54 protein-coding genes (1 of these 54 running past the window's edge) are annotated in these 57671 nt (G+C 44.5%); 23 read left to right on the forward strand and 31 right to left on the reverse strand.

The window, feature by feature from the left end; all coding sequences use genetic code 11:
* Window positions 1-65 precede the first annotated feature (65 nt).
* Window positions 66-425, reverse strand: coding sequence for a hypothetical protein (locus ACHZC4_RS07120; protein ID WP_394753138.1), 360 nt, complete (start codon window positions 423-425; stop codon window positions 66-68).
* A 214-nt stretch (window positions 426-639) separates the two neighbouring features.
* Between ACHZC4_RS07120 and ACHZC4_RS07125 the strand changes: the two genes are divergently transcribed.
* Window positions 640-858 carry a hypothetical protein gene (locus ACHZC4_RS07125; RefSeq protein ID WP_394753139.1) on the forward strand — a complete coding sequence of 73 codons (219 nt, stop codon included), beginning with the start codon at window positions 640-642 and terminating at the stop codon, window positions 856-858.
* 128 nt (window positions 859-986) lie between these two features.
* Here ACHZC4_RS07125 and sufT read toward each other — a convergent pair whose 3' ends face one another.
* From sufT to hrcA, 12 genes are all read right to left on the reverse strand, one after another.
* On the reverse strand, window positions 987-1541 hold the full coding sequence (gene sufT, locus ACHZC4_RS07130) for a putative Fe-S cluster assembly protein SufT (protein WP_394753140.1): 555 nt from the start codon (window positions 1539-1541) through the stop codon (window positions 987-989).
* 5 nt (window positions 1542-1546) lie between these two features.
* Window positions 1547-2275 carry an SDR family NAD(P)-dependent oxidoreductase gene (locus ACHZC4_RS07135; RefSeq protein ID WP_394753141.1) on the reverse strand — a complete coding sequence of 243 codons (729 nt, stop codon included), beginning with the start codon at window positions 2273-2275 and terminating at the stop codon, window positions 1547-1549.
* Window positions 2276-2411: 136 nt separating this feature from the next.
* A complete protein-coding gene (ubiG, locus tag ACHZC4_RS07140) occupies window positions 2412-3119 on the reverse strand; it encodes a bifunctional 2-polyprenyl-6-hydroxyphenol methylase/3-demethylubiquinol 3-O-methyltransferase UbiG (protein WP_394753142.1) in 708 nt (235 codons plus the stop codon).
* A gap of 130 nt (window positions 3120-3249) precedes the next feature.
* Entirely contained in the window at window positions 3250-4089 is an 840-nt protein-coding gene (locus ACHZC4_RS07145) for an SDR family oxidoreductase (protein ID WP_394753143.1), read from the reverse strand.
* Window position 4090: 1 nt separating this feature from the next.
* Window positions 4091-5026, reverse strand: coding sequence for a YbgA family protein (locus ACHZC4_RS07150; protein ID WP_394753144.1), 936 nt, complete (start codon window positions 5024-5026; stop codon window positions 4091-4093).
* A gap of 53 nt (window positions 5027-5079) precedes the next feature.
* On the reverse strand, window positions 5080-5478 hold the full coding sequence (locus ACHZC4_RS07155) for a hypothetical protein (RefSeq protein ID WP_394753145.1): 399 nt from the start codon (window positions 5476-5478) through the stop codon (window positions 5080-5082).
* A gap of 76 nt (window positions 5479-5554) precedes the next feature.
* On the reverse strand, window positions 5555-6352 hold the full coding sequence (gene dapB / locus ACHZC4_RS07160) for a 4-hydroxy-tetrahydrodipicolinate reductase (RefSeq protein WP_394753146.1): 798 nt from the start codon (window positions 6350-6352) through the stop codon (window positions 5555-5557).
* Window positions 6353-6357: 5 nt separating this feature from the next.
* Window positions 6358-7491 (reverse strand): molecular chaperone DnaJ, encoded by a 1134-nt coding sequence (gene dnaJ / locus ACHZC4_RS07165; protein ID WP_394753147.1) that lies wholly within the window; start codon window positions 7489-7491, stop codon window positions 6358-6360.
* A gap of 6 nt (window positions 7492-7497) precedes the next feature.
* Complete coding sequence (locus tag ACHZC4_RS07170) at window positions 7498-7947, reverse strand: DUF29 domain-containing protein (protein ID WP_394753148.1); 450 nt, start codon at window positions 7945-7947, stop codon at window positions 7498-7500.
* Window positions 7948-8244: 297 nt separating this feature from the next.
* Window positions 8245-10167 (reverse strand): molecular chaperone DnaK, encoded by a 1923-nt coding sequence (dnaK, locus tag ACHZC4_RS07175; RefSeq protein WP_394753149.1) that lies wholly within the window; start codon window positions 10165-10167, stop codon window positions 8245-8247.
* Window positions 10168-10244: 77 nt separating this feature from the next.
* Complete coding sequence (gene grpE / locus ACHZC4_RS07180) at window positions 10245-10829, reverse strand: nucleotide exchange factor GrpE (protein WP_394753150.1); 585 nt, start codon at window positions 10827-10829, stop codon at window positions 10245-10247.
* Between the two features lie 109 nt (window positions 10830-10938).
* Window positions 10939-11991, reverse strand: coding sequence for a heat-inducible transcriptional repressor HrcA (gene hrcA / locus ACHZC4_RS07185; protein WP_394753151.1), 1053 nt, complete (start codon window positions 11989-11991; stop codon window positions 10939-10941).
* Between the two features lie 357 nt (window positions 11992-12348).
* On the opposite strand from hrcA, the gene ACHZC4_RS07190 reads away from it, so the two are divergent.
* The 5 genes from ACHZC4_RS07190 (at window position 12349) to ACHZC4_RS07210 (ending at window position 15603) form a co-directional block, all read left to right on the forward strand.
* Complete coding sequence (locus ACHZC4_RS07190) at window positions 12349-13122, forward strand: SPFH domain-containing protein (RefSeq protein ID WP_394753152.1); 774 nt, start codon at window positions 12349-12351, stop codon at window positions 13120-13122.
* A 226-nt stretch (window positions 13123-13348) separates the two neighbouring features.
* Complete coding sequence (locus tag ACHZC4_RS07195) at window positions 13349-13804, forward strand: hypothetical protein (protein ID WP_394753153.1); 456 nt, start codon at window positions 13349-13351, stop codon at window positions 13802-13804.
* Between the two features lie 91 nt (window positions 13805-13895).
* The gene (locus ACHZC4_RS07200; protein WP_394753154.1) at window positions 13896-14633 is read left to right on the forward strand and encodes a hypothetical protein; all 738 of its coding nucleotides are present in this window, start codon (window positions 13896-13898) and stop codon (window positions 14631-14633) included.
* A 132-nt stretch (window positions 14634-14765) separates the two neighbouring features.
* Window positions 14766-15329: a type II toxin-antitoxin system ParD family antitoxin gene (locus tag ACHZC4_RS07205; protein WP_394753155.1), complete on the forward strand. Its 564-nt coding sequence runs from the start codon at window positions 14766-14768 to the stop codon at window positions 15327-15329.
* Complete coding sequence (locus tag ACHZC4_RS07210; protein WP_394753156.1) at window positions 15316-15603, forward strand: type II toxin-antitoxin system RelE/ParE family toxin; 288 nt, start codon at window positions 15316-15318, stop codon at window positions 15601-15603. The genes ACHZC4_RS07205 and ACHZC4_RS07210 overlap by 14 nt, the downstream gene beginning before the upstream one ends.
* Window positions 15604-15673: 70 nt before the next feature.
* Here ACHZC4_RS07210 and ACHZC4_RS07215 read toward each other — a convergent pair whose 3' ends face one another.
* Window positions 15674-16369 (reverse strand): type 1 glutamine amidotransferase domain-containing protein, encoded by a 696-nt coding sequence (locus tag ACHZC4_RS07215; RefSeq protein ID WP_394753157.1) that lies wholly within the window; start codon window positions 16367-16369, stop codon window positions 15674-15676.
* Between the two features lie 400 nt (window positions 16370-16769).
* Between ACHZC4_RS07215 and ACHZC4_RS07220 the strand changes: the two genes are divergently transcribed.
* From ACHZC4_RS07220 to cobT, 3 genes are all read left to right on the forward strand, one after another.
* Window positions 16770-17444, forward strand: a complete 675-nt coding sequence (locus ACHZC4_RS07220) for a hypothetical protein (RefSeq protein WP_394753158.1) — start codon at window positions 16770-16772, stop codon at window positions 17442-17444.
* A gap of 142 nt (window positions 17445-17586) precedes the next feature.
* Window positions 17587-18240: a 5,6-dimethylbenzimidazole synthase gene (gene bluB / locus ACHZC4_RS07225; protein WP_394753159.1), complete on the forward strand. Its 654-nt coding sequence runs from the start codon at window positions 17587-17589 to the stop codon at window positions 18238-18240.
* Window positions 18231-19280, forward strand: a complete 1050-nt coding sequence (gene cobT / locus ACHZC4_RS07230; protein ID WP_394753160.1) for a nicotinate-nucleotide--dimethylbenzimidazole phosphoribosyltransferase — start codon at window positions 18231-18233, stop codon at window positions 19278-19280. The genes bluB and cobT overlap by 10 nt, the downstream gene beginning before the upstream one ends.
* 35 nt (window positions 19281-19315) lie before the next feature.
* On the opposite strand, the gene ACHZC4_RS07235 is transcribed toward cobT, so the two are convergent.
* Window positions 19316-23386, reverse strand: a complete 4071-nt coding sequence (locus ACHZC4_RS07235; RefSeq protein ID WP_394753161.1) for a hypothetical protein — start codon at window positions 23384-23386, stop codon at window positions 19316-19318.
* A gap of 231 nt (window positions 23387-23617) precedes the next feature.
* Between ACHZC4_RS07235 and ACHZC4_RS07240 the strand changes: the two genes are divergently transcribed.
* The 3 genes from ACHZC4_RS07240 to ACHZC4_RS07250 all read left to right on the forward strand — a co-directional run bounded on the left by ACHZC4_RS07240 (window position 23618) and on the right by ACHZC4_RS07250 (window position 26270).
* Window positions 23618-24745: an inorganic phosphate transporter gene (locus tag ACHZC4_RS07240; protein ID WP_394753162.1), complete on the forward strand. Its 1128-nt coding sequence runs from the start codon at window positions 23618-23620 to the stop codon at window positions 24743-24745.
* Between the two features lie 44 nt (window positions 24746-24789).
* On the forward strand, window positions 24790-25269 hold the full coding sequence (locus tag ACHZC4_RS07245) for a hypothetical protein (protein ID WP_394753163.1): 480 nt from the start codon (window positions 24790-24792) through the stop codon (window positions 25267-25269).
* A 74-nt stretch (window positions 25270-25343) separates the two neighbouring features.
* The gene (locus tag ACHZC4_RS07250) at window positions 25344-26270 is read left to right on the forward strand and encodes a TIGR00730 family Rossman fold protein (RefSeq protein WP_394753164.1); all 927 of its coding nucleotides are present in this window, start codon (window positions 25344-25346) and stop codon (window positions 26268-26270) included.
* 130 nt (window positions 26271-26400) lie between these two features.
* Here the strand turns inward: ACHZC4_RS07250 and ACHZC4_RS07255 are convergent, their stop codons facing one another.
* The 6 genes from ACHZC4_RS07255 to ACHZC4_RS07280 all read right to left on the reverse strand — a co-directional run bounded on the left by ACHZC4_RS07255 (window position 26401) and on the right by ACHZC4_RS07280 (window position 33001).
* Window positions 26401-27366, reverse strand: coding sequence for an enoyl-CoA hydratase/isomerase family protein (locus ACHZC4_RS07255; protein ID WP_394753165.1), 966 nt, complete (start codon window positions 27364-27366; stop codon window positions 26401-26403).
* Window positions 27367-27530: 164 nt separating this feature from the next.
* The gene (locus tag ACHZC4_RS07260) at window positions 27531-28205 is read right to left on the reverse strand and encodes a formyltransferase family protein (protein WP_394753166.1); all 675 of its coding nucleotides are present in this window, start codon (window positions 28203-28205) and stop codon (window positions 27531-27533) included.
* A gap of 157 nt (window positions 28206-28362) precedes the next feature.
* Window positions 28363-29397 (reverse strand): GlxA family transcriptional regulator, encoded by a 1035-nt coding sequence (locus ACHZC4_RS07265; protein WP_394753167.1) that lies wholly within the window; start codon window positions 29395-29397, stop codon window positions 28363-28365.
* A 357-nt stretch (window positions 29398-29754) separates the two neighbouring features.
* On the reverse strand, window positions 29755-30765 hold the full coding sequence (locus ACHZC4_RS07270; protein WP_394753168.1) for a pyridoxamine 5'-phosphate oxidase family protein: 1011 nt from the start codon (window positions 30763-30765) through the stop codon (window positions 29755-29757).
* Window positions 30766-30816: 51 nt separating this feature from the next.
* Complete coding sequence (locus ACHZC4_RS07275) at window positions 30817-32154, reverse strand: FAD-binding oxidoreductase (protein WP_394753169.1); 1338 nt, start codon at window positions 32152-32154, stop codon at window positions 30817-30819.
* A gap of 511 nt (window positions 32155-32665) precedes the next feature.
* Window positions 32666-33001, reverse strand: a complete 336-nt coding sequence (locus tag ACHZC4_RS07280; protein WP_394753170.1) for a transposase — start codon at window positions 32999-33001, stop codon at window positions 32666-32668.
* Between the two features lie 729 nt (window positions 33002-33730).
* Between ACHZC4_RS07280 and ACHZC4_RS07285 the strand changes: the two genes are divergently transcribed.
* Complete coding sequence (locus tag ACHZC4_RS07285) at window positions 33731-33955, forward strand: LuxR C-terminal-related transcriptional regulator (protein ID WP_394753171.1); 225 nt, start codon at window positions 33731-33733, stop codon at window positions 33953-33955.
* Here the strand turns inward: ACHZC4_RS07285 and ACHZC4_RS07290 are convergent.
* From ACHZC4_RS07290 to ACHZC4_RS07300, 3 genes are all read right to left on the reverse strand, one after another.
* The gene (locus ACHZC4_RS07290; protein WP_394753172.1) at window positions 33950-35119 is read right to left on the reverse strand and encodes a hypothetical protein; all 1170 of its coding nucleotides are present in this window, start codon (window positions 35117-35119) and stop codon (window positions 33950-33952) included. The genes ACHZC4_RS07285 and ACHZC4_RS07290 overlap by 6 nt on opposite strands.
* Before the next feature lie 247 nt (window positions 35120-35366).
* Window positions 35367-36242: a calcium-binding protein gene (locus tag ACHZC4_RS07295; RefSeq protein ID WP_394753173.1), complete on the reverse strand. Its 876-nt coding sequence runs from the start codon at window positions 36240-36242 to the stop codon at window positions 35367-35369.
* A gap of 621 nt (window positions 36243-36863) precedes the next feature.
* Window positions 36864-38507 (reverse strand): M12 family metallo-peptidase, encoded by a 1644-nt coding sequence (locus ACHZC4_RS07300; protein WP_394753174.1) that lies wholly within the window; start codon window positions 38505-38507, stop codon window positions 36864-36866.
* A 317-nt stretch (window positions 38508-38824) separates the two neighbouring features.
* Between ACHZC4_RS07300 and dbpA the strand changes: the two genes are divergently transcribed.
* Complete coding sequence (gene dbpA, locus ACHZC4_RS07305; RefSeq protein ID WP_394753175.1) at window positions 38825-40213, forward strand: ATP-dependent RNA helicase DbpA; 1389 nt, start codon at window positions 38825-38827, stop codon at window positions 40211-40213.
* A 14-nt stretch (window positions 40214-40227) separates the two neighbouring features.
* On the opposite strand, the gene ACHZC4_RS07310 is transcribed toward dbpA, so the two are convergent.
* From ACHZC4_RS07310 to ACHZC4_RS07330, 5 genes are all read right to left on the reverse strand, one after another.
* Window positions 40228-41157 (reverse strand): hypothetical protein, encoded by a 930-nt coding sequence (locus tag ACHZC4_RS07310; RefSeq protein ID WP_394753176.1) that lies wholly within the window; start codon window positions 41155-41157, stop codon window positions 40228-40230.
* Between the two features lie 14 nt (window positions 41158-41171).
* Window positions 41172-42212, reverse strand: coding sequence for a phosphotransferase enzyme family protein (locus ACHZC4_RS07315; protein WP_394753177.1), 1041 nt, complete (start codon window positions 42210-42212; stop codon window positions 41172-41174).
* A gap of 3 nt (window positions 42213-42215) precedes the next feature.
* On the reverse strand, window positions 42216-42824 hold the full coding sequence (gene rdgB / locus ACHZC4_RS07320; protein ID WP_394753178.1) for an RdgB/HAM1 family non-canonical purine NTP pyrophosphatase: 609 nt from the start codon (window positions 42822-42824) through the stop codon (window positions 42216-42218).
* Window positions 42821-43543 carry a ribonuclease PH gene (rph, locus tag ACHZC4_RS07325; RefSeq protein ID WP_394753179.1) on the reverse strand — a complete coding sequence of 241 codons (723 nt, stop codon included), beginning with the start codon at window positions 43541-43543 and terminating at the stop codon, window positions 42821-42823. The genes rdgB and rph overlap by 4 nt, the downstream gene beginning before the upstream one ends.
* Window positions 43544-43606: 63 nt before the next feature.
* On the reverse strand, window positions 43607-44506 hold the full coding sequence (locus ACHZC4_RS07330; protein WP_394753205.1) for a serine/threonine protein kinase: 900 nt from the start codon (window positions 44504-44506) through the stop codon (window positions 43607-43609).
* A 48-nt stretch (window positions 44507-44554) separates the two neighbouring features.
* Between ACHZC4_RS07330 and ACHZC4_RS07335 the strand changes: the two genes are divergently transcribed.
* Window positions 44555-45421, forward strand: coding sequence for a YicC/YloC family endoribonuclease (locus ACHZC4_RS07335; protein ID WP_394753180.1), 867 nt, complete (start codon window positions 44555-44557; stop codon window positions 45419-45421).
* A gap of 10 nt (window positions 45422-45431) precedes the next feature.
* On the forward strand, window positions 45432-46052 hold the full coding sequence (gene gmk / locus ACHZC4_RS07340; RefSeq protein WP_394753181.1) for a guanylate kinase: 621 nt from the start codon (window positions 45432-45434) through the stop codon (window positions 46050-46052).
* Window positions 46053-46111: 59 nt separating this feature from the next.
* Here gmk and ACHZC4_RS07345 read toward each other — a convergent pair whose 3' ends face one another.
* Window positions 46112-46327 carry a DUF2905 domain-containing protein gene (locus tag ACHZC4_RS07345; RefSeq protein WP_394753182.1) on the reverse strand — a complete coding sequence of 72 codons (216 nt, stop codon included), beginning with the start codon at window positions 46325-46327 and terminating at the stop codon, window positions 46112-46114.
* 210 nt (window positions 46328-46537) lie between these two features.
* Here ACHZC4_RS07345 and ACHZC4_RS07350 point away from each other — a divergent pair, with 210 nt between their 5' ends.
* Window positions 46538-48352 carry a cytochrome c peroxidase gene (locus ACHZC4_RS07350; protein WP_394753183.1) on the forward strand — a complete coding sequence of 605 codons (1815 nt, stop codon included), beginning with the start codon at window positions 46538-46540 and terminating at the stop codon, window positions 48350-48352.
* A 50-nt stretch (window positions 48353-48402) separates the two neighbouring features.
* Here ACHZC4_RS07350 and ACHZC4_RS07355 read toward each other — a convergent pair whose 3' ends face one another.
* On the reverse strand, window positions 48403-48984 hold the full coding sequence (locus tag ACHZC4_RS07355) for a hypothetical protein (protein ID WP_394753184.1): 582 nt from the start codon (window positions 48982-48984) through the stop codon (window positions 48403-48405).
* 415 nt (window positions 48985-49399) lie between these two features.
* Here ACHZC4_RS07355 and glnE point away from each other — a divergent pair, with 415 nt between their 5' ends.
* The 6 genes from glnE to ACHZC4_RS07385 form a co-directional block, all read left to right on the forward strand.
* The gene (gene glnE, locus ACHZC4_RS07360) at window positions 49400-52273 is read left to right on the forward strand and encodes a bifunctional [glutamate--ammonia ligase]-adenylyl-L-tyrosine phosphorylase/[glutamate--ammonia-ligase] adenylyltransferase (RefSeq protein ID WP_394753185.1); all 2874 of its coding nucleotides are present in this window, start codon (window positions 49400-49402) and stop codon (window positions 52271-52273) included.
* A gap of 36 nt (window positions 52274-52309) precedes the next feature.
* Window positions 52310-53230, forward strand: a complete 921-nt coding sequence (locus tag ACHZC4_RS07365; RefSeq protein ID WP_394753186.1) for a branched-chain amino acid transaminase — start codon at window positions 52310-52312, stop codon at window positions 53228-53230.
* Window positions 53227-54258: a lipopolysaccharide heptosyltransferase II gene (gene waaF / locus ACHZC4_RS07370; protein ID WP_394753187.1), complete on the forward strand. Its 1032-nt coding sequence runs from the start codon at window positions 53227-53229 to the stop codon at window positions 54256-54258. Before ACHZC4_RS07365 ends, waaF begins: the two co-directional genes overlap by 4 nt.
* A 7-nt stretch (window positions 54259-54265) precedes the next feature.
* Window positions 54266-55279, forward strand: a complete 1014-nt coding sequence (gene waaC, locus ACHZC4_RS07375) for a lipopolysaccharide heptosyltransferase I (RefSeq protein ID WP_394753188.1) — start codon at window positions 54266-54268, stop codon at window positions 55277-55279.
* Between the two features lie 256 nt (window positions 55280-55535).
* Window positions 55536-56765, forward strand: coding sequence for a pyrophosphate--fructose-6-phosphate 1-phosphotransferase (locus ACHZC4_RS07380; protein WP_394753189.1), 1230 nt, complete (start codon window positions 55536-55538; stop codon window positions 56763-56765).
* 127 nt (window positions 56766-56892) lie between these two features.
* On the forward strand, window positions 56893-57671 hold the 5' portion of the coding sequence (locus tag ACHZC4_RS07385) for a phosphate-starvation-inducible PsiE family protein (protein ID WP_394753206.1). The gene runs 91 nt beyond the window's last position; 779 of the gene's 870 nt are visible here — the first part of the coding sequence; it begins with the start codon at window positions 56893-56895; the stop codon falls past the right edge of the window.

Here is a 57671-nt window from a genome sequence, read left to right on the forward strand (position 1 = left end):
AATTTCAGGGTCATGGGGTTTCAGTGCAGTTTTTATCACTGCACTATGTCAAAAATCCCTACAAATTAACACCTGCATTGATTTGTAGGGACTACCCGGAATTCTTTGTTATCCCTAGCCCATAATTCCAGTTTTTTTTCCTGTTTTAAACCGACCAGGGTAATTGCTTTAGGAGGGAAAGACACCTTGGCTTTGGTGAAATAATTGTTAAGTTTGCGCGTCACATGTTTACCGTAAATTTGCATAATATCTTCTACGGTTCTTTCGCCTAACGGATTAATTGGCGGAATATAATTTGGCCTGATTTGCCCCCGAGGCTTTACCAATGTGACATCAGTTGGCCTATTTATGGGCTGGTATTCGGAGCAAGCGACCAGTAATGCTGTCAGGGTTAAGCTGGCAATGATTTTACTTGTTGATTTCATAATGTGCGAGATAAAGAGGTTAGAGATTGTTGTACATTTTAAGCCATTAACATCTTAAGCTGTTTTCTAATCCTTTAAATACCCGTCGCTATTTACACTTTATTAGCGAGTTACGGCCATACGGTGGATAACGTAGGGTGGTTTCGCGCCACAAAACTACTAATCCTATCACCATGCAAGCCTATTCCGGAGATATTCAAACGGATTCCTTCCAATGAACGCCTATGTTGTATTGGCTGCGGTGGTTTGCTGGCGCGAAGCCACCCTACGCGATCTGGAATGGTTTGTAGAAGGAATTGCCTATGGCTCTCAGGTTGGAGAACCTGCCACACATTTAAAACCTAACGATACAACCAACCCAACAGACGAAGCTTTCTATATGCCAATTGATTATATATCGGGTATTAATGCCGCTGTTTTGACAACTCCGTAAATATCCATTCATAGTCATAAGCTTATGGCTATGAGTGTCTACTCAAAGCTGAAATATCGGAGTTAAGAATGTATGTGTGGATTATGCTATCTAAACGCTTGAATCAGCTTTAGTTTGTGGGCGGCAGATCAATACAATCCAAGTTGCAATTGCGCCACTTCTGACATCATATCCCGTGACCAAGGCGGATCAAGCACCACTTCAACTTCCACTTTACCCACACCCGGTAAAGCACGAATACACTTTTCCACATCGCCCTGAATAACCGGCCCCATACCGCAACCTGGTGCAGTCAGTGTCATAATGACATGCACATCATTCTCATCAGTGTGGGTTTCTGAAGGCCTGACATTGCAATAATACACCAAGCCTAAATCCACAATATTAACCGGAATTTCGGGGTCGTAAATGGTTTTCATCACTTCCCAGCAGTTTTGTTCCACGGCTTCAGGGCTGGTTTCTGTTACCAACGTATGCAGCTGATGCGGCTCTTTGCCTAAAGCATCGGCATCTTCACTGGAAATACGTACCATATGGCCGTAGTCAGTCACCACCGTATAGTTACTGCCTAAAGCCTGGTGTATGGTGACGATAGCCCCTTGTTTTAAGGTGGTCGCATCACCATCAGGTACAGTGATTACATTCACATCACGGGTTAAAACAACATCTTCTCTTTCTGCCATAGTTTTTATAAATGAATAGTATGTGCGTCTATTGTTTGACCGGTTATGCCGATGCTCGCATCGCCAAATAAATATAAAACTGCCGGAGCTAAGGAGGTGGTAGGCGGTAACTCGGCCTTATCTTCACCTGGAAACGCCCTGTTTCGCAGTGGTGAATCCACAGGCCCTGGCACTAAAACGTTGACACGAATTTTGTTGGATGATTCAAGTTCTTCTGCCATTATTTTGGCCAAGGCTTCCACTGCAATTTTAGATACGCCGTAAGCACCGGTATAAGCCTGCGCGATTCTAACCGTAGAGTCTGAAGTAAATACAATGGAGGCGGTTTTACTTTTTTGTAGCACTGGCAATAAAACCCGTGTGAGTAAAAACGGTGCGCTAAGATTGACATTTAAACTATGCCCCCAATCTTTAGTATCCAGCAAAGCCATGGGCGTAAAGGCAATAAACTCTGCCGCACAATGCAACAATCCCTGCAACGAGCCATAAGTAAACTCAACACGATTGGCAAGCTCCTGGTAATCGTTTTCGCTAGCGCCTGCCAAATCAAACGGATACATAATAGGCTCGGGGGCACCGATAGCTACTATGCTATCGTACGTGCTTTCCAGCTTGGGAATGTTTTTGTCCAGCAAAATAACATGAGCGCCTGCTTGCGCTAAAGTAATCGCTGCGGCACTGCCTACGCCGCCAGCGGCACCGGTAATTAAAATAACTTGTTTTTTTAGTGACATACGCTTGCACTTATCCAGGCTGAGTGTATTTGAATTAGTCTCATTGCAGCTGTTCGGATGTTGGTTTGATGATATTTAACAACGGCTGTAATGGGATTATCTGTATGGAATCACAAAGCTAATAAATACTCAGCCACTACTCTGCACGTTTAAAAGCAGCGATGTAATTAATATCTATGTCTTTGCCAAGACTAAAATGCTTGTTAAAAGGATTGTATTCAATACCGACCATACCTTGCAATTCAAGGCCTACAGCTCGTGCTGACTGGCTTAACTCCGAAGGCTTTATAAATTTGTGATAGTCATGCGTCCCTCTCGGGAGCATTCTCAGGATATGTTCAGCAGCGACTATAGCTAAGGCATAGGCTTTGGGTTTACGGTTAAGTGTAGAAAAAAACACCATTCCTCCCGGTCTAACCAGGGTAGCGCAAGCGGCTATAATTGACCCCGGATCAGGCACATGCTCTAACATTTCCATACACGTTACATGGTCAAAACTGCCAGGCTGCTGTTCGGCTAATTTCTCTGCACTGATTTTTTGATAATGGGCATGAATGCCGGTTTCTAACGCGTGTAAATCAGCCACATCAATCAAGTCTTCACTTAAATCTATCCCCAAAGCGTCTGCGCCGTGCTTGGCCAAACCTTCGGTTAAAATACCACCGCCACACCCTACATCTACTATACGTCTACCGGCGAGACTGATGTAGCGTTGAATAAAGCTAATACGCAAAGGGTTAATGTCGTGTAAGGTTTTGAATTCACCTTTAGTATCCCACCAGCGCTCAGCCATTGAACCAAACTTGTGAATTTCATGTGGGTATACGTTTTCTTTTGCGGTCATGGTATGAATCCTGATTTAAGCCGTCATAGTTTACTATACCTGTGACGGTTCGTCATGGGTTGATAGCCCTCTCTAAAAAAAGAGGATATTTCGACACAATCTCGCTAAACATAAAGCACAGTAAATAGAGTCAAACAAGCTCCGAATACCCCGTTTTAAAATCTGGATAAATAAACCGGTAGCCCAATTTTTTAAGCCTGTCATTACGACACCGCTTGTTCTTCTCGCTATTCTCTTCGCTATTTTTAGCAATGGGTGGATCGCAATTTAATGTCTCGGTCATCCAGGTGATGACATCCCACAGGCGCGCAGGATCGTTATCACTGGCTAAATAACATTGCTCAAGCTTAACACCCGCCAAGCGTTGTTCCAGCAAAAACATTAATACGCCAACGCAATCGCGCTGATGGATTCTATTGGTGTAATAAGGCGGATGTTGCTGAATTACCGGTGTTTGCCGTGCCATTTTCAGTAAATATTCACGTCCTCGCCCATAAATACCTGAAAAGCGCACGACAACATTGGCCAGATTATCTGCCATCAGTTTTTGCTCAGCGTTTACGATTTTTAAACTGGTCGTTTTTGTTGGCACAGTCACTGAATCTTCATCAACCCATTCGCCTTGCGATTGAGCGTAGACACTGGTGGACGACACAAATATCCACGCTGCTTTTGTAGGCGCTTGAGCAAAGCGGTTAAGCAGGTTATTAATGCCGGTTTCGTAAATGTCGTGATAACTGTTTTCGTTGCGGCCATCAGCGGATACAATAAAGAAAATATGTTCGAAGTCTGTTGCTAACCCTTCTAAATCGGCAGATGAAGTAATATCCGCACGGATAAACTTAACCTTTTCTGTGTTAGCAACGGGCGGATTACGCTTGAGTCCAGTCACGTCATGTCCGGCTTGCGCTAATAAATTGGCCAGCTCATAACCTATAGCGCCACAACCAACGATGAGAATTTTTGCCATGTCACACCGCGTTAGTCAGTTGTAATTCTTGCGGATAAGGCAACATATAGTAAGAATCTTCTATATAAGGATCCGGAGATTTACGAAAATGATGTTTAAGCAAAGTTAACGGCACTATAAGCGGCACTTCGCCTCGTCTATAACGTTCAATCAGCTCACCCATTTCAGCTTTGTCATCGGCGGTAAGCTCTTTTTTTAAATAGCCTTGAATATGCTGTAGTACGTTGACATGGCTTTTACGGCTAGCTAATTTTTTTAGAGTGGCCATCAACTGCACAATATAAGTGTCTGCAACTTCATTAACATTGTCTTTGGTTACTGTTGCTAACAACTGGCCTAGATCCACATAATTAGCATGGCTCATGATAATCAATTTGTGCCGCGCATGAAATTGCGTCAAACGCTGGGGTGATAAGCCTTCTTTTAACAACTGCTTCCAGCGGTGCAGCACATAAACACGCTGGATAAAGTTTTCACGTAACTTTGGATCACCGAGCCGACCTTCCTCTTCAACCGGTAACAGCGGGTTGTTACGCATCATTTGGTCGGCATAAATACCGGTGCCCATTTGTTGCGGCTGTTCGTTGACATAGACCTTAACCCGTTCCATGCCACAACTGGGCGAACCTTTTTTCAGGATGTAGCCGCACAAATCATTATGAACCGATTTTTGCTGGTTAGCATAGTCACGTAAGGGGGCTGTAAAATCTTGTTCCGGACTTTTTACCCTTAAGCAGTGTATATCCTTATCTATTTTTACCAAATGAATAATAGGACGTGGTGTACCCATGCCAATAGCAACTTCCGGGCAAAATGGCTGGAAATCAAAATACTCGGCTAATGTGCCAACAATGTAGGCGTCCCGTTTGTGGCCGCCATCAAAGCGCACCGGTTGGCCAAGAAGACAACTGCTGATACCGACTGGGATTTTATTCATAATAGGTTAAATAAATAGCTTGAGGCGATTTGCATGTACCTAAACTCATACGTTCAATCAATAATGTCTGCTTGCTCCAGACTTTCAGGTTTAAAAAGCTCAGCAATGAGTGCAATATGGGGTTGTAATTGCGGAATCACCGGAATTTTCCAGGCTTTATCGACGATACGGGCAAATATATTATCCAGCCAAGGCCGATTGGATTTTGCTTGCTGCATGACAAATTGGTAGGATTCACCATCACTAACAATAGCAAAACCATCCATTCGCACCTCAATAGGCTCCGCTTCACCTAACAGTTGCACTTGAGCGTAGGCTGTTCTAGTGTCGAGATCAAAACTAAAATCGGTTATTTCTGCAATGCCCTTAAGTTTGTAATTAGCCACCCAAGTGATTAATTTATTGGGCGTCCATTTTATGGCTTTCTTTACGATACCGACTTTTAAACTCATGGTTAGCCTTTAATTTAATGTTAATTGGGTTATGACGAGAATTTTAACGGTTAGGGTTTGGCATTTGATACACGAATCAAGCAATCCCTAAAACATCCTGCATATCATACAGACCCGTTTGTTTGCCCTGCAACCAAACAGCCGCCCTAACTGCGCCATTGGCAAACGTCATCCGGCTAGTGGCTTTATGAGTAATCTCCACTCGTTCACCTTCATCGGCAAACATAACCGTGTGTTCGCCCACAATATCGCCCGCACGAATAGTGGAAAAACCGATGGTTTTACGATCACGTTCGCCAGTGTTGCCTTCTCGGCCATAAATTGCACAATCTTTTAAATCACGATCCAGTGCCTTGGCAATCACTTCGCCCATGCGCAATGCCGTACCGGACGGCGCATCAATTTTATGCCGATGATGGGCTTCAATGATTTCAATGTCCGTGTAATCGCCCATGACTTTGGCGGCAATTTCCAATAATTTGAGCGACAAATTTACGCCGACACTCATATTGGGTGCAAACACAATGGCCACATCGTTAGCCGCAGCTTGTATGGCGGTTTTTTGCTCATCCGTGTAACCGGTCGTACCGATCACCAGTTTTTTGCCCGCTTTACGGCATATTTCAATCACCGCCATAGAAGCATCAGGACGGGTAAAATCGATTAATACATCAAATTGATCCAGCACAGACGTTACATCATCAACAATAATAATGCCCAAAGACCCGATTCCAGCCAATTCTCCGGCATCTTTACCGATAGCAGCGCTACCAGGTCTGGAAATAACCGTCGTCAGCAAACTATTGCTGCTGACCGCTGCTTTAATTAAACAAAGCCCCATGCGCCCTGATGCGCCAATAACTGCAATTCGCATGCTTATTATCCAGTTAATTTATCAAAAAAACTCTTTACGCCGTCTGTCCACGAATGTTCCTGTGGATTATGTTTTTTACCGCCACCACTGAGTGATTGCCCCAGTTGTTCAACCAAAACTTTCTGTTCTTTGGTTAAATTTACCGGCGTTTCAATTTGCACTTTACACAGCAAATCGCCCACTGCTCCGCCACGTACAGGCTTAACGCCTTTGCCCCGCAATCTGAACAGTTTGCCGGTTTGGGTTTCAGCAGGAATTTTTAACGATACCTTGCCGTCCAGTGTAGGCACATGAATATCATCGCCTAAGCACGCGGTGACAAAACTGATCGGCACTTCGCAGTATAAGTTAGCGCCATCACGCGTAAAAATCTCATGATCTTTAACCTGGATTTGTACATACAAATCGCCTGCAGGAGCGCCGCGCTCACCCGCCTCACCTTCTCCGGTTAAGCGTATTCTATCGCCTGTATCGACACCTGCGGGGATTTTTGCCGATAAAGTTTTGCTTTCTTGTACGCGGCCTTGGCCATGGCATTTACCACACGGATCTTTGATTTGCTTGCCCGTGCCACGGCAGGTAGGACAGGCTTGTTGCACAGAAAAGAAGCCTTGCTGCATGCGTACTTGGCCATGACCATGACAGGTAGAGCAAATCACAGGACTTGTGCCTTTTTTAGCGCCAGAACCCGTACATTCACTGCACACTACAGCAACAGGGATACGAATTTTGGCCTCGGTACCAGCAACCGCTTCTTCCAGTGACAGCTCTAAGTTATAGCGTAGGTCATCACCGCGCTGTGCTGCGCCGCCACGTCTGCCATTCCCAAATATATCGCCAAACACATCGCCGAATACATCGCTAAAGCTTTCTGCGCCAAAACCGCCTGGCCGTCCACCACCGGATTGATCGACACCGGCATGGCCAAATTGGTCGTAAGCGGCACGTTTTTTGGAATCGGATAGAATCTCATAAGCTTCTTTAATTTGCTTAAATTTGATTTCAGCCGCTTCAGGATTATCCGCATTGCGGTCGGGATGATGCTTCATCGCCATACTGCGATAGCTTTTTTTTATTTCTGCGTCGCTGGCGTTTCTATCTACGCCGAGGAGTTTGTAAAAGTCTTCTTTTGCTGCCATGGAATGTTATTTTTGTGTGTTGTCAGGGTAAAAATCTTCGTCTAATAACTGTTTTTGCTCATAAGAGCATGTTACTGGAAATGTTGCTAGGGGTAATTTTGTCTCATTAACAGCTAATTTTACCGCGCGGCCATAAGATTTTTCGATAGCTTCAGTGAGATAGTTCTTCAAGCTGGGCATATCGCTTAAAAGATAATCAAGTTGTATACGTTGTTCATTGATGGAAGAATTCCAGCTATTACAGCGCATAGCAGGTTGATACTGCCATTTTAATAGATGGGCTATCAGGATGATAAGGCGATTAACCAATTCTCTTTTATTGCTTTTTGCCATATCCTCTAATTCTTCGATTAAGTGAGTGGTATCAATTTCACTAAACCGCGCTTGTTTTAACAACAAGATATGTTCTTGGGTCCATAAATTAAAATCATGGTCGTAAAGCGTTTGGATATTCATTAGTGCCCTACCGTAAATAAAAAAGCGTGGTTACGCATTAATAACCCAGCTTTCAAGAGCACTGCATTAAGTTAAGCAAGAAATCTCCCTTTCCTACTGGAGAAGGGGCGTGTTCTTAACTTAATGGCAGTGACTTTCAAGAGATGTTACGCATTGTCCACGAAAACCACAAAAAACTCCAACAGACATGATGCTGTAACGAACTGCCTTGCTCTACCGGTTAAAACGCCAAAGCAGGTCTAGCATATTCCCTTCTAACTAAAGGAAAATATTGCCGACCTGCTCAATTGGTTTTACTTATTTATCGTCTTTAACTTCTTCAAACTCGGCATCAACCACACCGTCATCTGCCGCGTGAGCAGATGATCCACCCGCAGCGTTACCCGCGTCTTCGCCACCGGCTTTTTGTGCATAAACACGTTCGGCCAGTTTACCAGACAATTCAGTCAGTGCATTGGTCTTGGCTTCGATGGCATCCTTGTCTTCATCTTTAACCACCTCTTTCAAGGCGTTGATGGCTTCTTCAATGCTGGCTTTTTCAGCAGCATCCACTTGCTCAGCCAATTCTTTCAGTGACTTTTCGGTAGCGTGGATCATGCCCTCCGCATGGTTACGGGCGTGTACCAGTTCAGTCAATTTACGGTCTTCATCCGCATGGGCTTCAGCATCTTTAATCATGCGTTCCACTTCATCAGGTGACAACCCACTAGAGGCTTTAATAACAATCGATTGTTTTTTGCCCGTGGCCTTGTCTTTAGCCGATACGTTCAAAATACCGTTGGCATCAATATCAAAAGACACTTCAACTTGTGGAATACCACGGGGAGCCGGAGGTATATCCGCCAGATCGAAACGTCCAAGTGATTTATTGGCAGCCGCTTTCTCACGTTCACCTTGCAACACATGAATGGTCACAGCAGTCTGATTGTCATCCGCTGTTGAAAATACTTGTGAAGCATTGGTCGGAATGGTGGTGTTTTTTTCAATCAGCTTGGTCAGGATGCCGCCCATGGTTTCAATACCCAAAGACAAGGGAATAACATCTAGCAACAATACGTCTTTAACATCGCCTGATAAAACCCCCGCTTGAATGGCAGCGCCCAGAGCGACTGCTTCATCTGGATTGACATCTTTACGCGGTTCTTTACCGAAAATGTTTTTGACCATTTCCTGCACTTTAGGCATACGGGTTTGGCCGCCTACCAAAATGACATCGTTAATGTCAGATGCAGAAAGCCCAGCGTCTTTTAACGCGGTAATACAAGGACCTTTAGTGCGTTCAATCAACTCCTCTACCAAAGACTCCAGCTTGGCGCGGGTTAATTTAACGTTTAAATGTTTAGGCCCTGTGGCATCCGCCGTAATATACGGCAAATTAACATCGGTACTTTGCGCCGAAGATAATTCAATCTTGGCTTTTTCTGCCGCTTCTTTCAAACGTTGCAGCGCCAATGGATCGTTATGTAAATCAACTGTAGTTTCTTTTTTGAACTCATTGGCCAAATATTCAATCACACGTGAGTCAAAATCTTCACCGCCCAAAAAGGTGTCGCCGTTAGTGGACAATACTTCAAACTGGTGTTCGCCGTCGATTTCAGCAATTTCAATAATCGATACGTCAAACGTACCGCCACCCAAATCGTAAACAGCAATTTTGGTGTCACCTTTGGGTTTGTCCATACCGAACGCCAACGCCGAAGCCGTCGGTTCGTTGATAATACGTCTGACTTCAAGACCCGCAATACGACCGGCATCCTTGGTCGCTTGACGTTGTGAATCATTGAAATACGCCGGTACGGTGATAACTGCTTCGGTGACTTCTTCGCCTAAATAAGCTTCGGCATCTTTTTTCAGCTTCATCAAAATACGTGCTGAAATTTCTGGCGAGGCCATTTTTTTGCCGCGCACTTCAACCCACGCATCACCGTTTTCTGCTTCAACGATTTTGTAAGGCACCATTTTGATGTCTTTTTGTACGACATCATCTTTAAAACGACGACCAATCAAACGCTTGATGGCAAACAGCGTGTTGTTAGGGTTGGTGACCGCTTGACGCTTGGCGGATTGACCGACCAATACTTCGTCATCACCGGTAAACGCAATAATAGAAGGTGTAGTACGCGCACCTTCGCTGTTTTCGATCACTTTAGCAACGCCGTTTTCCAGCACTGCAACGCATGAATTGGTGGTTCCTAAATCGATTCCGATTATTTTAGCCATTGACTATACTCCAGACTTTAATAGATGTTGTAAATGATGATACCAATATGGGGGCTGTTTTAATGTCTTCAAGCCTTTTAGTTATCGGCTAACGGTTTTTCTGCGGCTTTTGCCACCACAACCATCGCAGGGCGCAGTAAACGGCCATTTAATAGATAGCCTTTTTGGAACACAGTCACCACGCTATTAGGTTCAGCGCCTTCCACTTCCTGTACCATGACAGCCTGATGGTGATCAGCATTAAAGGCTTGCCCAACCGGGTCTAGGGTTTCAATTTTAAAGCGGGCAAACGCGGCTTCAAATTGTTTAATGGTCAGTTCACTGCCTTCACGAAATTTTTGCACTTCTTCGCTATCGCCGGTCGCCGCTTGCAAACCCAGTACCAAGCTGTCTAGTACCGACAGCATTTCCTTGGCAAAATTGGTCAGCGCAAATTTATGCGCGTCTTCTAAATCCTTTTGGGTACGTCTTTTCAGATTTTCCATTTCTGCCATTGCACGAACCGCTTTATCCCAGTTGTCTTGAGCTTTCTGTTCCGCAGCATCCAATGCTTTTTGCAGTTCTTCAACCGTGGGTTCTAGCTCAAGCAATTCCGTGTGTTCACTGTTATCTTGAATGTTGATTTCGTCTTGAATTTCAGGCGTTTCCTGATCAGTACTCATATTTGGAGTTTCCTATCTGTTAGTTAATATTTAATTTTGTTATAAGTAGGGATAACCTTACTTTTAAAAAGACAGGTTAATGCAAACTTAACAATCAAGGTTTATCTAACTATGGGGATGTTGGATTAGGATTCAAGGCTGCGCTTAATAATTTTGCGGTAATGTCAACAAACGGGATAATTTTTTCGTAGGCCATGCGTGTAGGACCAATAACGCCCAAAACGCCCACCACTTTATCACTGATATGATAAGAGGAAGTCACCAGACTGCACTGGTCAAAGACCTGATAGCCGGATTCTTCGCCAATAAATATTTGTACACCGCTAGTCTTCATACATTGATCAAGCAGATAAATAACATCCTGCTTTTGATTAAACGCATTAAAGAGTTTTTTTAAATGATCCCGACCTGCCAATTCAGAAAACTCCATCAGATTGGTTTCGCCGGTTAGTACGTAATCTTCTTTGGGATTTTCGTCTTCAAACGCCAGTTGCGCTATTTTGACGGCATCGAGCAGGCTTTGGTTAATGCGTTGCTGATCATCTTGCAATTCTTTAAACACAGATTCACGAACTGCCGCAAGGCTATGTCCACTGTATATAGAGTTGAGATAGTTACCAACCTGCTGTAATTCTGCCGCACTGAAAGCCCGCGTAGTTTGAATGATTTTGTTGTGAACTTCCTGTTCATTAGTCACAAATATCACCAAAACACGCGCATTGGATAAAGACAAAAATTCAATATGCCGTAAGCAGACTAACTCTCGTTTGGGCAGCGTTACTACACCCGCCATTTGTGTAAGCTCAGACAGCAACCGTGAGGCGCGACCTATAATATCTTTATTACCATCCCGGGCGCTTAGTTCGTGGTGTACCCTTGATAATTCGTTAGACTCCAGCGGTTTGACAGTCAGTAAAGAATCGACAAACAATCGATAGCCGCTGGCGGTAGGAATGCGTCCTGCAGAGGTGTGCGGTGAATGCAAAAAGCCCATGTCCTCAAGATCAGCCATAACATTGCGGATGGTGGCAGGACTTAGTTTTAAATCAGAATCTTTAGATAATGTTCTCGAACCTATCGGCTGGCCATCGCTGATATAACGTTCAATTAATATTTTTAATAGCTGTAACGATCTTTCATTTAAAACTTGCGCACTACTCACACCAACCTCTTTATTTACAGTAATTTAGCACTCATATAATTGGAGTGCTAACTTTTAAAAATATCAGCTGCCTGTATTCTTGTCAATACATTAAAAATAAGCGCTATTTGTCCACCAGAACACTAAAACACCGGAGAAAAAATGTTTACATTATAGGCTAGACCAATAACGTGTTTTTTACAGCAAGGTAATATTCCTGCAAGTATCTGTAGGCAAAGATTAAAACTGCAACGCCTCAAATCTAATACAGAAATCAAGAGATCGTTTGACTGGTTAAGAGGAAGGCACTATATTCCAGTGCAGAGCCCGCTAGGTTTATTATTTCTTTCTTTTCTATACATAACAGGAGAGCACCACATGATTCCATTCGATCTAACTGGCCCCATTATTTTCTTCGTCGTAATTTTGGCTTTTCTGTCACTGCGCATCGTAAAAGAATACGACCGTGGCGTCATTTTCTTTCTCGGTAAAGTTACTGGCGTACGCGGCCCCGGCCTTATTATTCTGATACCGATTCTTGAGCAGATGACCAAGGTTACCCTGCGCACGATCACCATGAATATCCCATCGCAGAAGATCATCACCAAAGACAACGTATCCATCGACATTGCGGCGGTTGCTTACTACAAGATTGTCGATCCTCAAAGATCGGTTATTGCTATTGAAGATATCACCAGCGCGGTGAAGCAGATCAGCCAGACTACTGTACGCAACGTGGTCGGTCAGTTTTCGCTGGATCAGTTGCTCTCGCAAACTGTCGATATTAATCTGCAAATCAAGAATGTGATTGACGGGCACACGGAACCGTGGGGCGCGGAAGTAACAGCCGTTGAGATTAAGGATATTACGCTTCCGGAGAATATGCAGCGAGCGATGGCAAAAGAGGCGGAAGCCGAACGTGAGCGCCGCGCCAAGATTGTCGCTGCCGAAGGGGAGTTTCAGGCGGCGGTCAAGTTAGGCGAAGCAGCGGACATTATTGCTGCGCATCCGGTTGCGCTGCAATTGCGCACACTTCAGACCATGGCGGAGATTGCCACGGAGAAAAACTCTACGATTATTTTTCCTGCGCAGTTTATGACGACCGTGCATGAGGCGCTTTCAATGGTTAAGCAAGATAGTAGTAATAAGTAGTTGCTCAGATCAGAGGCCACGCCGAGACATGAGACGCATCATCGCGAAAGATGCGCTTCACTTCGTTTAGCAAAAACTATGGCTCTGTGCAGGAGGCTTTTTTGGGGCGAATAATTTCTCCAGACCCGCATTCTAGCTGTATTCGGCCACAACCAGACACACAAAATTCAAAGGCTCGAACCAACAGAAAGAATTATGTATAAATTGCTTGTATTATCGTGCCGTAATGAATTCTAAATTCTTGCTAGTTAAATTTTTATTGGGAGAAATCAAAATTATGAAGAAGAGTTTAATCATACTTTTAGGATTGCAATTCTTGGCCAGTGCATCTTTTGCTGGTATACCTGAGCAAATTACAAACAAAGAAGAAATCAACAAAATCTTGTCGCAAATCCCCGTTACAGATAAAAATATGAATTACCGAAATATCGGTGAAAGACTGGCTAATATTGGAATGACAGTTGACAACATCATGATTTATAAAATCACAAAAAAAAGCGACATTGAATCCGATGAAGATAGACTTGGCGATGTAATTTTCCAAGTTTATACAAGCAATCCGTCATCAATTCTTACAACACAATATTGCGATATGCTTGGATCGCCAACATATTTAAAACGAAATGGGAAATACATTCCACAAGACAGAACAGCCGTTTGGTTAATGACCAGTAAATGTTAATTACCGAAAAAGGTGAAAGCTAGCAATGCGAGTTACATTTGATACCAACACCTTAGATCGTGCAGTTCGGCCTAATAGGTTTCCAAAAGATATGCGTCAACCCGAATACTTTAAGATTCAACAAGGATTAGTTTCTGGTTCAATTGAAGGTTTTTTTTGCGAAACAATTGTCACATGCGAGGGTATTCAAAAAATTGATCGTGCGGAGGTATTAAGTAGTATGACGTTGACATCGACACGAGAAAATATGCAAAACGAAGTTGGAGAAGATGTTATTAAAATAACTATTAAGCCTGAAATGCCGAAGCGGAAACCTTTACACCCCGAAGTTCTCTCACGTTTGCAGGCAGCCCTTAAAGTTGGCATGAGGGTGCTCGGTGCTCCAAGAATAGGTGGTGTACGGATAGAAGATCCTAATAATGTAATATATTTTCAAGAAGTTACCAACTCTGTAGCTCAATCTGAGCGTTTAGATAGATATCATAAAGCCGCTATGGCTATTGAAGGTCGAGGAGTCGGTTTTGCACAAATTTATAGCTTGGCGGCGAAATTGGCACAACGAGCTGATGTAAGAGAACTGTGGTATAAAAGTCTCGGACGAACCAAAGATGTTCACGAGGAAAATGCGGTAAAACGTGCAGTTGCTGAGTGGGCTGACGGTGATACTATCGCCGCACATATTGGCTATGGAATTGATTTCCTTTGTACGGAGGATAATGCGAGTAAATCAAACGTTAATTCTATTTTTAACAAAGAAAACCGTGATTGGCTAAATGAGCACTTCAGTGTGCAAATTATTGGGCTTAGTGATCTAGCAAAAATGATTTAGAGGCATAGAACGCGCTAAACGCAGTGAAGTGCATCAATAGCGAGCCATGCATCAACTTACATTGTATATTCTACATGGGTCAATAAAAACTCAACTCCGATGGTTGCCACATTATTTCTATGAGGAAAGCCAATGATCCAGAGCAAACACGTTTTGGGCAGCGACTTGAGCAGGATTGATGCTCATGTGATACAGCCTGATGAATGCGAAGAAATTTCTGAGTTAACGGACGAATTTTTTGAACAAGCTATTTTGCACGTAGACGGCAAACTGATCCGACCCGGTCGACCCAAAGCACAAAGCCGTCAAGCGAAACCAAAATCACCGATTCCCCCACTGCTACCCTATAAACATTCCATCGCCTGCTCTGGTTGCTATTCTATCCGTCTTCCGCTCAATTTTGGTGTAAAATTACATCAAAAATGCACCTTTAGAGGAGGACTAATGATACGGCAAAGCATTTCTTTTACTGCACCTAACGATAAATGGCTAAACAATCTAGTTGAGCGCGAGGAATATTCCAGCAAAAGCGAGATTGTAAACGACCTGATAAGAAAGGCGCGGACACAACAAAGCGAGATTGAACTGATACGCGCCAAACTCATCGCGTCAGAAAAAAGTGGCTTTATTAACCAGACTACCGAGGAAATCCGCGCAGAGTTCAAAGCAGAGCTACGGCGTAATGGGGAACTATAAAATTACAGAGGCTGCAAAAGAAGACCTCAGACGCATTTACCACCGAGGTATTCGAGAATACAGCGAAATTCAGGCGGACAAATATTACGATGCCCTTTTTAATCGTTTTGACCAAATAGCAGAAAATCCCTATCTATATCAGCCTGTTGATTATATACGGGCAGGTTACAGGCGCTGTGTTTGTGGGGTAGATAGTATTTACTATCGTATGGGGGACAATACCGTAGAAATCATCAATATCTTGGGTCGGCAAAACATTGATGAAATCTTTTAACCCGTAAGGTGAGATCGGCTACTGATGCTTGCCCATCAACGCGATAAGCCGCAATTGCCGAAGGCTGACGTCAACTTGTACCTACCGAAAGCGACGCCAGCAATTTTATTAGCTCTTGAGCCGTCGCTGTTGAAGACGCCGGATTCTGCCCAGTAATCAAGTGGCCATCAACAATCGCGAAACTCTGCCAGTCAGCGACCTTTTCAAAATGGCCACCCAAGCGCTTGAGTTCGTCCTCGACCAGAAACGGAACAACCTCAGTGAGGTGTACAGCCTCTTCTTCAGTGTTTGTAAAACCAGTGACGCGCTTCCCCTTCACCATCGGTTCGCCGTTAAACATCGCGTGATGCAATACGGCAGGGCCATGACAGACCGCCGCGACAGGTTTGCCTGCATTGTAAAACATTTCAATCAAAGTATTCGAGATCGGATCTTCAGCCAAATCCCACATCGGACCATGACCGCCCGGATAAAAAATCGCGTCGTAATCCCGCGCTTTCACCTCGGACAATTTCGTTGTGCTGGCCAGTACCACCTGCGCTTTGGGATCATTCTTAAATCGGCGTGTAAGCTCGGTCTGTCCTTCGGGCGCGTCGCTCTTAGGGTCGAGCGGCGGTTCGCCACCCTTGGGGGAAGCGACCGTAATGCTAGCGCCCGCATCAAGGAACGTGTAATAAGGCGCACAGAATTCTTCCAGCCAGAACCCCGTCTTCTTCCCTGTATTACCAAGTGTGTCATGAGACGTCATTACCATCAGAATTTTCATTGTATTTCTCCTTTGTTCAGGTGGTTATAAAACTACAGTTGCGATTAAGTCAAAAACGTGGAGACTAATCTGTTGGACGATGTAAAATGTTGATTTAACTTATTAAAATTAAAACTTTAAATTCACTATAATTTACAGACTTGATGTTTTTTAAAAAATTCATTTTAAGAACTTGAAATATTTCATATTCTCCACATTTTAAGTAGAGCACACCAATCGCCCGCGTTGTGCTATCTTGCGTCGACACATCCTACGATTTGCTCATCCTACGCAAGCTACAAAACTAAAAACCCGTAGGCACCGCATCCGGCAAACTGACGATTACCTGAAGTCAGCCTACAAAACGGCAGCCATTTTTGTTGTGTTATAATCCGGTATAGCTTTAGACAGGAGCCCTGAAATGACTGATAACGAATTGAAAGAACTGGTGGCAAGTTTGGCAGTTGGCAATAAAGAGCTGCGTGAGGCTCAAAAAGAAACCAATGCGCAAATGAAACACACTAATGAACAAATAAAGCGCACAGATGAACAAATAAAGCGCACTGATGAACAGATGCAGCGCACTGTTGAACAAATGAAACACACCGATGAGCAATTAAAGCGCACTGATGAACAATTAAAACGCACTGACGAAAAGCTGGAGCGTATTGGTATTCAGGTGGGTAATATCTCTAAAAATCAGGGCGACGTTGCCGAAGAATTTTTCTTTAATAGCCTGGCAAATAATACGCATTTGGGTTTAATTCATTTTGAAGACATCACCATGAATATGACGAAGCACCGTGGCCAGATACAAGAAGAATATGATTTGGTAATGACCAATGGGGATGCCGTTGGCATTATTGAAGTCAAATACAAAGCCCATGAAAATGACCTGGATAAACTGGAACGTAAAATGCGGCACTTCAAAAAATTGTTTCCTATTTACAACGCTTACAAACTGTATGGTGGCATTGCCTCGTTTCACATTAATGATGATGCAAAACGCCAAGCCTTAGAACGTGGTTTTTTTGTATTGCAACGCAGCGGCGAAGTAGTGCATACCGATTGTGCTGAAAAGTTACTGGTGCTATAAGCTGCAACCCAAACTTTTTATGATGAATGCTTTGCCCTGTAGATCGTCATATATTGCCAATAACCGCTTTTACAACCCAGCGATTAGCTAAGCCACACTGCCAGATTAACGACAGGGCTGTTGATCCATCCTGGAAAATATCATGCCCACCGCCCCATACACCGATGCCGAACGCAACGCCGTGTACCGTGCCATCTACGAACGCCGTGACATGCGCCATTTTCGCCCCGACCCTATTGATCCTGCCATATTAGAACGTTTACTACATGCCGCCCACGCAGCCCCAAGCGTCGGGTTTATGCAGCCGTGGCGGTTTGTGCGCATCAGTAATCTTGAGCTACGAAAAAACATTCATGCCCTAGTCGACCAAGAACGCGTCTGTACCGCCAAAGCTTTGAACGAACGCGAAGATGAATTTATGACGCTAAAAGTAGAAGGCATATTGGACTGCGCGGAACTTTGGATAGCTGCTTTGTGCGAGGCACGCGAACAGCACATCTTTGGCCGCCGCACCTTGCCGGAAATGGATTTAGCGTCATTATCCTGCGCTATTCAAAATATGTGGTTGGCGGCACGCGCAGAAGGCATCGGCATGGGCTGGGTATCATTGTTTGAGCCAGAAGCCTTAAAATCTGCCCTGGCAATGCCGGAAGGCAGTCACCCAGTCGCCATATTATGCTTAGGCCATGTGGACAGTTTTTATGACAAGCCTTTGCTAGAACACCAAGGCTGGGCAGAACGTAAAAACCTTAAGGCTCTGCTCTTTGACAACTGCTGGAATATCCCATGTCCGTAATCTTTAATATCCCTCATTTATCAATCGAACTTACCGAAACCTTACAAACTAAAATCGACCACAAAACCAAACCGCTCGGTGCGCTAGGACAATTAGAATCTTTAGCCCTGCAAATTGGCCTGTGCCAAAATACCCTGTCCCCGCAATTAAGCCAGCCCTGTCTTATTATTTTTGCAGGCGATCATGGTATCGTCGAATCCGGCGTGAGTGCGTATCCGCAAGTGGTCACCGCGCAAATGGTCAGCAATTTTTTGGCAGGTGGCGCTGCCATCAGTGTCTTTGCCAAGCAACACAACTTAGATCTATGGATAGTGGATGCGGGGGTTAATGCCGATATTAACCCGCATGAGCAATTGATTGCCGCCAAGATAGCCAAAGGCACACAGAACTTTTTAACTCAACCCGCCATGGCAATGACGCAATGCCTAGCCGCCATGCAAGCCGGTGCAGACATCATTTTGCAACGCTATAGCGCCGGTTGCAATTGCATCGGTTTTGGCGAAATGGGCATAGCTAACACGTCTTCTGCCGCCATGTTGATGCAGTGCATAACGGCTATACCTTTGCCACAATGCGTAGGGCGAGGCACGGGGTTGGATGATGGCCAATTGCAACACAAGTTATCGATACTGGAACAAGCAATAGCACACCACGGAACGCTTACTGATCCCTTAACGATACTCAGCACTTTTGGTGGCTTTGAAATTGCCATGATGGTGGGGGCGTACTTGAAAGCAGCTGAATTAAAAATGCTGTGCATGGTAGATGGCTTTATCGGTACGGCGGCACTGCTGGTAGCCAGCAAGTTGTATGCTAACGTTCTGGATTATTGTGTGTTCAGCCATGTTTCCAATGAGCAAGGCCATCAGGCACTGTTAAGCTATCTTGACGGTAAGGCGTTGCTCAAGCTGGATTTGCGCTTAGGTGAAGGTTCAGGGATTGCTTTGGCTTACCCGCTAGTGCAATCTGCTGTCTTGTTTTTAAATGACATGGCGACGTTTGATGAAGCCCAAGTAGCGGGTAAAAATACGCCGTTGTAGAGACGCAAAATCTTGCGTCTCTACGATAAGCTCGACTATTTTGATTCCTCATCAAAACCCAGCGGCTTAACTTTAGTTATCTTCTTATTCCACAAGCCGGTCTGCGAAAAACATTGCCAGCCCCACTGCAACCAATTAAGCAACGATACCGCCAGCCAAAACGACCAGGCAAACATCAGTAAACGGTAGACAATCAAAGGCACAGAGATTAAGGTCGCGGTAGGCAAGGTAGACAAACTACTATCTTGATACCAGTTTAAATGATTGGCTGTGGACTGATTGCCCGTGATTTGCATATCCGGCGATGCCCCTAACAAGCCCTGCCCGACTGCAAACAACAACACCCCTAGCGACAGCAACGTCAACATAGCCAACGCAGCTTGCAAGGCATTAAAGTAATTAAACTCTGACGCTGTTTGCCGAGATCGCCAGCCCAGCAACAGCAACCAGACAATCACTACACCCGCAAATTCCTGCGGAATTTGACTAAGCCCAACAAGTAATAAAAACCAATGCCTCGCTTTGAGCGGCGTCAGTGGCACTTTTCCCAAGCCTACGGACAGCAGCAACAGCACAATCAACACGCCCCAAAACAACACCGCCGGCCCCATCGTCGGGCCAAAAGCAAACAACAGCCAGCGGTTTTCAGCCAAATTAACATGCAGATTACTGTTAACGCTATCGCGCCCCAAATCAATTTGCGGTGTCGTCAACAGCATCCGCATAGCAACCGGCTCTTGCCAATTGACCTCAACCTCCTGCCTGCCTGGATTAACCGGCAAGGTCAGTTTTCTGCCTTCCTGACGAATTGGCAAAGACTGGCCATTGATCAACACTGATTGCAGCGTCGCCGTCTCCGGCAACATTAACGTATGCTGCGAGCCTTGCGAACTGCGCAGGGTAAGCTTTAATGCGGTATCCTGACTTCTAATGCTCGGCGTTACCTGCACATCACTGTTATCTATGGTTAAGGTCTGGCCTTCCACTGATTGCGGTCGGGTAATTTGCAAGCTGAGTGTTTCACCGGGCCAGGGATGCCATTCCGGCAACCATTGGCCTTCACTTTGCAAGTGCATCATGGCAATACCCGTAGGCACGACATGCCAGATAGGGCTGATATTAGCCTGCCAGACTTCAACCCACTGATCGGTTTGCGCAGCAAGCAAAGATAAAGTATCGGCTTTTTCCAGGGTAGATTCCCATTGCAACTCGGTTTGCTGAGCGGCCATATTGACTTCAACCATACCCGATTTAACCACAACCCCTGGCGTGGTAACCGACTCACCTGCCAACAAAGGAACGCTTAAAATAATCCCCGAATCCGCAGGCGATAAGCGTAGCATCCGGGTGATGACACGCCAATCCAGACCCAATTGTAATTGCCGCTCAAGTCTTACAAACGGCGGTAAATTGACACTGGATAACTGCGCAGGTGTTGTACCGGTAGCCTCGATGGGTTTGGCCACACGAGTAAATTGCAGCTGGTTTTCCACTTGGCCGTTATCTTGTATACCGCTCACATCCCAGTCGGTACGCTCTACATTAACTTGATTGGGCTTAAGCGCAAACGGCAGCGTAAAGCTGCCTAGCAACGGCGGCACGCCGCGTAATAGCACTTGATGGCCACCTTCAGGTAGATTAATCCACAAGCCATTGTTGTCCCGATACAGCCCTTGCGCCACTGCGCCATCAACCATCACTTGATTAGGAAACCATTGCTCATAATCCACCGGCAAAGGAATAGCCACCGATTGCTGGGCATGAATTTGCAAGGTAATCGCCAGTTCTTTGTCGTTAATCACTACTTTCATTTGTGGAATTTGCGCACACGCTGGCAAACAATCAGGCGCTTCCAGCAAGCGGGTTTTTAATTCATCCAGTATCGCTTGTGCGGGGAAATCGGCATGAGCTTGTTGGGTAGGCGTAGCCAATAAAGGTAACACCGAGAACCACACCAATGCAGGTAACAGTGCTTTTGGGTTAAATTTAATTTTATCCAGAAAACCAAACAGCCGTAACGCTAAAGCCAGCACCAATCCCACACGTATGAAATTAAGCAACATACTCATCAAAGGGGACAAATACCATAAGCGCATTTGTTGGCCAGCATCCACCGAGCCATTCCACGACAGCATGATTTTATGCCATTGCCATTGGGGTAAGCCCGGTCCCGTTTGTACTTTGGCTTTGGGATCGATGCGTTCAAAATTGGTTACAGCACCTGCACTCGATGCATAATCACTTTTAGATTTATATTCAGGGGCTATTGCCGACTTAGCCATACTCTCCACACGCTCTTCACCGACCACAGCGGCATCATTCATAACTGGTGCCGGTGCAGACTGAGCGACAGACGATTGCTGATAGTTAATACTTTGTGAAGGATATTCTAATTGTGGATAAAGCCCCGTCCGCACCTGAGTAACCATAAAAGGCAAGGTAATTAAAATCAGCACAAGGCCAAACACCCACCGAAAGCTATCGATCAGCTTAGAAAACCGATTGACTGGCAATACTTTTATTAACGCCGTAGCCGCCAAAATAAACAACCAGACATAACGCGGCGCTCCCGGCTCATGCCAGATTAACGCCAGCGTGACTAAAGCAAATACGCCCCATTTCACATCAAATAATTTGGCTATCGCCAACGCTGCAATCAATACCAAAAAGAAATCCAGCAAATTCCACCGCGAAATCCAGCTGTCGGGTACGTTATCGACGCCGGTAGCTGCCAGTAATCGCCAGCCTGGGGGTAAATTCAATTCAGCACTGACATTGCGGAAACTTTGCTCCCAGCCCACCGCACTAATGGCACTGATATTACCCAGCACACGGCTATCGGCATCCAGGTTAATCGCACCTTTACGTACTTCCACACCTTGCTTACCAGAGTCTGCCTGTAAGGTAATGAGCTGGTTATTGCCGTCCAGCATTACCTTACCCAATTGAGTTTTTGGCAACGCGTTCAAGCGCCAATCGCGGGTCATAATGCCAGTGATGACATCGTTAACGGTATAGCCGTCGCCATCAAAATTCAGCCACAGCTTTTTATTCAGATTAAGCTGATTGGGCTCAGGTTCAGGATCACCGCTACGGATGACTTTAAAGCCCATTACCTGACCCTGGTTGATTTTATAAGTGGGCAGATGTTTCCATTCATCGGGTAAATTAGTTTGGCTGGCATCAATGGTGGCTAATTTCTCAATCTCCACCACCCGCAAATCCGGTTTGGCATCAAACACCCACAATTCAGATTCGGGCCAATCGGCATTGACTTTATTAAAGGGAACAATCTTGACTAGATTGCGACTACGGGCATTGATATCAATTTGCCATTGTCCAGGACGCACTTGCAGCAATAGCTGGCCATCGGGCTCAATGCGTGCCGGTAACGGGCTTTGTATGCTGAGCGGAATAAAATCATCCAGCACCGGTTTTGCCATGCGAAGTTCCCGCTGCTCGCCGGAGATATTAAGCACCAGCCGCGTCGTCATGTTCATCGGCACGTCATCGCTAAAATACCTGAACACCTGCACATCCAGATTATTCTGGTTATTAACCGCTTGCTTTTGGCCGATATCGTTTTGGGTTAACCATAACTGGCCTTCTTTAATCACCGGCGCAGGCAATGCCTGGCCATTAATGCGGACAGTAATCAAGCCGGTATCGGAGGGAATACTCAGGTTTTCCGGTATGGTTTTCCAGATAAAATCGCCTTTAATAGTGTAATTGCCAGAAGGTAACTTGATGGATGGCACGCCGTTACGTTCCATAACCGGCGCAGTTCTGGCGTTGACAGTAACATTAAGCGGCCAGCGTTTCTGATCACCGGGCAGACTTACCCAGCTTTCCTGGTAGACTTTCCAGTTAATGGCAAACGTGCCTTTATCCGCTGTAAAATCCAGATTTAACTGGGTCGGCCAGCTACAGCGTTTTTGCTCGTAACTGTTATACATAAACGGACAACCCAGATCAGGCGTATCTTTTAACACCCAATTCACCCACGGTTTAAGCGGCTCAGGTACCTGTTCCGGTTTTAATGGCGCAGCCTGTACGCATGATATAAAAACTGACACACTCAGCCATAACCAAAGCCTGAAACGCATAATACCCCCTTAATAATTATCCTAGCCAATCAACTTATTCTAGTTGCTAGCCCTGCTAATAGAAAGCCCACTACTGTATTTTAACTGACCTTTGCTTCAGCTTTTATAGCTAACAGCCTGGCTTGAAGCGCTACAAAGCATATCCTGCAAGACAAAACGCTTTATTAATGGCATTATCCTTATGCCGTACCAGATTGAAACAAAAACTACATTTAATTAAAGGTGACAACAATGATAACCACTCTATTATTTATTGCCGTCTGCTTTTTGGCATTTGCCAACGGCGCCAATGACAACTTCAAAGGCGTTGCTTCATTGTACGGCAGTGGGACGACCAGTTATCGGCGAGCTTTAACCTGGGCTACAATTTGTACCGTGCTGGGCTCTTTGTGTGCGCTGTTTTTAGCGCACGCGTTACTGGTTAAATTTTCTGGCAAAGGCGTTGCGCCTGATACCTTAATACAAACAATCCCTTTTATGACCGCGGTAGCCGCAGGTGCCGGATTAACAGTTATTCTTGCCACACGGCTTGGCTTTCCGATCTCAACCACCCATGCTTTGCTTGGCGCTATTGTTGGCAGCACCTTAGCCGCCGCGCCCGAAGGCATCAATTTAGCAGCCTTGCAAAATAATTTTATCTTACCTTTATTGTTAAGCCCGTTAATATCGGTGCTGTTATCCATAGCCGTTTATTCCAGCTTAAAACAAGTCCGGCAAGTGCTTAATATTGGCGAAGATTTATGCGTGTGTACGGAAAACACTTTAACCGCTAACGCAAGCATCATGAATAATCAAAACACATCAGCCGCGCTCGTTCAAAATAACGCGTCAAACATTAGTGTTGGCAATGCCAGCGATTGCCAACAACGTCAGGCGGCAGTGCTATTAGGTTTTAACGTTGAGCGGGTAGTCAATGGCTTGCATTTTTTCAGTGCCGGTACGGTGTGTTTTGCGCGAGGTTTAAATGATACCCCCAAGATAGCCGGTCTGTTATGGTTAGCGCCCAACGTTGCTGTGCACTGGGTTATTATCTTAATCGCTGGCGTGATGGCTTTAGGCGGTGTGTTGAATTCGCGTCGTGTCGCCGAAACCATGAGCCATAAAATTACTACGATTAGTCATGGTCAAGGCCTTTCGGCTAATTTAATAACCGCTGTGTTAGTGATCCTTGCCAGTAAATTTAGTTTGCCGGTGTCTACCACGCATGTATCGGTAGGGGCTTTGTTTGGTATTGGCATACGTAATCGAAGTGTTAATGGTGGCATGATGCTATCCATTTTAGCCGCGTGGGTTATTACTTTACCGTGTGCGGCAGCTTGTGCAGCGGCTGCTTATAGTTTGATTAATGCGTCCGTTTAATGATCGTGTTTTAAAAAATCTCCCCTTCTTTATTGAGAGACAGTATGTCAAATCGTTTTACCGCTCAACAGTTAAAATCTGATCTTATCCCACATTGGGGTGTTGTTGCCGTTATGCTGGTTATATTGGCGGGCTATATTATTGTCTGTCAATATCAATATAAAGCGGGGGAATTGCCAGCCGTGTTACCTGAATCACAACGTATGTGGATTAGAACGCTGTGTTATGTGGGGGCTATTGTTATGTTTCCGTTGACCAATCTTATACGGCATATTCAACTGCGTTTAAATCAAACCATGCCCGGTAATAAACCGGCCAATAAACGTTATTTGTTAACGATTGTGGTATCGATGCTGCTTATTCATAGTGTTGGGATTTTAGGTGTGGTTATGTTTTTTTTGGGCGATGATTTTAATACCGTTTATATATTGCTGGGCATGTCGGCTTTAGGGGCTTTTTTGTACCGGCCTAAGGTAGATGAGTATGTGAGTATTATTGAGGCGTTGGAGAACCGAAATCCTTAGAATGAGTAGATTAAGTTTTTGATCCACATTATTTCTAAGCTGATTGTTTCCCTTAATATAAAACAAAATCACCCATGGCCAAAAAAACCCGCATTCCTTGTGAAAGCCCATTTCCCTCTGCCAAAGAGGATGTTACCAACGTCTCTTATGATTACGGGACGCCACAAAGCAAATCGCCGTCTTACCGGCTGGCCTATGATGACCTCGATTTCATCATGCGCGATGAATTACGCCCAGTCAGATTACAGCTGGAGCTACTCAAACCAGAACTGGCGCAGCTTGAACACAATATCCAATCTACCGTGGTTATTTTCGGCAGTGCCCGTATTCCAGATAAACCAGCGGCTGAAAAAACATTACGCGAACGTGAAGCGGTGTTAAGTGCAGCACCTGACGATGCAGACCATCAACAGCAGGTAGCAACTGCCCGGCGTATTGTTGAAAAATGCCATTACTATGATGAAGCCCGTAAGCTAGGGCAGATCATTACGCTAGAAGCCAAAAGGCTGGAGCATAATCTGGTGGTAGTCACCGGTGGAGGCGGGGGTATTATGGAAGCTGCTAACCGAGGTGCCGATGATGTGGGCGGTAAAAGCATAGGCCTTAATATCGTCCTGCCGTTTGAACAAAAACCTAACCGTTATATCACGCCAGAACTGTGTTTCCAGTTTCATTATTTTGCCATCCGGAAAATGCACTTTCTCATGCGTGCAATAGCGTTGGTGGCTTTTCCTGGCGGCTTCGGCACACTGGATGAACTGTTTGAAACCCTGACTTTAATTCAAACTAAAAAAGTGCGGCGGGTTCCCGTTATTTTGTTCGGTCGACATTACTGGGATAAGATTATCAACTTCGATGCGATGGTTGAAGAAGGTGTCATTAGCCACCACGACCTTAAACTGATTGATTATGCCGAAACCGCCGAACAAGCCTGGGAACTGATTCTTGCAGGCTATACCACTAACGGTGATAATCACAGCGACCCTAAAACACCACTCTAATAGTTCACATTTTAATTGGACTACCTACTGCATTTTGTACACCTGCCAGTGTGCAGGTACCCTCTGGGGCATAAGTAAATCCGCACCTACATCAAAAAACTTGATCGAATGTGTCATGCACGTTTCTAAGCTACCGAACCATCTCAGTGACACTCGCTTCAGATATTTTCCTGGCGCCCGTCAGTTTTTGCCGATGCAGCGCTATATTTTCAGGGGTGGTTTTATCATCGCAGATCTTGTAGACAAACTGTTGCCTGGCTTTATGGTAACGGTCATCGCCGTAAAAATTTTCATACATTTTCGTAAGTTCACACTTGCGATAAGTCGCCAATGCCTTGGTGGCTTCATCGTTGCAGCGTGCTTTTGATTTTTCGATTAAACATTTTTGTAAGGCCTCAGCATCGGTAATCAGGGCATTAACCCACTGTTTAACTTGCGAGCTAAAAATCTCCGAGCGTTTATCCAGCACCTTATCAATTAAATTAATCTGCCAGGCTTTTTTGGCGCTTATAGGCAAGCGTTGTTCCGTTAAAGTATGTGCCATCTCCTGGCCGACACGTTTAGGTAATAAATACGTCCAATATTCCGAGCCATACAACTCACCCATATTTTTATAATGCGGGTTAAAAATCACCCCTTCTCTGGCGAATACTTTATCTGCTGCCAAAGGCATCATGGCACCGCCTGCCCCTGCACTACCTGCTATGGCAGCCACGGTTACCTTATCTACCGTGTTAATAATTTGATAAACAATATCATCAATGGCCATGATATTTAACCAGGATTCATCGGCTGGACTGCCTGCCACCTCAATATGATTGAGGTGTATACCATTTGAGAAACACGCTTCGCCACCCATTAATACAATGGCTTTAACCGGCAAGGTGGCTACATGTTGATAAACCCACAACAGTAAATGACATTGCTCTGTACTCATACCCCCGTTATGGCAGGCGAAGTACACATACGCCGCCTCACCCTCCAGTTCATACCAGATTTCTTGACAAGGTAGTTGCTGGCCTGGTCTTTTGTAATCAATTTTTATCGTCTTAATAGGCTTTGAAAATAAATTTTTTAAAATTGACGTAGTCGGCATGTTTTTAAATAGGTCATTCTTTAGCACAAAGGTCGCAGGCAGTTTTAGCCCCTTAGTACCTTCGTCCAACTTAGGTTTTAAATGCCCTATCCAAATGGCACCATCAACCGTTGCCCTGCAAATGGCATTATTTGCGGTAGCAATGATGTCTCCAGGTTTTCCGGTTAAATGGGATGCTTTATGGCATTAAACAAAAAAACCGGCTGCCCGTAAATCTCATCCAATACGCCAGGGCTGCCATCCGCGGCGTTAATGCGTCTTAAAATATCATCTGTTTTATGCTTTTTCCAGTTAATGGCACGGTCGGTTTGCTTTATGGCTGGCAGAGTACCGCCGTGGTAATCAGCTCGATTGTAATTTTGCTCTTCGGGTTTAAAATGCGGGGCATCGAAAAAGCTTAACGCTTCCCATAAGCAATCAACAGCTGCTTGTGTCACCTCGCGATAGAAAATACTGCTTTTGGTGGCTGCTCGCATCGGAAAAGTTTTACTCGCCCACACAGCGCCGGCATCCATAACCTCATCGGCTTCCAGCAAAGTTACCCCCCATTCGGTAGCGCCGGACTGAATGGCCCAATCCAAAGATGACGGGCCGCGATCACCTTTAATGCCCGGATGAACAATCAGGCATTTAGTGTACTCATAAATTTCTTTGGGCAGTCGTTTAGTTAAAAAAGGGCACACGATTAAATCCGGTTTAAACAAGGTCACGCCTTCTAATAATTGCCCCATATCACCTGAATGTAACTCAACGGAGACAATGAAACCGGCATCATCAAGTTCAGAATAAAAGCGCTGGGTTAACCCAGAAAACGCCGATGAAATAAGCAAAATACGCATGCCAACCTCCTTAGTAATATTACGGTTTTTAAATAATAGGTAAGTATTCACTTCCCCCTTTGAAAAAGGGGGATTGAGGGGGATTTTTCTAATAAATCTCCCCTAACCCTTCTTTTTCAAAGAGGGGGACTGAACAAGTACAATAATAATTATCTTTTTAAGCTCTGAGTGCCTGTAACTCAGAGCCACTAAAACGATCGCGGTAATTTTGCGGATTAACACCCAGCTGGCGAACAAAGGCACGACGCATGCGTTCTGTGTCACCAAAGCCCGCTTTGTCGGCCACCATTTCAATCGATAATTTAGTGCTACCCAAATAATGCCGCGCCGCATCAATACGGGCAATTTCCACAAACTTGGCGGGGGTCATACCGGTTTCTGCCACGAAAAAACGGGCAAAATTTCGAGGGCTCATAAACAGGCGCTCAGCCAGGGTTTCTACCCGTAAATCGTCGCTTAAATGCAACATAATCCACGCCTGTAAATCTCTCACCTCAGGACGGTGCGCTTCACTGGTCAAATAGGCACTGAACTGCGACTGGCCACCAGGTCGCTTGAGAAACACCACTAATGTACGGGCAATCATTAAAGCCAGTTCGCTACCCCAATCTTCTTCCACCAGGGATAATGCTAAATCAATGCCGGAGGTTATGCCGCCTGAGGTTGAAATCTTGCCATCACGCACAAAAATACAATCCGGCTCAACATTAATCAAAGGGTAATCTTTCGTCAATCGGTTGCAATACAACCAGTGGCTGGTCGCCCGAAGACCATCCAAAAGCCCACTTTCGGCCAGTAAAAAAGCACCCGTACATACGGATGCCAGTCGTCTGACTTTCGGTGCCATGGCACGAACCCAGTCTTGTAACTCAGGGTCGCATAACAGACAATCTATATCGGGGGCACCGGCAATCATTAAGGTATCCATACCTTCTTGTACCTCGCTATAGCTCCGATTAGCAATAATTTGAAGGCCACAAGAGGACATCAGCGGCCCTGCTTGTGCCGCTAACAGCTCTATGGAATAAGCAGGCTCAGGTGATACGCCCGATTGCTGCAAGCCGATGTTAGCAAAAGCAAACACTTCCATAGGCCCGGTAACATCAATAATTTCAACGCCGGGAAATGCGACAATGCCCACGTTTCTTATTTTTGATTCACTTGTTGGCGTAATGGGGAATAGTGGTTTCATTTATTCATCCGGATAAAAAAATATTAACTTAATGGCAACACAAGCACTTGCTGAATGGACTAAATTTCAGATCATGGCTTAGCATTGATAGTAATGCAAAAACATCATCTCGAATTTTTCGGCTATCCAATTAAGGTGGGGCAAAGTGTAGTATTACGGCGGTAGGTTTGTAGGTAACGAACCCCAACGATACGATGCTCTTAATGTTGGGGTTCCTATCGTCACCCCACTTTGCCTTACTTTAATTGGATAGCCGGTTTTTATAATCCCTCAGTTTCTCCCGCCGGGCAATGCCAACACTCCCTCTTTTTCTGCCAACATATGACTCCCAACGCAGCCTCACTTATCTCCCGTTATTCAGCGGACATTTTTAAGTTTGCCCATCAGCTTAGTAATCTCATGTTCCGGCGCATCCAACTCAACCAACGCCTTATTAAGATGCCCTATCGCCACGTCCATCAGCGTCTCATCCATGCGGACATTAATTTGCTGTCTATAAAACTTACGTAGATTTTCCGATGCGTCTTTTTCGATGCCATATGCCCCAAATGCCGTTTTTAGAAAATGTTTTTGCCTGTCCAAAAGCGTCTGGAGATTAATTTCATCCAGCAAAGGCCGCAGCTTGTCATCCAGCAATAATTTTCGGGTAACCGCTTCGCTAATCGCCTGGATTGCCACTTCGCCGCCGATTCTTTGATATAGCGGAATATCCTGTAGCGCAAAAAAATCACTGCGCTTGAGTTCATCATTGTCGGTACCCCAATCAATATCCTTTTCCGCTTTTTTTAGCAAAGGAATATGCTTGGAGCAATGAATATAGGCTTCTTCCACTTCCACCATAATCCAGCGTTCCGGACGGTGCTTGCCTTCGGTATTCATCTCCACGATGACATCGGGTGGTAAGTCTTTGCGAAATTTCAGTAAGCCGTCATGCTCGACTATCTTGGCTTTGCCGTTAACATGCAAACCCACTGTACTTGCAAAAAAATCGACGAAAATCATGCCGATATGCGGGTTTTCAGAAATATTACCCTGGCTTGCCATTACGCCGTTGCCGCGATATTCTGGATACACCAGATAATTATCATTTAATGTCCTAACGAAACCTGGTCTGCCAAAACGAAACGAGCAATCACAATCGCCGTGTTGATCCGAAGTTGCAATAAACAGTACTTCCTGTCTGGCGATAAACTCTTTCATAACCGGCGATAAATAATTCAGTACCTGCTTGTCATAAAAACGTAATGCCCGCTGTGCGGTACCGTATTTTTGTTGCAAACAATGCTCGCCTTGTGAGCCTGGCAACAAAGTAACCGATGGCGATGGCGGCAACGTTGCCTTAGATTTGTTTTTAAATAATTGAAACATATCATCTCTCCTTTATTTTTGGCTAACTCCCATAAAGTCTTTAGATTCTTTTTAAATATCCAACACAACATTAGAAACCGGATAAGCACAACAGGCATAAACCCAACCTTTTTTTCTGTCAAAATCGTCAATTTCTGCCTGCGGTGTCATTTCAATTTGGCCTTTCCGGCATTTAATCATGCACTCGCCGCACACACCGGCGCGACATTCATGGCTTATGATAATCTCGGATTTTTCCGCAAGCTCCAGCAGTGTCATCTGTCCATCGGCGGTAATGGTTTTTCCAGATTTGGCAAACTTGACCCGATAATTGCCGGTTTTTTTTCTCAGTGGCTGAGCAGCTACGCGGTAATATGGCGTTTTTGTAACTGGACTATTGACGCTAAAACTTTCACAAAATAATTGTTCGGCGGGTAAAGACAGCTTCTGTAAATTGTTTTTGCACTCTGCCATAAATAATTCAGGCCCGCATAAATACACGGTTCGTTCCGGTAAATCTGCCACCTGTTGAGCCAACATTTTTTCGTCAATGCGTCCGTTCAAACCAGACCACTGAGTAAGCGCCGTTGCATCTGCCGTCAGGGTAATAGTTAAGTGGATATTTTTATGATGGGCGGCGATCAGCTTGAGCTCATGGCCATAGATAATATCTTCTGGGGTTCGAAACGACAGCAACAGCATGACATCAACACGCGCTTCGGTATCAGCAAGCCAGCGCAACATAGACATAATGGGCACGATGCCGCTGCCGGCGGCTAAAAATAGAATTTTTTGCGGGGCATGATTGACGCAACTGAATTTTCCGAATGGGCCTTTTACTTTGAGGGTATCGCCCATTTTTAGATTATCGTGAAGCCAATTGGAAACCACACCCCCGTTCGGTGATCTTTTTACGGTAATTTCAAGGATACTTGGGCTGGTGGGAGTTGAGGCCAAACTATATGAGCGCTTATACTCCTGCCCTGCTATAAGCACGGACAACGTAATATATTGCCCGGGCAAATAATCCAGCGTACGACCGTATTGTGTGCCCAGACGAAAAGTTTTGGTATCGGCTGTTTCATGGTAGCAATTTAGAACAGTGCAGTATGTCGTTAAATTTGCAGCATTGGGGTGTGGAGGTTCAATGGGCTCAGGGTAATCTTTAGTGATGAATAATTCATCTTTAAAAAGTCGTTGTAAATGACCCGCATCAAGCTGTGAACTTAAGTGTTCTATGCCGGCATTAGAAAATAAACTACTGAATTGAGTTTGTTCTTGCACGGGACAGTCATCATGATAGCGATGAGCAAAATAGACTTTTTTTTGCAGTGCAGTTATCGATGCACTTGATTGCTTAAACAGTTGCTGAGCCCAGAGTGCTGTTGATTTTTTATCTTTATTATTCATAACCCCCTCCAATTGTACCTATGCCTAAAGACAATCGCGATAACGTCATTAACCTGTCCTACACGCTAATATAATCCCTCAGTTTCTGCCGTTAAACCATGACAGCACAACCTCTTTTTCTGCCAAAAATAATGATAATTTTATGACTGGCAGCCCATACAGTTCAATCGACATTTTTCAACTGTAAACCTAATTACGTTAAAAAGATATGAACTATTTCACACCAAGAATGTGCGTTAGTTAACAGACAAAATAAGCAGCTGGTGATACTCTGTAGCCGAAGTAGAAAGTTTTTCTAAATGCGTTCTGCAAAAAACTATTCATAGCGAAATGCTTTGTCTGCCTCACCTCCTAAAAACACTCTGCGTACCGAGTGGTGTACTCGGTACGCTTTTTTAGCATACGCATTAGCAGGGTCAATTAGTAAGAATCCGACCAGAGTCAATATTACTACCGACTCAACCCAGCCTACCGCGCTAAAGCTCAGTAATCAGCTATCACCGCACCTCCTTCAACTCAGTTCATCCGTCTTTCCGGAAATCCCAAGTTTAATTTTGTAACGTGCCAGTTCTTTCTTAAGCTCGACAAAGTCTTCGTTCATGCGCAATATTTTTTGCTGTAAAACCTGTATTTGTTGATGTAGCTGTAACTTATCATTATCTAACTGACTATCTTCTAATGCCGCTTCACCCGCTTCAAAAAACGTTTGCTTCCATTGGTAAAAAACCGCTGGGCACAAGCCTACTTCATCACACAATTTCGACACGGCCTCCCCCTGCTCAAGATGGCGGCACAGCAGGTCAAACTTATCTTGTGGATTATGATAATGTTTTCGAAACATCTTCATTGCTGACGCTCGCTTTCGAAATAAATACCATGTCACTAATGGTTGAAATTCCGGTTGCGTCTGAACAAAATCTAAATCTATTGAACTAGCCTCATGCCTTACGATTTTATTCTCTTTTTTACTGTACAACCTACTTCCCTAAAAAATCCCACCTCCAAAAACACTAATTGTCCTACTCGCTTACCATACACTTAAATTTTGCAAATTTCGCCCTCCCTAGGGAGGGTAGTTGAGCGTTTTTGCTTACTTTTTTTAAAAAACAGACTATGGAAAATTTAACAGACTTCCAAATGAGAAAAATTCGGCGGGGATGATGATTATGAGCATGCAAGGCCAGATTGAATTTATATGCCCAGAAGCCCAAAAGTTACTAGCTTTATACTGTAATTCGAAATTGGGGTGAAAATCTAAACGAGGAAAAAAATGCGGTATTAGCAAAGCTAGCGACAGCGTGCCGCTATCAGAATAGGATATTTCGGGGTAACTACGTGTCACCTCCGTCTTTGATTCATACCAATCGCCGCGGCCTTTTATCTTTTATGCTCATTGGCTGGATAAGCAAAATAATGAACCTGGTGGCATGATTGTTATGACGGTGAAGTACTAGTACTCAGTCATCTTTATTCTGTCGGGTGTTGCAAAGACCTACGAGGTTTTAAAAACCTCGTAGGTCTCACGCTAATCAAAAACATATCTGACATATCAAAATTGACTGAGTACTAGGAACCGTTGACTTTAAAAATCCTGCGCGCCCTAAAAGATGTGCCATTGTCCAGCACACCAAAAGAAGTGGCTTTATTGTTGGCGCAAAACTGTTCGAATGAGATGATTTGCCAACGTCTGCATATCAAACTCACCACTACTAAAGACCATATCCGCAAAATTTTTAGCAAATTAAGCATTCATAGCCGTGAAGAGTTGCTGCCGCTGTTGCTGGCATTAGAAAAATCATAAGGCATCCGGAAGATAGACTTGATTAGCGCCGTACTTACGCTCAACTGCAGTCACATGGTTAAGCAGTAGTAGCAGATTGCGCTTCAATAACCTGACGTACTCTGCGGGTTTGAGTTCACTGTATAAGCCAAGATCGGCAACAAATAATTCGGCATTGGTATAGCCCATAAAGCCCCGCGTCGGATTAATCAAGAAAAGGTATAACTGTTTGAGTTTCTTAATGCTTTGACGATCGTAGCGACTAAAATAATTTAAATTACGGGTTATATCAGTCCGATCATCCACCATATCTGCACCGCCGTTGTCAGTGATGTAAAAATGGGCAAGCTTGGTGTCATCTGTTGCCAAACCAATATTGGTATTATTGTAACGATCCCACTGTTGAAAAATAACATCCAAGGTCATGATAATAGAATATTCGTGCGCAAGTTGGAGCAGATTACCCGTATATCCGGTTTGCAGCAAAATCTTCTTATTGGCAATAGGTTGAGGATTTGACGCTTGCAATGCCCTGATAATAGGATTGTTTTTGAAAGGCTCGCCCCGTCCTGCGCCAGGCTTGATATCAGCCATAAATTTGTATTCAGCATAGCTTTCGTGCTTTTTGGCTTTTAAGCCGCCTAAAAGTGGCGGCTTGGTCAGCCAGTCTAAAAGCCTTGGAATACGCACATCGCGTCTTCTTCCAGGTTCTAGGGTAGCCTGTTCCTTTTCTAACAAAGCTTTAAAGCCTAACACGGCTTTTTTGCCCAGTGAATAGCGAGCTGCGGGGCGCATAATATCGTCGTGACCCAGAATAGCCGCTAAGTTAAAGTAAGCAATTTCAGTGTCAGGGTTTGAGGATCCATGACCGGTAACAAAAGTACCATAACTTTTATAACCGTTTACCAGATCGGTTTTATCTATCTTGCGGATTTTTAAATAAATTTCGGTGCTACCTGAGAGTTCAGTATAAACAAAACCCGGATCTTCAAGATTTGCACCGCTCCATCTTTTCATCCATTTGTTAGTCTCTTTGGCCAAAGGCTGCTTTAGCTTTTGTAATTTTGCAATAATAGGCGGTTGTTTTATGACATTAGCTTGCGCATTATTTGTTATTGTGACGGCCAAAGTAAAGGCAATGGTAAAGCTAACAATAGCTCTAGCATGTGTAAAAATCGTATTCATATTAACTTCTCGTTATGAAAATAACGAAGAATTGAATGAATAAGGTGGACTTGGCGTTTCATTTTTTCTCCAGGTTAAATTGTGGTAATACAACGTTAACGTTGATCGTACCATGAGTTTTGTGCCGAGCCCATGCTACACAGAAATAAGTACATACTTTTAGTGCTTATTCGTAAAAATATGATATTGCAAATAAGTAAAATTCCGTTCCTATAATCTACCTTCACTACTAAAGTCAGGGTGCTATCTACAAAATAAAATCTGATGCTTGCAAGCTTGGAACCGCACTTAATTGCACTGCAAATTCTGCTGCACCATCGGCATCGTTACTGGCATAAAGAATATGCTTTGCCGCATCAAAGCGCACTTGACCAGCAGCGCTAAATTTAGCTGCACCCATAAATTTAAAATCCTGATCACCTGATGCAGCCGTATTGGCATCAATAGTGTGCAACTCAATTTTATCCAATTGCCCGTGATTAAAATCGGTAACCATGTCCATAAATGCGAGGTTTAAAGCCGATTCTTTGACATTATTAAAATCAAAGATATCTGCACTGGAACCACCGGTCATTGTGTCGGTTCCTAAGCCGCCATAAAGTATGTCTTTACCTGTATTGCCAATAAGGATGTCCTTGCCATCACCACCGTTTACGGTGTCATTGCCGTCACCGCTATCCAGTTTGTCATTTCCGGCATTGCCGTAAAGCCGGTCATTGCCCGCATTGCCATTGACAACATCATTGCCAGCATTGCCATTTAGCGTGTCATTGCCATCATCACCAAACAGGTTGTCATTGCCTACGCCGCCGTTAAGCGTATCTTTTCCTATGCCGCCAAAAAGTGTGTCGCTGCCTGCATCACCGTAAAGACTGTCATCGCCATCTCCGCCAGTCAGCTTGTCATTACCCGCATCACCATGAAGGACATCATTGCCGGTATTACCAAAAAGATTATCGTTGCCAGCACCCCCAAAGAGCTTGTCGTTGCCCTCGTCACCATAAAGGTTATCGCTGCCTTTGTCCCCAGAAAGGCTATCATTTCCTCCGAAACCCTTTATGGTATCGTTGTTAGCTGTGCCGTTTAGTTTATTATTTAATTTGTTTCCGTTAATAATGGCCATAGGTATGTCCCGTATAGGTAGGTTAATGTATTGTATCTATGCAACATTTAAAATTATACGCGCCATTGTTTAAAAATGAATACAAAATTAACGTTCAGGCTACTGGGGTAAGGAGGATAAAATCAACACGTTATATTTTCCCTCATCCCAAGCTCCTCCCTCCGCAGAAGGAGCTTGAAACTTGTGTAGATACTTAATGCCCTGAGGGAGAAAGAGCCGTACTCTTAACTTAATACCAGTGACACAGAGCGTGGGAACGATATAAATTGCCACTCAACTACGGCGTTATTTTTGTTGCAAAACAGCCTTAAAAAGACTACGGATGCAGTGGGTTAGGATTTATAGGGGTGTGGTATTAAATTGGGGTGGGCAAAAAAATGACTGATTAATTCGTGGTAAGCATGAAAGCCGTTCGTGGGAGCCTGTCGAACCATGATCGGCTTTCCCGTCATCCTTCGACAAGCTCAGAAGAACGGGAAAACCTTGTTGAGTAGGGTGGACAACGCTTTTCTGCCCACCTTTTATCTTAATGTGGGTAGGCAAAAAAACCTGCCCAGCCAACGGACGCAGGAGCGTCACCAGCGGTATTCCCACGCAGAGCGTGGGAACAATATCTATTTTTTAACGTACATTAATAACCACTTTACCCACATTATTGGTTTTATTATTATCGCTACCCGAAGCAACCTGCACAGCACTGATCTTCTTGGTTACCGTGGCTCCCGCTTTAAGCTTCAGAGTAATTGTGCGGGCTGTATTGGCAGCAATCGAACCCAAATTACATGCCAACTGCGTAGCACTACGGGTACACGTAGCCTTACCAGCACTTACAGTAACACCGGTTAACGTTAACCCTGATGGAATAATAACGCGTGCAATACTGCCCACAGCAGCGCCTGTGCCGCCGTTCCTCACTTCAACAGGATAATTAAAACTCTGAGATCTCACCGTGTTAATAGGGTTAACCGGAAATACAGGGCGTAAATCTGAATCACCTGTAGGAGTAGGCGCAGGTACAGGTGCCGGGATTGGAGCTGGGGCTGGCGCGGGCGGGTTAGTGCTATTAGTCAAACAAGCGGCACTGGCAATATTGGGGGACATCTGTTGCAGACTACAGGGGGAAAATTGGCTAGTATTATTCAAGAATGGATTCATGATGTAATTGCCTGGCGTACTCGCACAAGCTGATCCACTTTGGGCATCATGTGGTGCGCCAAAATTATGCCCCATTTCGTGGGCAACCGTTAAAGCCCCTGCCGTACCGGTTCCCGTTATCTGACTTAACCCCACACCATAAGCTTTGGAGCACAGCGCGCCAATATAGGCTATGCCCACGGTAGAGCCATCGATATTGCGGCTGGTGAAAAGATGTGCAATACCCGGGTTATTAAAACCAGGCGCCTTGGTAAAACTGGAAAACTGATTAAGCAGTGTTGTCGAGCTTGTCGAAGTCATCGCCCCATCATTGGTTAATGCTCTTATTTCGCTGACATTGATATGAACACCCACTTGATCTGAATAAATGCCATCGACAACATTCATGCGGGCAACCACGGCTGCTTGTGGGTTTGCACTATTCGCCTGGGTGAATTTCGCATCGGTAACAATAGCGACATCAAGCTGACGGGCCGTTGCAGGCAAGGCTTTAGCGCGTGTTTGCAGTTCGCCTACCAGTTTTTGAAACTTATGAACACTTTTGGCTTTGGGGTCTAAAGCACAAGTGGCATCAGATTCTGTTTCAGAAAGCTTGTAGATAAGTGAATACGGCTTGCTGGCTGCTTTTGCCAATTGTCTACCGGCAAGGGCTTTGGCGACGTCATCTGAGCTATCGATGATATAGAGCTCCTTACCATCCCAAAATGCGCCAGTGATTTTTTCACCGGCTTTATTAATTCTGGCCCACGAACCCTGTACGCCGGTTAACTTACCTTTGTACAGCTGCATCGATTTTTTAAGACGGTTCTTTTGCGCCGTGGGCAAATTAGCTACCAGTTGATCATTAGATTCAAGTGCCAAGTCGAATTGTTTGCCAAAGGCTTTTAACGACACTGTGGTCGCGGGAGCCATCTTTGCAGCGATCCGCGAATTTTTTGAAGCTTCAGGTGTGCTAAAACGGATATTGTTTAGGGGTTCATGGTGCAGAATTTTAAAATCCTCGCCCAGACTGGACGGGGCTATTTCTTGAGCAAGCGCGGGCTGAACAGCGATGCTGGCTAAAGAAATTGCTCCGAGCAGTGTTGAATAGTGCCTTGTTTTATTTCTCATTATAAATATCTCTACTAAGTCAAAATTGTACCGAATTTGTTTATTCGGCTGTAGAGACAATAGTTGCGAAATATTAAACCGATCTTAAATCAAAAATCTTTCTTCATTCTTCAACCGTTGCCGAATTTACAATAGAACACGCATGACAACGCTTAGACCGGACTCATTTTTTATGCCAAATTTGGAAATAACCTCCTTTTGAACGGCAGCTTTTACCGTGCTTAAAAAATGCCCAGTTCTCTCAAATGACTGGCATCTGGTATCATAAACTATTGAATGCAGACAATTCGTCGGCATTCGCTGATTAAGAGTCCTCTGTGAACACTGTTAAATTTTCCTCATTACCGTTAAGCCCTGCCCTGCTTGAAAATATAGAATCTCTGGGTTATACCCAGCTCACACCTGTTCAGGCCGAAAGTTTGCCGTCTATTCTTGACGGCAAAGATGTGATTGCACAAGCCAAAACCGGCAGCGGTAAAACCGCCTGCTTTGGTATCGGCATATTATCTGCGCTAGATTTGACTAACTTTAGAGTGCAAGCACTGGTGGTGTGCCCAACCCGCGAACTGGCCGATCAGGTCTGTAACGAGATTCGCAAGCTAGCCCGGTTCACCCAAAACATTAAGGTTCTGGCCTTATGCGGCGGCACGCCAGCTCGTCCGCAAGCGGAATCTCTGGATCATGGTGTGCATATTGTTGTCGGCACACCGGGGCGTTTGCAGGAACATCTGCGTAAGCGCAACTTGATATTGGATAGCTTAAAAATACTGGTATTGGATGAAGCCGACCGTATGCTGGACATGGGTTTTGAAGAAGCAGTTTCAGAGGTGATTTCGTATGCACCAAAACAACGGCAAACCTTACTGTTTTCTGCCACATTTGCCGACCCGATCCGGGAACTGAGCCGGAAATTTCAGAGCAATCCGGTTACCGTCAGCATTGAGGAAGGCCATCAGGAAGACGCTATCGAGCAGCGTTTTTTTCAGATAGAGAAAAACAATAGAACCAATGCGATGGGCTATCTTCTGGCGTATTATCGACCAGAATCCACGGTAATATTCTGTAATACTAAAAAAGATTGCCATGAGGTTGCCAATGGCTTGGAGCGTAACGGGTTTTCTGTGCAGGCCTTACATGGTGATCTGGAGCAAAAAGATCGCGATCAGGTTTTGGTGCGTTTTGCCAATAAAAGCTGCTCCATTTTGGTGGCCACCGATGTGGCCGCGCGTGGTTTGGATATTAAAGAATTACAGGCAGTGATTAATTTTGAGCTGCCGTGGGATCCAGAAATTTATGTCCATCGCATTGGTCGCACAGGTCGTGCCGGTAATAAGGGCTTGGCGTTAAGCTTGTGTACGCCGCAGGAACTGCCCCGCGTTAAAGCTATTGAAGACTATCAAAAGTCTTCTGCACAATGGGATGAAGTTGCGCCGTTTAAAATGACCAGCGAACACCAACTGGTACCGCCGATGGTGACTTTATGGATAGACGGTGGCCGTAAAGATAAAGTGCGTCCGGGGGATATATTGGGTGCGTTAACCGGCGAGAAAGGTATTGCAGGTAGCGAAGTGGGTAAAATCGATATTTTTGATAATCATGCCTATGTCGCCATAAAACGCAACAGTGTCGATAATGCGCTGATCTGTTTAAGAAACGGCAAAATAAAGGGACGTAACTTTAACGTACGTAAATCGCAATGGGGATAATTTTTTTAACAAACTTATTTTTGTGCAAGATTCTTGAGTATTTCTTCCAAAGGCACAAGGTTCATCGTTAACCTGAATAGCACGGCATTATTCTCTAGCAACCCGTAACAGTGATAAGTTCTAAGGCGTATATTGGTTTGGTTTAAAGTATTTGCAGGCGATTCAGGCACTTGTTGAACCAGAATGTTCAGCGTGTCGTTATTTTTAAGCTGACTGACATAGTGCCGGTCTACTGAAATCTCATGCGAGGTGTAGACCATGGGGTTGCGCTTAAAGTCATGATTTTCTAACTGCGCTTTTTCCAGCAAAGCACCAGACGTTAAGCTGCACGGAAATATTTCCGGATAATGCGCAAACTGTAATACCTCATCAAAATAATCGGCTTGTTCTGCAAAAGACCCCGATAGAAAGTTTTTAGCCGAACCGTTATTGACATATTTACGTTTAAGAAAATAATCTGTTCCCGGAACAGTTGTGCGGTCTGGAACGCCGTTTAGATCAGGTAAATTATCAAGTGGTATACCCGCTAAAAATAACGGCTCGGAGGTTTCTTTTTTAAAGCCCAATAACACGGTTTTGCCATCAGATTTCAGGGCAATGCGATTGCCCAGTGTCAGCGTGGGAATAGTGCTAATGAGGGTTTTTTTTATATCGAGATAAACGGGCGTGCGTGGGCGAACGGCATTAACAAAGGTAATTTGATAATTACTGAAACGCAGATTATTTTCGGCAATCACCTGGTCTTCATGATGCGCTGCACGGTAAAGCCGCATTTGGTATTCAATCAGGGTATTGAGTTGATAACCTAATACAATGGGGCCTTTAAATGGGTTATGGGTAATCTGTAACCATTTATGTTTATCGTGGAACAAATTGAAATCATCAGACGCGTTACGCGCTACTTCGATGTGAATTTGTTCAAAAGTATAAGATTCTTTATTCATGTCAACAGGCGACATTACGGTTTTAATTCGGCAATCAACTGGGTTATAACCGCTTCCTTACCCATAATGTCTTCACACAAATTAAACTGCGCTACGGCGCGGTGCAAATTCTGTTCGGGATCAGTGACCTTAAAATAACGATTGCCTTCCAGATAGTCAGTATAAAAACGTATGCCCAATTCAAAAGGTATCAGTCTTATGGCAGGGTATAAATACTGGTAATCGGCTTCAGTAAAAAATGCTGCCGCTTCGGCCAGATAGTTTTTTAAAATGGCGACAGCAATGTCCAGATTAAAGCGGTTGGTATTCATGTCATGGCAGCAAGAGCGCAAGCAATCACCAATATCGTAATGCACTAAGCCGGGTTTTACGGTATCAAGATCAATCAAGCTGACAATACGCTGGCTGCTGGTATCGAACAGAAAGTTATTAATTTTTGGATCACCGTGGATAATGCGCACAGTCAACAGATCCTGCTGTTTTGCGTTTTCTAGATCCTCTGCTAGCGACTGAAATTTGTCGATAAATTCGGCGCAATAGCGATTCGCTTTTGGTTCAGTGTCTAAGCTGATCTTTTGATAATGTTTAAGATAATCGGGGGCAATATGAAAACCGGGTAGCGTATCTTGTAATAAGCCTGGGTAAAGATCGCTTAGTAAATAATGAAAATGCCCCAACGCAGAACCAATTTGTTCGGCATCGGCTAAGGTTCTTATCGCTTCCAGACTTTCGGTTTTTTCAATAAACGTTAATGCGCGCCAATAATCCTGATTTTCATCCTGATACAAAATCGCACCATCGCTAATCGCTAAAATAACGGGAATTTGTAATTTTACGTCCACAGGGGCTTTTTGCTGCATGTGCTGATTTAGCATAATCAGATTAGCCATGATTTGCTCAGGATGAGCAAACACCTGACGATTGATACGCTGCAATACAAAACTGTGCGTATCGGTTATTACCCGATACGTATCATTAATCAGGCCATTGCCGAGAGGTGTTATTTCCCTGACTGTCTTGGCAAATTGTTGGGCAATATTTAACAAGGCAGTCATGGGCTATAGTCCTGAAGTTTTTAACAAACGCATGAGCATATTTAATGCTTGTCCTCTGTGGCTGAGGGCATTTTTAACGGCGGGCGGTAATTGTGCAGATGTGTATTGCTGTTCGGGAACCCAGAAAATGGGATCATAACCGAAACCGTTATCACCCGCTGCATGATCGACAATATGACCTTCCCAACTGCCTTGCGCGATGATCGGGCATGGATCGTTAGCATGTCGCAGATACACCAGAACGCAGATAAAACGGGCGCTGCGTTGTTCGATCGGGAAGTCTTTAAGTGCCAGTAACAATTTGGTGTTATTGTCCTGATCGCTAGCCCCCACGCCTGCATAGCGAGCGGAGATAACACCAGGAGCGCCGCCCAAAGCATCAACCACTAAGCCAGAATCATCCGCTATCGCAGGCATCTGGCAATGTAATGCCGCATTTCGGGCTTTTAATAGGGCATTTTCTATAAAGGTAACACCGCTTTCCTCACATTCGGTCACACCAAATTCGGATTGTGGCCGAATAGTATTATCTTGCAAAATAGCCTGAAACTCTTTGACTTTGCCTTGATTACCGCTGGCCAGGACTATAGTGTGCTGTGTCGCCAATATCATTGATGCCCGTCTATAGCCGCGCGTTGCTTTTCCAACAAAATACTAATACCGTGCTCGGCTAAGCTCAGCATGGCGTCCAGCTCGGATTTTTTAAACGCATGGCCCTCGGCAGTGCCCTGGATTTCAATAAAAGCCGAACCGTCATTCATCACCACGTTCATATCGGTTTCTGCGCTGCTATCTTCAGCATAATCCAGATCCAATACCGGTACGCCCTCGTAAATGCCCACAGAAACTGAAGCCACGTGGCCATGCAAAGGATTAGTTTTGATGAGTTTTTTCTTAAGCATGGTGTTTACCGCTAACGACAAGGCCACAAAGCCGCCGGTAATGGCTGCGGTGCGGGTACCGCCATCGGCTTGCAAAACATCGCAATCGATGGTGACGGTATGTTCGCCCAAGGCTTTTAAATCCACCGCCGCACGTAATGAGCGGCCAATCAAACGCTGGATTTCCATGGTACGACCGCCTTGTTTGCCTTGGCTGGCTTCACGTCCCATGCGGCTATGGGTTGAGCGGGGCAACATACCGTACTCGGCGGTAACCCAGCCTTCGCCTTTGCCTTTTAAAAATCGCGGTACGGATCTATCAACACTGGCGGTACACAACACGCGGGTATCGCCAAATTCAACCAGCACCGACCCTTCTGCGTGGCGGGTAAAGCCACAGGTGAATTTTATTTCTCGAAGTTGATCTGGATTGCGTCCACTCGGTCTCATGATGTTCCCACTTAAATTAAAGTTGGCCAGTATACCTGAACTAATACGCTACGGTAGCCCTAATCAAACGTTTATAAGGGCTTGTCTCAGCTGGACAACCGTTTGCGGGCGATCCTGGGGATGCAGCGCCATAGCCCAGTCAATCACTTTAAGAAAATACTCAGGAAACTTGCCTTTTAACGCATTTACGGCGGGCGGCAGCGTATCTTTTTTTAACCGGGCTACGCTATCAAGCGGAGTTCTGCCATCAAGACATGCACGGATACAAGCACCAATAGCATAGACATCCGTCCACGGCCCAAACTGGGCATTTTGGTTATATTGTTCAACAGGCGAATAGCCTTGCGATACCACGGTACTTTTTTTATTCGACACTTTACTCGGATAGCTTTGAATAGCGCCAAAATCCAGTAATAAGGCATCATAGCCTGGGCGCACCAAAATATTGGCGGGCTTAATATCCAGATGCACCAGATTTTCGCTGTGAATATGCGCAACGCCATCTAATAGCGTGGTCAGCAGAGGCAATAAAAACTCCAAAGATACACTGACGTGTTTCTGGGTTAATAATTTATCGAGAGTAATGCCATAGTCATAGGTCATTACCATATAAACAGTGGAATTGGCTTTAAAAAAGCCGATAACTTCCACAATATTGGGGTGTTTTAAGGTCGCCAAAACTTTGGCTTCTTCAAAAAACAAGGCACGCCCACGTAAGAATAGGGTTTTTGTTTCTTCGCTGTTGGCAACAACGACATTATTCCAGGTTCTGTGCGCTAATTTTCGGGGTAAATATTCTTTAATGGCCACCTGAATTTGATCAGCCGTTTGTCTTGCCAGATAAACCGAGCTAAATCCACCGTGCGCCAATTCCCGCTCGATCATATACTGGTCTATAATGATGCCCGTTTGGAGATAATTCCATTGTTGGGGGTAAGTTTCAGGATCGTAGTATTCAGCCATCATGGTGTGTGTTTGGCGTTAATAGGCCTCTACAATTATAGGTTAAAAATGATAAGAAGTATGACTGCATTTTCGGGTGCTGAAACTGAACTGGGTAATTTGACCGTCAGTTGTGAAATTCGCTCGGTAAATCACCGTTATTGCGATATTACTTTAAAACTTCCCGACCGCTTACGTTTTCTTGAAGTGGAAATGCGTTCCGCGATCAGTGCAAAAATTAATCGCGGTAAAATTGAATGCACAGTAAATTGCAAAAAACAAACTAAATCGGGACAGAGCTTTTACGTAAATCCAGATGCCGTTATTGCCTTGCTTGAAGCAACGCAAGCAATTGAACAACAGATGTCTGGTGCTTTGGCATTTTCTGCTTTGGATGTTTTGGCTTTTCCAGGTATTCAGCAAGAACCGGATGTGGATAGTGGATCACTTAACGAAGGCGTTATGCGCATGATTACTGAGGCTTTAACAAGCTTAGTGGCTACACGTCAACGCGAAGGCGCTCAACTTAAGCTGCTTATTGAGGAGCGTTGTGCAAAAATGCGCAGCCTTGTCATGCTGGCAGAACAACGTATGCCAGAAGTACTGCAACTGGTACGTATTCGTTTGAAAGACAGAATAATTGAATTAGTCGCTCAGCCCGATTTTGACCGGTTAGAACAGGAATTGGTGATTTTAACGCAAAAGCTGGATATTGCTGAAGAGTTGGATAGGTTAAATACCCATATCACTGAAGTGTTAAGAGCGTTAACACAACCGGAAGCTGCCGGTAGACGCCTGGATTTTTTAATGCAGGAGCTAAACCGCGAAGCCAATACTATTGGTTCAAAATCAAATGATAAAGAAATGACACGCATATCGATTGAGCTTAAAGTGCTTATTGAGCAAATGCGTGAGCAAATCCAAAATATCGAATAACCTACTTGTTATGAATACTGGCACTCTTTATATTATTTCCGCACCTTCCGGTGCCGGAAAAACCAGCTTGGTTAAACAGTTGGCTGCAACGCTGGACAATTTGATCGTCTCAATTTCTCACACGACAAGACAGGCGCGTCCTGGTGAAACGGAGGCACAGGATTATTATTTTGTTTCACTGCCTGAGTTTGAAGCCATGCTGCAAAAACAAGCGTTTTTGGAACATGCCCAGGTTTTTGATAATTTCTACGGTACAGCCCAACAAACGGTCGAAGATAATCTGGCTCAAGGCCTGGATGTAATACTGGAAATTGATTGGCAAGGCGCTCAACAAATAAGAACGATATTTCCTGACAGCGTTTCTATTTTTATTTTGCCGCCGTCAACAGATGTTTTACGACAACGTCTTAACAACCGTGCTCAAGATGACGAACAAACCATTGCTCGGCGTATGCGTGATGCCGTAACGGAAATGCAGCACCATGCCGAGTTTGATTATTTAATTGTTAACGAGGTATTTGATCAGGCGTTGTTGGAATTAAAAAGCATTCTTATTACTCATCGGTTAACTTTACAAAAACAGCGTTGCCGTTTAAAGGTAATGCTGACATCGTTGCTGTCTGGAAGTTAACAACTGTTAACCATAACGTCTAAAGTTGGGTTGCCAAGCGCAGCCCATCTTGTCCAGCTTCATCTTCGAAAAAATAAATTGATAACCACTGTTAAGATAACGCTCACAATTAACATAGATACAAGCGGGATAAATACAAAACTTTTTGCATTTTGAATACGAATATCACCCGGCAATTTACCAAACCAGTTAACCAGCCAAGGCGCATAGCTGATTACCAGCCCCATCATAACTAACGCAATCCCAAGAATTATAATCATTTTTCCTGTGCTCATAATAATTCCTCTGTTCATAACATACCTGAAAGATGGACAATATTATTCCAATAAGATTACCCGATAGAGTTAAGCCTTTTTTCTATCAGGCAATGGCATAAGATAATGGTTGGCACACATCATTTTAATTTTGATCAATGCCATACAACACATCGTCTAGTGGAATCAGGTAAAATCTTAATCCCTCGTATTGCACAGCAAATAAATATAATGCGTCAACAATTTTTAAAAGCCTTTTGCGGACTCTTATTGACAGCACTGGCCAGCACAGTAAATTGCGCAGAATTGCCCACACCCACACTAGCACCAGGCTATGGTGATCTGCAATTTACCGCGCCACCACCCGATAGCTATACCCTGCCACTATTAGGCCAAGCGCAAGATGGCAAGGTATTAGATGTCGAAGGTCACGACACTACTTTGCACACCTTAATGGCCAGCAAGTCCAAAGGTTCGAACAAAATTGTCATACTAAGTTTTATTTATGCAACCTGCAGTGATGTCAATGGCTGCCCGTTAGCCACTACGGTGTTACACAAAATTAACAGCCGTTTACAAAAAGAACCCGAACTGGCCAAAAAGTTACGCCTGCTGACCTTAAGTTTTAACCCCAAACACGATACACCCACGCAAATGAAGCACTACGGCGAAAGCCTGAAACAGGGTGTACTCGAATGGGATTTTTTAACCACCCGTTCCGAGCAAGAATTAAACCCCATCCTTACGGCTTATCAGCAAAATATTCAAAAAATTTATGATGACAAAGGCCATGACACCGGCACCTTTTCGCATGTATTACGTGTTTATCTGATTGATGAACATCAGCAAATTCGGAACATCTACAGCTTGTCGTTTTTACACCCTGATATTTTAATTAATGATATTAAAAGCCTGCTACCTAAACCATCCGTTAAAACGCCACAAACCCAGCCTAAAAAAATCGATGCGTTAAAGACTGTGCGTCATCCACCGCTCGGTTTACCACCCGTACCCTTCCCTAAGAATAATCCCATCAGTCCGGAAAAAATCAGCTTGGGGAAAAAGCTATTTTTTGATCGCCGCCTGTCGCTGAATAATACGATGTCTTGCGCTATGTGCCATATTGCCGATCAAGGCTTTACCAACAACCAAATGGCGACTGCTGTCGGTGCAGAAGGTCGCACGGTACGGCGCAATAGTCCGTCTTTATATAACAGCGCATATTTTACGCTGTTGTTTCATGATGGCCGTGAAACCGAACTGGAACAGCAAGTGTGGCTGCCATTGCTCACCCATAACGAAATGGCCAATCCGTCTATTGGCTATGTTATCGACAAAATTAATAACAGCACAGACTACGCGGGACTGTTCCAAAAAGCCTTTAAAAAACCCGCTAGCATGGAGACAGTGGGCATGGCGCTGGCCAGTTATGAACGCACGTTGAATTCGGCCAATTCGCCATTTGACCGCTGGCAATACGGCCATGACACACAGGCCCTTGATGAAAAAGCACAACGTGGATTGCAATTATTTACCGGCAAGGCGGGCTGCTCACAATGTCATACGATTGCTGATAAATATGCACTGTTTACCGATAATGGCTTGCACAATACCGGAGTTGGCTATCAGGATGCCATGGTGAGCAAGGATACCAAGCAGAATGTGCAGCTTGCACCTGATGTTTTTGTGAAGGTGGATGCTAAGCTGATTGATTCGGTATCAGAAACCAAAAGCAACGATTTGGGACGTTATGAAATCACCCAAGACCCGCAAGATCGTTGGAAATATAAAACCCCATCGCTACGTAACATTAACCTAACAGCACCGTATATGCACAATGGCAGTCTGGCTAGCTTAAAAGATGTGATTGCTTTTTATAACCAAGGCGGTGTCGCTAATGAAAACCTTGATCCGCTCATTAAGCCTTTGCATTTAAACCCTGAAGAAACGCAAGACCTTGAACATTTTTTAAACCAGCTAACCGGCAATAACGTGCAAGAATTGATGGAGGATGCCCAAACTGCGCCCATAGGTGATATGCAATAGCGAGTCTTATAGCCCTCTTTATCTCTAGCAAAGGGAAAAGAACCAAAAAATCACTCTTTTTCTCCTCTTGCCAAATAAAAACCAAAGAACAGTGGTATTTTTTTGAACAGTTTTGGCGAACATTTATTTTTTTGTTCAGCCATATTTTGATCAGCAATGTTTTTTAGTGCCATAGCTAATGGATTGTTGTTACCTGCGTATTGCTCAACAGTAAGACAAAAACCATTAAAATCGTGTAAATAAAGCGGCACAATAAATTGATATTCCACAGTGTTAGTGTCTACATATAAACATTTTAGGCCAAATCTTTCGCCTTCTTCCACTGAGACAATTTGCTTCCAGGTAACGGCCTGGTAACAACCTAGGCAATTGTAACTGTACAGCCCTGTAGCACTAATTTTTAAAGGATAAAGATAATCCGATAACAAGACTAAAATGGCAATAACAACAAACGCCATCATCGGGATGAGTACCGCAAAGGCTAAGTTACCGCAGGCCGGAAAGCGTCCAGAATGCCATTGCCCTATAATGGCCACAACAAAAAATAGGCACGACAAAATTGCCAGAAACTTGGCATAAAGCCGCAACAACGGCAAAAAAGAATAGAATTTTTCTTGGATAGCGGGCGACATATCTCCTCCCTTTTATAATTATTGTTATTATCGTTTGTTCTTATTTTTCTGTGTTTACACCACTTCGCTTACTTTTACGGTTTGGAGATGGGTGTTATCTATTATTAATGAGGTAAAAATACCAATTATCGGCTTATAGTACAACGTACTAAGCTAGAAAATCAGCATTTTAATATGCAATAGCCATAAAGCTAAAGCTCAACTTAATATTCTTTGCCAGGTTTTTTAGGATGGCTGTGATGTTGTAACACATTGAGCTCTGGCTGAGAATAAAATAAGCTGTCGTTCATTGCATAAACTAAGGGGTAAACTGTTAATTAGCAATAATGCAGGTGTTCTATTTTTCGATGCAAAAAGTAGGACACCTGGGCAGTTTTGTTAAAAATATCCCATACCTAGGTCTAATCTGATTGATATGTCTGCTATTCATTTTATCGAAACCGAAGCCAACACATTGCCTGAGCTGCTACGCATTAGCGTAATTAATGCTTTAAATGATTGGTATCAACATGCCTCCGAATTGGGACTGATTGTTCCTGAATCAGGAGCCTTCAAATCATCACTGGCCAAAGTCTGGTGCAGCAGCCAGTTTGTCGCCGAAAGCTGCACACGCAAACCGGAAATGCTAATCGATTTGCTCAACTCAGGCGATTTATTAGCGCAATACTTATCCGGTCATTATACCCAGGCCTTAACTCACCACACCGCAAGCACCGAAGCGGAATTAATGGCAGAATTACGGCAGTTCCGGCGCAGAGAAATGGTGCGGATCGCCTGGCGAGATTTGGCCGGCTGGGCAACACTGGATGAAACCTTAATGGATTTGTCCCAGCTTGCCGATGCCTGTATTCAATCAGCCCTGGCTTTTGTATACCAACAAGCGTGTGAAAGATTTGGCACACCTTTGTTGCCCAACGGTCAACCTCAGCAAATGATCGTGTTAGGTATGGGCAAACTCGGTGCTTATGAACTTAATTACTCTTCAGACATTGACCTGATCTTTGCCTATCTGCAAGACGGCGAGTTACCGGATAGAAAAGCCACCACGTATGGGGAATTTTTTACCCGTGTTTGCAAAAGCTTGATTAAGGTATTGGATGAAATCACGGTTGACGGCTTTGTGTTTCGTACCGATATTCGCTTACGACCTTACGGTGACAGCGGCGCCATCATCATGACCTTTGATGGCATGGAAATCTATTACCAAACTCAGGCACGAGAATGGGAACGTTATGCCATGATTAAAGCCCGTCAAGTCGCTGGAGATTTTGATACTGGTAAACAACTGATGGCTATGCTCACAGCTTTTGTATACCGGCGTTATCTGGATTACGGTGCGTTTGAGGAGCTGCGCTCATTAAAGCTACAAATCAGCCAGGAACTGCGCCGTAAAGACCGCATGGAAAATATTAAACTTGGTCCCGGCGGTATCCGCGAAATTGAGTTTATCGGCCAGGCCTTTCAATTGATCCGTGGCGGCAGTGAAAAAACACTGCAAACACGCGGTATTATTGATGTCTTAACGCTGCTGGGTGAACTGCATTTAGTAACACCCGAAGATGCCGCCCAATTAAAGCAATCCTACCAATTTTTACGCCGTGCCGAAAACCATATCCAGCAATATCAAGATAAACAAACCCACGATTTACCAACTGATTCCAACGTACAACAGATTCTGGCCTACTCACTGGATTATGCAGATTGGCACAGCTTTAAACAAGCTTTGGATGCGGTCAGGGCGCAAGTACAGGCCGTGTTCGACCAGGTATTTTCGGTATCTAAACAAACACAACAAGAAAATAGCCAAAAGCTTTGGCTGTGTGCAGCAGATGATGCTGAGTTGTTACAGTATCTGGCAGGTTATGGCTTTCAAGATTGCGAACGCAGCTTGATCACGCTTAAACACTTTAAAAACTCTTTTGCGCTTAAGCGCCTAACAACTAAGGGCTTGGGTGTACTTGATCGTTTAATGCCACAATTAATTGAAGCCTTGCCAGACACCAAAAATCCCGATGAAACTTTAAAACGCACCTTGCTTTTATTTGAGGCGGTAGCGGGTAGAAACGTGTACTTATCGTTATTGGCTGAAAACCCTCACGCCTTGGCGCAATTACTCAGATTATTATCGGCCAGCCCATGGTTTGGTGATTATCTATCACGCTACCCGATATTATTTGATGACCTGCTCGATCCACGAACTTTATTTGAGCCGCTCAACAAAACCGATCTGGATGCCCAGCTAGCCGCTTTATTATCTCATGTTGATAGTGACGACGAAGAGCGGCTGATGAATGTACTGCGCCATTTCAAACAACAGCAATTATTGCGTGTGGCCGCCGCTGATATCATGGGTATAATCCCCATTATGGTGGTCAGTGATTATTTGACCTGGATTGCCGAAACCATTGTGGCTCATGCCGTAAACTGCGCCTGGCGGATGCTGATTAACAAGCATGGCTATCCGCTGGATTGCCAGGATAACAGCTCGGTAACCGGATTTGCAGTAGTGGGTTTTGGCAAGCTGGGCGGAATAGAGCTGGGTTATAGCTCAGATTTGGATATGGTATTTTTGTACACCTGCCAAGACGGCAATGCCATGACTAACGGTGCAAAACCCATTTCCAGTGCCCAGTTTTATGGTCGATTGGGGCTTAAAGTACAGCATATTCTCGATACCAAATTATTGTCTGGCATACTCTATGAAGTCGACATGCGCTTAAGGCCAAATGGCGATTCCGGCTTGCTGGTTACCCATATCGAGTCTTACGAAAACTATTTAAAAAATGAAGCCTGGACATGGGAACATCAAGCCCTGGTGCGGGGTCGATTTATCGCCGGTGACATTCATTTAAAAACCCATTATGAAGCCATAAGACAGCGTATATTAAGTTTACCGCGAGATACGCTTGCATTAAAAAAACAAGTGCGCGACATGCGGCAAAAAATGCGCGAGCACTTGGCAACAAAAGAAATCAACAAGTTTGACCTGAAACAAAGCAAAGGCGGTATTGCTGATATTGAGTTTATAGTACAATTCGCAGTATTGGCGCTGGCAGCAAAAAGCACCGCATTAACTACTTACACTGATAACGTCAGATTGCTGGACACATTGCAAGCTCAGGGTTTTATGGCTCCTGATGTCGCCAAAACGCTAAAAACTGCTTACTGCACTTATCGCGATCAAAGTCATAAACTGGCTTTGCAAGGTGATACCGCTATTGTTGATGAGGCACAAGTTACTGAACTAAGTTTGAAAGTGGAGCACATTTGGCACACTTTTATGGAGTAAACACATGAAACAAACCTACAACGCGGAGAAAAAATAATGGGGATGGAAGATAGAGATGGCTTTATTTGGCTGGATGGACAATGGACTGCCTGGCGTGAAGCGAAAGTACATGTATTAACCCATACTCTGCATTACGGCTTGGGCGTATTTGAAGGCATCCGAGCCTATAAAACCGAAAAAGGTACCGCTGTTTTTAAATTGCAGGAACATACCGATCGATTATTTCGTTCCGCACACATTATGAATATGCCGATGCCGTTTAGCAAAGAGCAGATCAACCAGGCGCAACTGGAAGCCGTGTCTAAAAATAATTTGGACAGCGCTTATATCCGCAGCATGTGTTTTTACGGCTCAGAAGGCATGGGTTTACGTGCCGATAATTTAAAAGTACACGTTATGGTGGCAGCGTGGGCATGGGGCGCTTACTTAGGTGATGACAGCATCGAAAAAGGCATCCGTATACGCACATCCTCCTACATCCGTAACCATCACAACAGCACCATGTGCAAGGCCAAAGCCAACGGCAATTACATCAACTCCATTTTGGCGCTGCAAGAAGCCCGCGCTAACGGTTATGATGAAGCGCTGATGCTGGATCACGAAGGCTTTGCCGCCGAAGGCAGTGCCGAAAACCTGTTTATTGTCCGTAACGGCAAAATTTACACGCCGGAAACCACCTCGGCTTTGGAAGGTATTACCCGTGATACCGTTATGACCATTGCCAGAGAACACGGTTATGAAGTTATCGAAAAGCGCATTACCCGCGATGAAATTTACGTATCTGATGAAGCCTTTTTTACGGGCTCTGCGGCGGAAGTGACCCCGATTAGAGAATTGGACAACCGTATCATAGGTTCTGGAAGTCGTGGTGTCGTCACCGAAAAATTACAGTCACTGTACTTTGATTATGTGAAAGATCGCCGATCTGACCATAACAATTGGTTGACTTACGTTTGAAGCCACTGATAAAAATCTTGGTTGTAGGCCCGTCATGGGTGGGCGATATGGTCATGGCGCAAAGTCTGTTTATCACGCTAAAAAAGCGATATGCCGGTTGCCATATTGATGTGCTTGCCCCTGTCTGGACGTTTGCCTTGCTGGAAAAAATGCCGGAAGTCTCTAAAGCTATCCCCTTACCCGTAGCACGCGGCCAATTGGGTTTAATAGCACGCTACCGTTTAGGCAAAAGCCTTCATGCAACAGGCTACGACCAAGCCATAATTTTGCCTAATTCATGGAAATCAGCATTAGTGCCTTTTTTTGCTGGCATTCCGTTACGTACCGGCTATATTGGCGAATGTCGCTGGGGCTTGCTGAACGACGCCAGAAAGCTGGATAAAACCGTGCTGACCATGACCGTGCAGCGCTTCGTTGCATTAGGCTTAGCTAAAAATGCATTGCTGTCACACTATCCAACACCGCATATTGTTAACAACACTGCCGCACAACAAACCACCGCAGTGAAATTTCAATTAACATCAGCCATGCAAACACTTGCCTTATGTCCCGGTGCAGAATATGGTGAGGCCAAACGTTGGCCGATAGGTCATTATGCAGAAGTGGCTAAGCGCATTGTTGCTCAGGGCTGGCAGGTTTGGTTATTGGGATCTGACAAAGATAAAGCCATTGCCGAACAAATTAATCAACAATCTGGCAATGTGTGCCATAACCTTGCCGGGCGCACATCGTTAGGCGAAGTAGTGGAACTGATGTCACTGGCCGACGTGGTCGTCACTAATGATTCGGGGTTAATGCACGTTGCTGCCGCTTTAGATAAAGACATTATTGCTTTATATGGTTCGTCCGATCCTGGCTTTACACCGCCTTTAACTAAAAAGGCCACCATTATTTCCCTAAACCTGAACTGCTCACCGTGTTTTAAACGCGAATGCCCTTTGTATCCACCGGACCATGAAAGCCATACCCAATGCCTGACCAAAATCACCCCTGATCGGGTGCTGACTACCCTAGGATCAATACACTAGGCCCGCCATGAAAATTGCAATCATCAAACTCTCTGCTTTAGGCGACATTATCCATGCCATGGTTGCTCTGCAATTTATCAAGGCGCAGCGTAGCGATATTCAAATTGACTGGATTGTTGAAGAGCGTTTTGCTGAAATCCTAAGACATAATCCGGACATTAACCAGCTATTGACGATTAATATAAAATCGTTAAAAACCAATAAAATTAACTTTTTCCGGCAAGTTAAAAAAGTACGCGGCTATGCCAGGAATCATTACGATTTAATTATTGACGCACAAGGCTTAATTAAATCCGCCGTTACTGCACGCTTATTAGGAAAGCCCATCGCGGGTTACGACATACACTCCATCCGTGAGAAAGCCGCCTCATGGTTTTACGATGTCAAAGTATCGTGTGCTTACGATGAAAACACCATCGATAGAAAAGCCCTGGTATTATCCAGCCCATTGGGCATAGGCATCAGTAAAGACCAGATTGTTAATAAACACCCGTTTCTATTTTTTAGCGATGAAGATCCGCAAATTTATGATTTTTTATTAAAAGATCGCATCAATATTATTATGGTAATAGGCTCAACCTGGGACAGCCGCAATTATCCCGTGTCGAAATTTATCAGCATAGCCAACAACCTGAAAGAAAACTGTCTGGTCGTGTGGGGCAATGAAGAAGAAAAAAATAAAGCTGACTGGATGGCGACCCAATCAGCATTTATTCAGGTCATGCCCAAACTGGATTTAAACAGTCTAAAAGCCTTGATTGCCAAATCGGATTTACTCATCGGTAATGATACCGGCCCCACCCACATGGCCTGGGCGCTTAATAAGCCGTCAATTACTTTGTTTGGCCCCACACCGGTGAGTCGGGTGTATCAAACCCACATTAATAAAGTCGTTAAATCGTCTTCAATTGTTAATCCTTATAAATTAAACAAAAACGATTATTCCATTAAAGATATTGACGAACAGGAAGTTATTGAGCTGGCAAAATCATTATTGCTCTTAGCGCCTCAAAAACTCTAGTTTAAAACAGGAAAGCCAAGGGATACGGTAAAAAAGTCCCATGCAGATCAATTAATCAATAAACCACCCTATAAAATCTTCTTCACCCCCTCAAATAATCAAACCCACAAACAAAAGCAATTACCCGGCAATGTGATAAAATTTTCGCCTGTCGGATGCCGTGACTGAAGAGTGCGGTTCAAATACCTTTCGGCACGATATACTTGTCATTGTGTATAGCTGTCGCTTTCTTTTAACCTTATCGCTTGAGTTTTTTATGAACAAACCCAAAAAAGTTGCAATTTTAACCGCTGGTGGACTCGCACCTTGTCTTAATTCTGCTATCGGCAGCCTGATTGAACGTTACACCGAAATCGACCCCAGCATCGAAATCATCTGCTACCGTAGCGGTTACAAAGGTCTGCTATTAGGTGATTTTTATACGGTAACCCCAGAAATTCGTGAAAAAGCCGGTCTTTTGCACCGCTTTGGTGGTTCGGTTATTGGCAACAGTCGCGTTAAGCTCACTAACGTTAAAGATTGCATCAAACGTGGCTTAGTGCAAGAAGGCCAGGATCCACAAAAAGTCGCGGCTGACCAATTGGTTAAAGACGGCGTTGATATTTTACACACCATCGGCGGCGATGACACTAATACCGCAGCGGCGGATTTGGCGGCGTTTTTGGCTTCCAACAACTACGGCCTGACTGTTATTGGCTTGCCTAAAACTGTCGATAACGATGTGTTCCCCATCAAGCAATCTTTAGGCGCATGGACTGCCGCCGAGCAAGGCGCAAAGTATTTCTGGAATGTCGTCGCAGAAAACAATTCCAACCCGCGTATGTTGATTGTCCATGAAGTGATGGGCCGTAGTTGTGGCTGGTTGACCGCTGCAACGGCTGTGGAATATCGTAAATTACTGGATCGTGCTGAGTGGTTGCCTGAACTGGGTTTGAGTCGTGACTCTTACGAAGTTCACGGTGTGTTCATCCCTGAAATGGCGATTGATTTGGCCGGCGAAGCCGCGCGTCTGCGTGCGGTTATGGATAAAGTCGATTGCGTTAATATATTTGTGTCAGAAGGTGCGGGCGTAGAAGCGATTGTTGCTGAAATGCAAGCCAAGGGACAAGAAGTACCGCGTGATGCGTTTGGTCACGTTAAGCTGGATGCGGTTAACCCTGGCAAATGGTTTGGTGAGCAGTTTGCGCAAATGATCGGCGCTGAAAAAACCCTGATACAAAAATCAGGTTATTTCGCGCGGGCTTCTGCGGCTAATGTCGAAGATATTCGTTTGATTAAATCTTGCGCGGATTTAGCGGTGGAATGCGCGTTTAGACGTGAATCCGGTGTAATTGGCCATGATGATGACCAAGGCTTTATCTTACGTGCCATTGAATTTCCACGCATAAAAGGCGGTAAGCCGTTTAATATTAATTCAGCTTGGTTTGATAAAACTTTGGGTGAAATTGGCCAAGCTAAAGGCGCTAAGGTAGAAACTAGCCACTAACACCGTAGGGCGGATTCGCGCCAGCAATCCGCCTTTTGCCTTGCCGCATGTGGTGTATTGCTTGGCGGCGAATACACCCTACCATATTACAACTTATTCGCACATTCATCAGCAGCAGGCTTCCGTTATGATCCAAGCGACTTACATCAGTACTCCAACGCGCTCCATGAGCACCGAAGATCTCATGCAAATTTTGAATTCTGCGCGGCAGAATAATATCCGATTAGGTGTATCGGGTATGCTTCTGTTTACCGGTAGCGAGTTTATCCAGATACTTGAGGGAGAAGAGAAGATCATTGAGGAATTATTAGCCAAGATAAAACAAGACCCTCGACATGGAGACATTCGAATTATAGAGAAGAAAAAGATTACTACACGCGAATATGCCGATTGGACTATGGGATTCAAGCATGTGGACAAAAATGATTTGCGTGATATACCGGGGCTGAACAAATTCTTTGATACCGATTTGAGCGGTGAGATTGATCATAATAAGTTAAAATTGATCAATAATTTGTTGAACCATTTCCGCAATAAAGAAAAGAAAAAAAATATCCACGATGAATTGTCTCTGGATCAAGAGGATAAATTTATTTTTTTCTTGCACTCCATGATTCGTTTTGCTGTGAAGGTGCTGGCATTGTTAATGATGCTCACGGTTCTCTGGTGTGTGTTGGACGTTGTGGCGGTCATCTATAAAGAAATATTAAGCCTGCCTATAACGTCATTAGGCAAGTCGGAAATATTGCATGTGTTCGGCTCATTCATGATCGTTCTGATTGCAGTTGAAATATTCATCAACATCACTCTATACATTCGCAACGATGTCATACCAGTGAAGATGGTCGTGGCAACAGCACTAATGGCAGTCGCACGGAAAATTATTGTTTTCGATTTCCATGACGT

Origin of the sequence: Crenothrix sp., from assembly GCF_043729335.1 — a bacterium.
GTDB lineage: Bacteria > Pseudomonadota > Gammaproteobacteria > Methylococcales > Methylomonadaceae > Crenothrix.

What these genes read in the sequence shown, in the direction of transcription:
- ACHZC4_RS07120 (WP_394753138.1), bottom strand. Translation starts at nt 425, where the DNA reads ATGAAATCAACAAGTAAAATCATTGCCAGCTTAACCCTGACAGCATTA.
- ACHZC4_RS07125 (WP_394753139.1), top strand. Translation starts at nt 640, where the DNA reads ATGAACGCCTATGTTGTATTGGCTGCGGTGGTTTGCTGGCGCGAAGCC.
- sufT (WP_394753140.1), bottom strand. Translation starts at nt 1,541, where the DNA reads ATGGCAGAAAGAGAAGATGTTGTTTTAACCCGTGATGTGAATGTAATC.
- ACHZC4_RS07135 (WP_394753141.1), bottom strand. Translation starts at nt 2,275, where the DNA reads ATGTCACTAAAAAAACAAGTTATTTTAATTACCGGTGCCGCTGGCGGC.
- ubiG (WP_394753142.1), bottom strand. Translation starts at nt 3,119, where the DNA reads ATGACCGCAAAAGAAAACGTATACCCACATGAAATTCACAAGTTTGGT.
- ACHZC4_RS07145 (WP_394753143.1), bottom strand. Translation starts at nt 4,089, where the DNA reads ATGGCAAAAATTCTCATCGTTGGTTGTGGCGCTATAGGTTATGAGCTG.
- ACHZC4_RS07150 (WP_394753144.1), bottom strand. Translation starts at nt 5,026, where the DNA reads ATGAATAAAATCCCAGTCGGTATCAGCAGTTGTCTTCTTGGCCAACCG.
- ACHZC4_RS07155 (WP_394753145.1), bottom strand. Translation starts at nt 5,478, where the DNA reads ATGAGTTTAAAAGTCGGTATCGTAAAGAAAGCCATAAAATGGACGCCC.
- dapB (WP_394753146.1), bottom strand. Translation starts at nt 6,352, where the DNA reads ATGCGAATTGCAGTTATTGGCGCATCAGGGCGCATGGGGCTTTGTTTA.
- dnaJ (WP_394753147.1), bottom strand. Translation starts at nt 7,491, where the DNA reads ATGGCAGCAAAAGAAGACTTTTACAAACTCCTCGGCGTAGATAGAAAC.
- ACHZC4_RS07170 (WP_394753148.1), bottom strand. Translation starts at nt 7,947, where the DNA reads ATGAATATCCAAACGCTTTACGACCATGATTTTAATTTATGGACCCAA.
- dnaK (WP_394753149.1), bottom strand. Translation starts at nt 10,167, where the DNA reads ATGGCTAAAATAATCGGAATCGATTTAGGAACCACCAATTCATGCGTT.
- grpE (WP_394753150.1), bottom strand. Translation starts at nt 10,829, where the DNA reads ATGAGTACTGATCAGGAAACGCCTGAAATTCAAGACGAAATCAACATT.
- ACHZC4_RS07190 (WP_394753152.1), top strand. Translation starts at nt 12,349, where the DNA reads ATGATTCCATTCGATCTAACTGGCCCCATTATTTTCTTCGTCGTAATT.
- ACHZC4_RS07195 (WP_394753153.1), top strand. Translation starts at nt 13,349, where the DNA reads ATGAATTCTAAATTCTTGCTAGTTAAATTTTTATTGGGAGAAATCAAA.
- ACHZC4_RS07200 (WP_394753154.1), top strand. Translation starts at nt 13,896, where the DNA reads ATGCGTCAACCCGAATACTTTAAGATTCAACAAGGATTAGTTTCTGGT.
- ACHZC4_RS07205 (WP_394753155.1), top strand. Translation starts at nt 14,766, where the DNA reads ATGATCCAGAGCAAACACGTTTTGGGCAGCGACTTGAGCAGGATTGAT.
- ACHZC4_RS07210 (WP_394753156.1), top strand. Translation starts at nt 15,316, where the DNA reads ATGGGGAACTATAAAATTACAGAGGCTGCAAAAGAAGACCTCAGACGC.
- ACHZC4_RS07215 (WP_394753157.1), bottom strand. Translation starts at nt 16,369, where the DNA reads ATGAAAATTCTGATGGTAATGACGTCTCATGACACACTTGGTAATACA.
- ACHZC4_RS07220 (WP_394753158.1), top strand. Translation starts at nt 16,770, where the DNA reads ATGACTGATAACGAATTGAAAGAACTGGTGGCAAGTTTGGCAGTTGGC.
- bluB (WP_394753159.1), top strand. Translation starts at nt 17,587, where the DNA reads ATGCCCACCGCCCCATACACCGATGCCGAACGCAACGCCGTGTACCGT.
- cobT (WP_394753160.1), top strand. Translation starts at nt 18,231, where the DNA reads ATGTCCGTAATCTTTAATATCCCTCATTTATCAATCGAACTTACCGAA.
- ACHZC4_RS07235 (WP_394753161.1), bottom strand. Translation starts at nt 23,386, where the DNA reads ATGCGTTTCAGGCTTTGGTTATGGCTGAGTGTGTCAGTTTTTATATCA.
- ACHZC4_RS07240 (WP_394753162.1), top strand. Translation starts at nt 23,618, where the DNA reads ATGATAACCACTCTATTATTTATTGCCGTCTGCTTTTTGGCATTTGCC.
- ACHZC4_RS07245 (WP_394753163.1), top strand. Translation starts at nt 24,790, where the DNA reads ATGTCAAATCGTTTTACCGCTCAACAGTTAAAATCTGATCTTATCCCA.
- ACHZC4_RS07250 (WP_394753164.1), top strand. Translation starts at nt 25,344, where the DNA reads ATGGCCAAAAAAACCCGCATTCCTTGTGAAAGCCCATTTCCCTCTGCC.
- ACHZC4_RS07255 (WP_394753165.1), bottom strand. Translation starts at nt 27,366, where the DNA reads ATGCCGACTACGTCAATTTTAAAAAATTTATTTTCAAAGCCTATTAAG.
- ACHZC4_RS07260 (WP_394753166.1), bottom strand. Translation starts at nt 28,205, where the DNA reads ATGCGTATTTTGCTTATTTCATCGGCGTTTTCTGGGTTAACCCAGCGC.
- ACHZC4_RS07265 (WP_394753167.1), bottom strand. Translation starts at nt 29,397, where the DNA reads ATGAAACCACTATTCCCCATTACGCCAACAAGTGAATCAAAAATAAGA.
- ACHZC4_RS07270 (WP_394753168.1), bottom strand. Translation starts at nt 30,765, where the DNA reads ATGTTTCAATTATTTAAAAACAAATCTAAGGCAACGTTGCCGCCATCG.
- ACHZC4_RS07275 (WP_394753169.1), bottom strand. Translation starts at nt 32,154, where the DNA reads ATGAATAATAAAGATAAAAAATCAACAGCACTCTGGGCTCAGCAACTG.
- ACHZC4_RS07280 (WP_394753170.1), bottom strand. Translation starts at nt 33,001, where the DNA reads ATGAAGATGTTTCGAAAACATTATCATAATCCACAAGATAAGTTTGAC.
- ACHZC4_RS07290 (WP_394753172.1), bottom strand. Translation starts at nt 35,119, where the DNA reads ATGAATACGATTTTTACACATGCTAGAGCTATTGTTAGCTTTACCATT.
- ACHZC4_RS07295 (WP_394753173.1), bottom strand. Translation starts at nt 36,242, where the DNA reads ATGGCCATTATTAACGGAAACAAATTAAATAATAAACTAAACGGCACA.
- ACHZC4_RS07300 (WP_394753174.1), bottom strand. Translation starts at nt 38,507, where the DNA reads ATGAGAAATAAAACAAGGCACTATTCAACACTGCTCGGAGCAATTTCT.
- ACHZC4_RS07310 (WP_394753176.1), bottom strand. Translation starts at nt 41,157, where the DNA reads ATGAATAAAGAATCTTATACTTTTGAACAAATTCACATCGAAGTAGCG.
- ACHZC4_RS07315 (WP_394753177.1), bottom strand. Translation starts at nt 42,212, where the DNA reads ATGACTGCCTTGTTAAATATTGCCCAACAATTTGCCAAGACAGTCAGG.
- rdgB (WP_394753178.1), bottom strand. Translation starts at nt 42,824, where the DNA reads ATGATATTGGCGACACAGCACACTATAGTCCTGGCCAGCGGTAATCAA.
- rph (WP_394753179.1), bottom strand. Translation starts at nt 43,543, where the DNA reads ATGAGACCGAGTGGACGCAATCCAGATCAACTTCGAGAAATAAAATTC.
- ACHZC4_RS07330 (WP_394753205.1), bottom strand. Translation starts at nt 44,506, where the DNA reads ATGGCTGAATACTACGATCCTGAAACTTACCCCCAACAATGGAATTAT.
- ACHZC4_RS07335 (WP_394753180.1), top strand. Translation starts at nt 44,555, where the DNA reads ATGATAAGAAGTATGACTGCATTTTCGGGTGCTGAAACTGAACTGGGT.
- gmk (WP_394753181.1), top strand. Translation starts at nt 45,432, where the DNA reads ATGAATACTGGCACTCTTTATATTATTTCCGCACCTTCCGGTGCCGGA.
- ACHZC4_RS07345 (WP_394753182.1), bottom strand. Translation starts at nt 46,327, where the DNA reads ATGAGCACAGGAAAAATGATTATAATTCTTGGGATTGCGTTAGTTATG.
- ACHZC4_RS07350 (WP_394753183.1), top strand. Translation starts at nt 46,538, where the DNA reads ATGCGTCAACAATTTTTAAAAGCCTTTTGCGGACTCTTATTGACAGCA.
- ACHZC4_RS07355 (WP_394753184.1), bottom strand. Translation starts at nt 48,984, where the DNA reads ATGTCGCCCGCTATCCAAGAAAAATTCTATTCTTTTTTGCCGTTGTTG.
- glnE (WP_394753185.1), top strand. Translation starts at nt 49,400, where the DNA reads ATGTCTGCTATTCATTTTATCGAAACCGAAGCCAACACATTGCCTGAG.
- ACHZC4_RS07365 (WP_394753186.1), top strand. Translation starts at nt 52,310, where the DNA reads ATGGGGATGGAAGATAGAGATGGCTTTATTTGGCTGGATGGACAATGG.
- waaC (WP_394753188.1), top strand. Translation starts at nt 54,266, where the DNA reads ATGAAAATTGCAATCATCAAACTCTCTGCTTTAGGCGACATTATCCAT.
- ACHZC4_RS07380 (WP_394753189.1), top strand. Translation starts at nt 55,536, where the DNA reads ATGAACAAACCCAAAAAAGTTGCAATTTTAACCGCTGGTGGACTCGCA.